Annotated in this window: 51 protein-coding genes and 2 pseudogenes (1 of these 53 cut by a window edge); 38 read left to right on the top strand and 15 right to left on the bottom strand. The window is 63.8% G+C overall.

Annotated features, from left to right (window positions below; all coding sequences use genetic code 11):
• Positions 1–419: the start of a LysR substrate-binding domain-containing protein gene (locus ACI2KK_RS09535; protein ID WP_404668739.1), read on the bottom strand. It extends 568 nt beyond the left edge of the window; the window shows 419 of its 987 coding nt (coding positions 1–419); it begins with the start codon at positions 417–419; its stop codon lies beyond the left edge, outside the window.
• A gap of 291 nt (positions 420–710) precedes the next feature.
• Between ACI2KK_RS09535 and ACI2KK_RS09530 the strand changes: the two genes are divergently transcribed.
• From ACI2KK_RS09530 to ACI2KK_RS09495, 8 genes are all read left to right on the top strand, one after another.
• Positions 711–1,574 (top strand): helix-turn-helix domain-containing protein, encoded by an 864-nt coding sequence (locus tag ACI2KK_RS09530; RefSeq protein WP_404668738.1) that lies wholly within the window; start codon positions 711–713, stop codon positions 1,572–1,574.
• A gap of 33 nt (positions 1,575–1,607) precedes the next feature.
• Entirely contained in the window at positions 1,608–2,951 is a 1,344-nt protein-coding gene (dddP, locus tag ACI2KK_RS09525) for a dimethylsulfonioproprionate lyase DddP (protein ID WP_404668737.1), read from the top strand.
• Between the two features lie 391 nt (positions 2,952–3,342).
• The gene (locus tag ACI2KK_RS09520) at positions 3,343–3,663 is read left to right on the top strand and encodes a DUF4398 domain-containing protein (RefSeq protein ID WP_369992248.1); all 321 of its coding nucleotides are present in this window, start codon (positions 3,343–3,345) and stop codon (positions 3,661–3,663) included.
• Positions 3,660–4,469, top strand: coding sequence for an OmpA family protein (locus ACI2KK_RS09515; protein ID WP_404668736.1), 810 nt, complete (start codon positions 3,660–3,662; stop codon positions 4,467–4,469). The genes ACI2KK_RS09520 and ACI2KK_RS09515 overlap by 4 nt, the downstream gene beginning before the upstream one ends.
• Positions 4,470–4,729: 260 nt before the next feature.
• Positions 4,730–6,172, top strand: a complete 1,443-nt coding sequence (locus ACI2KK_RS09510) for a PLP-dependent aminotransferase family protein (RefSeq protein WP_217839488.1) — start codon at positions 4,730–4,732, stop codon at positions 6,170–6,172.
• 60 nt (positions 6,173–6,232) lie between these two features.
• Positions 6,233–6,703, top strand: coding sequence for a hypothetical protein (locus ACI2KK_RS09505; RefSeq protein WP_404668735.1), 471 nt, complete (start codon positions 6,233–6,235; stop codon positions 6,701–6,703).
• A gap of 107 nt (positions 6,704–6,810) precedes the next feature.
• Positions 6,811–7,065 carry a YkgJ family cysteine cluster protein gene (locus tag ACI2KK_RS09500; protein ID WP_217839486.1) on the top strand — a complete coding sequence of 85 codons (255 nt, stop codon included), beginning with the start codon at positions 6,811–6,813 and terminating at the stop codon, positions 7,063–7,065.
• A gap of 32 nt (positions 7,066–7,097) precedes the next feature.
• Positions 7,098–7,703, top strand: coding sequence for an START domain-containing protein (locus ACI2KK_RS09495; protein ID WP_369987310.1), 606 nt, complete (start codon positions 7,098–7,100; stop codon positions 7,701–7,703).
• A 177-nt stretch (positions 7,704–7,880) separates the two neighbouring features.
• On the opposite strand, the gene gltA is transcribed toward ACI2KK_RS09495, so the two are convergent.
• Positions 7,881–9,170: a citrate synthase gene (gene gltA, locus ACI2KK_RS09490; protein ID WP_217839485.1), complete on the bottom strand. Its 1,290-nt coding sequence runs from the start codon at positions 9,168–9,170 to the stop codon at positions 7,881–7,883.
• Positions 9,171–9,522: 352 nt separating this feature from the next.
• Here gltA and sdhC point away from each other — a divergent pair, with 352 nt between their 5' ends.
• From sdhC to sucD, 9 genes are all read left to right on the top strand, one after another.
• The gene (sdhC, locus tag ACI2KK_RS09485) at positions 9,523–9,909 is read left to right on the top strand and encodes a succinate dehydrogenase, cytochrome b556 subunit (RefSeq protein ID WP_217839484.1); all 387 of its coding nucleotides are present in this window, start codon (positions 9,523–9,525) and stop codon (positions 9,907–9,909) included.
• Positions 9,903–10,271, top strand: a complete 369-nt coding sequence (gene sdhD, locus ACI2KK_RS09480; RefSeq protein WP_217839483.1) for a succinate dehydrogenase, hydrophobic membrane anchor protein — start codon at positions 9,903–9,905, stop codon at positions 10,269–10,271. Before sdhC ends, sdhD begins: the two co-directional genes overlap by 7 nt.
• 3 nt (positions 10,272–10,274) lie before the next feature.
• Positions 10,275–12,047 (top strand): succinate dehydrogenase flavoprotein subunit, encoded by a 1,773-nt coding sequence (sdhA, locus tag ACI2KK_RS09475; protein WP_194790991.1) that lies wholly within the window; start codon positions 10,275–10,277, stop codon positions 12,045–12,047.
• A gap of 11 nt (positions 12,048–12,058) precedes the next feature.
• On the top strand, positions 12,059–12,763 hold the full coding sequence (locus ACI2KK_RS09470) for a succinate dehydrogenase iron-sulfur subunit (RefSeq protein ID WP_012315348.1): 705 nt from the start codon (positions 12,059–12,061) through the stop codon (positions 12,761–12,763).
• A 246-nt stretch (positions 12,764–13,009) separates the two neighbouring features.
• Complete coding sequence (locus ACI2KK_RS09465) at positions 13,010–15,841, top strand: 2-oxoglutarate dehydrogenase E1 component (protein WP_404668734.1); 2,832 nt, start codon at positions 13,010–13,012, stop codon at positions 15,839–15,841.
• A gap of 42 nt (positions 15,842–15,883) precedes the next feature.
• The gene (gene odhB / locus ACI2KK_RS09460; protein WP_404668733.1) at positions 15,884–17,110 is read left to right on the top strand and encodes a 2-oxoglutarate dehydrogenase complex dihydrolipoyllysine-residue succinyltransferase; all 1,227 of its coding nucleotides are present in this window, start codon (positions 15,884–15,886) and stop codon (positions 17,108–17,110) included.
• Positions 17,111–17,205: 95 nt separating this feature from the next.
• On the top strand, positions 17,206–18,642 hold the full coding sequence (gene lpdA, locus ACI2KK_RS09455; RefSeq protein WP_110739478.1) for a dihydrolipoyl dehydrogenase: 1,437 nt from the start codon (positions 17,206–17,208) through the stop codon (positions 18,640–18,642).
• A 172-nt stretch (positions 18,643–18,814) separates the two neighbouring features.
• Positions 18,815–19,981 (top strand): ADP-forming succinate--CoA ligase subunit beta, encoded by a 1,167-nt coding sequence (gene sucC, locus ACI2KK_RS09450; protein WP_023629628.1) that lies wholly within the window; start codon positions 18,815–18,817, stop codon positions 19,979–19,981.
• A complete protein-coding gene (sucD, locus tag ACI2KK_RS09445) occupies positions 19,981–20,865 on the top strand; it encodes a succinate--CoA ligase subunit alpha (protein ID WP_016393102.1) in 885 nt (294 codons plus the stop codon). Before sucC ends, sucD begins: the two co-directional genes overlap by 1 nt.
• A gap of 57 nt (positions 20,866–20,922) precedes the next feature.
• Here the strand turns inward: sucD and lanM are convergent, their stop codons facing one another.
• Together lanM and ACI2KK_RS09435 are read right to left on the bottom strand one after the other, a co-directional pair.
• Positions 20,923–24,015 carry a type 2 lanthipeptide synthetase LanM gene (lanM, locus tag ACI2KK_RS09440; RefSeq protein ID WP_404668732.1) on the bottom strand — a complete coding sequence of 1,031 codons (3,093 nt, stop codon included), beginning with the start codon at positions 24,013–24,015 and terminating at the stop codon, positions 20,923–20,925.
• A gap of 73 nt (positions 24,016–24,088) precedes the next feature.
• Positions 24,089–24,241, bottom strand: a complete 153-nt coding sequence (locus tag ACI2KK_RS09435; RefSeq protein WP_217839479.1) for a hypothetical protein — start codon at positions 24,239–24,241, stop codon at positions 24,089–24,091.
• Between the two features lie 229 nt (positions 24,242–24,470).
• Between ACI2KK_RS09435 and ACI2KK_RS09430 the strand changes: the two are divergent.
• From ACI2KK_RS09430 to ACI2KK_RS09405, 6 genes and pseudogenes are all read left to right on the top strand, one after another.
• Positions 24,471–24,611 (top strand): annotated as a pseudogene (locus ACI2KK_RS09430) (succinate--CoA ligase subunit alpha); the annotation flags it as partial.
• Positions 24,612–24,752: 141 nt separating this feature from the next.
• Complete coding sequence (locus ACI2KK_RS09425) at positions 24,753–25,523, top strand: hypothetical protein (RefSeq protein WP_404668731.1); 771 nt, start codon at positions 24,753–24,755, stop codon at positions 25,521–25,523.
• Positions 25,520–26,176 (top strand): transposase, encoded by a 657-nt coding sequence (locus ACI2KK_RS09420; RefSeq protein ID WP_404668730.1) that lies wholly within the window; start codon positions 25,520–25,522, stop codon positions 26,174–26,176. The genes ACI2KK_RS09425 and ACI2KK_RS09420 overlap by 4 nt, the downstream gene beginning before the upstream one ends.
• 28 nt (positions 26,177–26,204) lie before the next feature.
• Positions 26,205–26,405 carry a hypothetical protein gene (locus ACI2KK_RS09415; protein ID WP_404668729.1) on the top strand — a complete coding sequence of 67 codons (201 nt, stop codon included), beginning with the start codon at positions 26,205–26,207 and terminating at the stop codon, positions 26,403–26,405.
• Positions 26,406–26,761: 356 nt separating this feature from the next.
• The gene (brnQ, locus tag ACI2KK_RS09410) at positions 26,762–28,075 is read left to right on the top strand and encodes a branched-chain amino acid transport system II carrier protein (protein WP_217839478.1); all 1,314 of its coding nucleotides are present in this window, start codon (positions 26,762–26,764) and stop codon (positions 28,073–28,075) included.
• A gap of 185 nt (positions 28,076–28,260) precedes the next feature.
• Positions 28,261–29,007 carry a DUF599 domain-containing protein gene (locus tag ACI2KK_RS09405; RefSeq protein ID WP_404668728.1) on the top strand — a complete coding sequence of 249 codons (747 nt, stop codon included), beginning with the start codon at positions 28,261–28,263 and terminating at the stop codon, positions 29,005–29,007.
• A gap of 68 nt (positions 29,008–29,075) precedes the next feature.
• Here the strand turns inward: ACI2KK_RS09405 and ACI2KK_RS09400 are convergent, their stop codons facing one another.
• Positions 29,076–29,360, bottom strand: coding sequence for a hypothetical protein (locus tag ACI2KK_RS09400; protein WP_217839476.1), 285 nt, complete (start codon positions 29,358–29,360; stop codon positions 29,076–29,078).
• Positions 29,361–29,498: 138 nt separating this feature from the next.
• On the opposite strand from ACI2KK_RS09400, the gene ACI2KK_RS09395 reads away from it, so the two are divergent.
• From ACI2KK_RS09395 to ACI2KK_RS09380, 4 genes are all read left to right on the top strand, one after another.
• Complete coding sequence (locus ACI2KK_RS09395) at positions 29,499–29,975, top strand: PaaI family thioesterase (protein ID WP_404668727.1); 477 nt, start codon at positions 29,499–29,501, stop codon at positions 29,973–29,975.
• On the top strand, positions 29,972–30,430 hold the full coding sequence (locus ACI2KK_RS09390) for a PaaI family thioesterase (RefSeq protein WP_404668726.1): 459 nt from the start codon (positions 29,972–29,974) through the stop codon (positions 30,428–30,430). Before ACI2KK_RS09395 ends, ACI2KK_RS09390 begins: the two co-directional genes overlap by 4 nt.
• Before the next feature lie 94 nt (positions 30,431–30,524).
• Positions 30,525–32,432: a molecular chaperone HtpG gene (gene htpG / locus ACI2KK_RS09385; RefSeq protein ID WP_404668725.1), complete on the top strand. Its 1,908-nt coding sequence runs from the start codon at positions 30,525–30,527 to the stop codon at positions 32,430–32,432.
• 137 nt (positions 32,433–32,569) lie between these two features.
• On the top strand, positions 32,570–33,295 hold the full coding sequence (locus ACI2KK_RS09380; RefSeq protein WP_369987300.1) for a dienelactone hydrolase family protein: 726 nt from the start codon (positions 32,570–32,572) through the stop codon (positions 33,293–33,295).
• 127 nt (positions 33,296–33,422) lie between these two features.
• On the opposite strand, the gene ACI2KK_RS09375 is transcribed toward ACI2KK_RS09380, so the two are convergent.
• Positions 33,423–34,286: a pirin family protein gene (locus ACI2KK_RS09375; RefSeq protein ID WP_404668724.1), complete on the bottom strand. Its 864-nt coding sequence runs from the start codon at positions 34,284–34,286 to the stop codon at positions 33,423–33,425.
• Positions 34,287–34,397: 111 nt separating this feature from the next.
• On the opposite strand from ACI2KK_RS09375, the gene ACI2KK_RS09370 reads away from it, so the two are divergent.
• The 3 genes and pseudogenes from ACI2KK_RS09370 to ACI2KK_RS09360 all read left to right on the top strand — a co-directional run bounded on the left by ACI2KK_RS09370 (position 34,398) and on the right by ACI2KK_RS09360 (position 37,133).
• Positions 34,398–35,414: an amidohydrolase family protein gene (locus tag ACI2KK_RS09370; RefSeq protein ID WP_404668723.1), complete on the top strand. Its 1,017-nt coding sequence runs from the start codon at positions 34,398–34,400 to the stop codon at positions 35,412–35,414.
• A gap of 57 nt (positions 35,415–35,471) precedes the next feature.
• Positions 35,472–36,278 (top strand): annotated as a pseudogene (locus ACI2KK_RS09365) (MCP four helix bundle domain-containing protein); the annotation flags it as partial.
• Entirely contained in the window at positions 36,270–37,133 is an 864-nt protein-coding gene (locus ACI2KK_RS09360; protein ID WP_404668806.1) for a methyl-accepting chemotaxis protein, read from the top strand. The pseudogene ACI2KK_RS09365 and the gene ACI2KK_RS09360, both read left to right, overlap by 9 nt.
• Positions 37,134–37,436: 303 nt before the next feature.
• On the opposite strand, the gene fabB is transcribed toward ACI2KK_RS09360, so the two are convergent.
• From fabB to ACI2KK_RS09335, 5 genes are all read right to left on the bottom strand, one after another.
• Positions 37,437–38,657 carry a beta-ketoacyl-ACP synthase I gene (gene fabB / locus ACI2KK_RS09355; protein ID WP_404668722.1) on the bottom strand — a complete coding sequence of 407 codons (1,221 nt, stop codon included), beginning with the start codon at positions 38,655–38,657 and terminating at the stop codon, positions 37,437–37,439.
• A gap of 11 nt (positions 38,658–38,668) precedes the next feature.
• Positions 38,669–39,184, bottom strand: coding sequence for a 3-hydroxyacyl-[acyl-carrier-protein] dehydratase FabA (fabA, locus tag ACI2KK_RS09350; RefSeq protein WP_404668721.1), 516 nt, complete (start codon positions 39,182–39,184; stop codon positions 38,669–38,671).
• A gap of 206 nt (positions 39,185–39,390) precedes the next feature.
• Positions 39,391–41,319 (bottom strand): ATP-binding protein, encoded by a 1,929-nt coding sequence (locus ACI2KK_RS09345; RefSeq protein ID WP_404668720.1) that lies wholly within the window; start codon positions 41,317–41,319, stop codon positions 39,391–39,393.
• Positions 41,316–42,206, bottom strand: coding sequence for an ABC transporter substrate-binding protein (locus tag ACI2KK_RS09340; protein WP_404668719.1), 891 nt, complete (start codon positions 42,204–42,206; stop codon positions 41,316–41,318). Before ACI2KK_RS09340 ends, ACI2KK_RS09345 begins: the two co-directional genes overlap by 4 nt.
• Complete coding sequence (locus ACI2KK_RS09335) at positions 42,206–44,353, bottom strand: TonB-dependent receptor plug domain-containing protein (protein WP_404668718.1); 2,148 nt, start codon at positions 44,351–44,353, stop codon at positions 42,206–42,208. The genes ACI2KK_RS09340 and ACI2KK_RS09335 overlap by 1 nt, the downstream gene beginning before the upstream one ends.
• Positions 44,354–44,499: 146 nt before the next feature.
• Here ACI2KK_RS09335 and ACI2KK_RS09330 point away from each other — a divergent pair, with 146 nt between their 5' ends.
• The 8 genes from ACI2KK_RS09330 to ACI2KK_RS09295 all read left to right on the top strand — a co-directional run bounded on the left by ACI2KK_RS09330 (position 44,500) and on the right by ACI2KK_RS09295 (position 50,512).
• A complete protein-coding gene (locus ACI2KK_RS09330) occupies positions 44,500–45,525 on the top strand; it encodes an NAD(P)H-dependent glycerol-3-phosphate dehydrogenase (protein ID WP_404668717.1) in 1,026 nt (341 codons plus the stop codon).
• Positions 45,526–45,540: 15 nt separating this feature from the next.
• Positions 45,541–45,888 (top strand): DUF4389 domain-containing protein, encoded by a 348-nt coding sequence (locus tag ACI2KK_RS09325; protein ID WP_404668716.1) that lies wholly within the window; start codon positions 45,541–45,543, stop codon positions 45,886–45,888.
• Complete coding sequence (gene sixA / locus ACI2KK_RS09320) at positions 45,885–46,343, top strand: phosphohistidine phosphatase SixA (RefSeq protein ID WP_404668715.1); 459 nt, start codon at positions 45,885–45,887, stop codon at positions 46,341–46,343. The genes ACI2KK_RS09325 and sixA overlap by 4 nt, the downstream gene beginning before the upstream one ends.
• Before the next feature lie 97 nt (positions 46,344–46,440).
• Positions 46,441–46,824, top strand: coding sequence for a hypothetical protein (locus ACI2KK_RS09315; protein ID WP_404668714.1), 384 nt, complete (start codon positions 46,441–46,443; stop codon positions 46,822–46,824).
• 99 nt (positions 46,825–46,923) lie between these two features.
• The gene (locus tag ACI2KK_RS09310; protein WP_404668713.1) at positions 46,924–47,712 is read left to right on the top strand and encodes an alpha/beta fold hydrolase; all 789 of its coding nucleotides are present in this window, start codon (positions 46,924–46,926) and stop codon (positions 47,710–47,712) included.
• Complete coding sequence (locus tag ACI2KK_RS09305; RefSeq protein ID WP_404668712.1) at positions 47,709–48,563, top strand: alpha/beta hydrolase; 855 nt, start codon at positions 47,709–47,711, stop codon at positions 48,561–48,563. Before ACI2KK_RS09310 ends, ACI2KK_RS09305 begins: the two co-directional genes overlap by 4 nt.
• A 102-nt stretch (positions 48,564–48,665) precedes the next feature.
• A complete protein-coding gene (locus ACI2KK_RS09300; protein ID WP_404668711.1) occupies positions 48,666–49,460 on the top strand; it encodes a DUF4892 domain-containing protein in 795 nt (264 codons plus the stop codon).
• Positions 49,461–49,471: 11 nt separating this feature from the next.
• Entirely contained in the window at positions 49,472–50,512 is a 1,041-nt protein-coding gene (locus ACI2KK_RS09295; RefSeq protein ID WP_404668710.1) for an AI-2E family transporter, read from the top strand.
• 129 nt (positions 50,513–50,641) lie between these two features.
• Here ACI2KK_RS09295 and ACI2KK_RS09290 read toward each other — a convergent pair whose 3' ends face one another.
• The 4 genes from ACI2KK_RS09290 to ACI2KK_RS09275 form a co-directional block, all read right to left on the bottom strand.
• Complete coding sequence (locus tag ACI2KK_RS09290) at positions 50,642–51,085, bottom strand: EF-hand domain-containing protein (protein ID WP_404668709.1); 444 nt, start codon at positions 51,083–51,085, stop codon at positions 50,642–50,644.
• A gap of 131 nt (positions 51,086–51,216) precedes the next feature.
• Positions 51,217–53,628: a TonB-dependent siderophore receptor gene (locus ACI2KK_RS09285; RefSeq protein WP_404668708.1), complete on the bottom strand. Its 2,412-nt coding sequence runs from the start codon at positions 53,626–53,628 to the stop codon at positions 51,217–51,219.
• A gap of 97 nt (positions 53,629–53,725) precedes the next feature.
• A complete protein-coding gene (locus ACI2KK_RS09280; protein ID WP_404668707.1) occupies positions 53,726–54,691 on the bottom strand; it encodes a FecR family protein in 966 nt (321 codons plus the stop codon).
• A gap of 23 nt (positions 54,692–54,714) precedes the next feature.
• A complete protein-coding gene (locus ACI2KK_RS09275; protein WP_404668706.1) occupies positions 54,715–55,212 on the bottom strand; it encodes an RNA polymerase sigma factor in 498 nt (165 codons plus the stop codon).
• Between the last annotated feature and the right edge of the window lie 394 nt (positions 55,213–55,606).

Genomic DNA, 55,606 nt, shown 5'->3' with positions numbered 1-55,606 from the left:
GTGACCACCAGATCCAGGTCGATCTCCGGGTAGGCTTCGAAAAACGCCGGCAGCCGCGGCCCCAGCCAGAAGTTGGCGAACGCCGGCGAGCAGCACAGGGTCACCCGCTGCTTGGGCAGCTCGCTGTTGCGTACGCGCTCGGCAGCCTGGGCGATATTGGTGAACGACAACTGCACCGCATCGAAGAAGATCGCCCCGGCGGCGGTCAGCTCCACCGCGCGCCCGGCGCGGCTGAACAGTTCGGCGCCCAGGTGCTCCTCAAGCTCGCGGATTTGCCGGCTGATGGCCGCCTGGGTCACGCACAGCGCCTCGGCGGCGCGGGTGAAGTTCTGGTAGCGGGCGGCGGCAACGAAGGCCTTCACTGCCCGCAGCGACGGCATCTTGATCAGTGTCTGATCCGGTTCGGTATGTTTGACCATAACAAGAGGTAATCAATAGACCTTATAAAATATCGATTCTGGTGCCGTTGTCGCGGGCCATAGACTGTTGGCCAGGTAACTAGGCGGGCACTTTCGAGACTAGCCGAATTCAAGTGTTCAATGAAACCGCTTTGTTGTCGGCGTAGGCAGTTGATCGGGAGTTATTATAAAAATGAGCCATAACACCGATGTCTCGGAGTTGCTGAGGCAGCACAGGGCGCAACAGGGTTTACGCGTTGCTCTGTTTCAACTGCTCCCTGGCCTGGAGTCTGAGCGTGCGCGTGTTGTCCCATGAGCCGCTCGTTCAAAAGCACCCTCAAGGCCAAGAACCTCACCTACCTTTCCCGGGGCAACCCGCAGCCAGCTGGCGGAGTTAGCCAGCGGGTAGCCCTGGTGCTGCACGATGGCTTTTCGTTGCTGGCGTTCTCGGCTGCCATGGACGCGCTGTGGACCGCCAACCACATCGCCAATACGCAGATCTTCGAGTTCCAGGTGGCCGGGGAGGGCGAGCGGGTGGCCAGCGACGTTGGCATTCACATACCCGTGACGCAGCCCTTGGGCACCCTGCAGATGAGTGCGCTGGACTGCGTGCTGGTGTGCGAGCGCGAAGGGGTGCACCTGACCCGCCACCGTGGGCGGCGGCGCAACAGTCGGGCCTGCACCGCCGGAGTGGCGGACCTGATGCTCGGCCTGCTCGCCGCCAGTTGCGAGCCGCTGCTGCTCAAGGCCGTGCAGGAAATGTTGCTGTGGCGCCGGGGCGGCGAACGCGAGCAGGCCTCGACCCTGACCCCGGTCATCGACCGGGTGCTGCCCACCTGCCTGCAGGCGGCCCTGGAACTGATGCGCACCCATGTGGAAGCGCCGTTGGGCATGGAAACCATCGCCCGGCGCGTCGGGCAATCCCGGCGCCAGCTGGAGCGCGACTTCCGCCGCCATGTCGAGGCTTCGCCGACACGCTACTACCTGGAACTGCGCCTGACCCACGCCCGCCAGTTGCTGCTGCACACCGAAAAGTCGCTGACGGAGGTTTCCCTGGCCAGCGGCTTCGTCAGCTGTGCGCATTTCTACCGGCGTTTTCGCGAGCTGTTCGCCCTGGCGCCGAAGGAATTTCGCCTGCGCGCCAGGCGCGCGGCCAATAGCCTCAACCCTGCCTGACCCATTACAACAACAACGCAAGGATGACCGACCATGACTTCGCCTTACTCCATCGCCCCCGATGCCCGCCGTATCGACCCCGCCCGCCTGCGCGCTGCAAGGTTGAAGGCCGACGGCTCGGTGGATGACAACGACCGGGTCGAGATCGGCCCGACACCGCTGGCCTTCGCCGAGTGGGCCCGGCTGGGGTTGCAGCCCCCGCATTTGCCGAGCATGCGCGCGTACCGCCTGCAACGCCTGGTGCAACAGCTGGTGGCCCGCGACCTGGGCGGCATCCTGCTGTTCGACCCGCTGAACATCCGCTACGCCACCGACACCACCAACATGCAGTTGTGGACCGCGCACAACCCGGCCCGCGCCTGCTTCGTCTCGGCCAGCGGCCACGTGGTGCTGTGGGACTTCCATGGCTGCGGGCACCTGTCGGCGCACCTGCCGCTGGTCAGCGAGCTGCGCAGTGGCGCGTCGTTCTTCTACTTCGAGTCCGGCGCGCGTACCGAGGAGCATGCCGGCAAGTTCTGCGCCCAGGTGGACGAGCTGTTGCGCACCCACGCGGGCAGCAATCGCCGCCTGGCAGTGGACCGCATCGAGGTGGCTGGCCTGCGTGCCCTGGATGCGCTGGGGGTGCAGGTATGCAACGGCCAGGAGGTGACCGAGTTCGCCCGGCTGATCAAGGGCCCGGACGAGATCCTCGCCATGCGCTGCGCGGTGGCCTCGTGCGAGGCGGCCATCGGCGAAATGCGCGAGGTCATGCGCGCCGGCGCCACCGAGAACGACATATGGGCGGCGCTGCATGCGGGCAATATCCGCCGGGGTGGCGAGTGGATCGAAACCCGCATCTTAAGTTCCGGCCCGCGCACCAACCCCTGGTACCAGGAGTCCGGGCCGCGGGTGCTAAGTGACGGTGACCTGTTGTCGTTCGATACCGACCTGATCGGGGTGTACGGCTTTTGCGTGGACATGTCGCGCAGCTGGATCTGCGGTGACCGCGAGCCTACGCCTGAGCAGAAGCGCCTGTACCGCATCGCCCATGAACACATCCACTACAACACTGCGCTGGTGCGCCCGGGCGTTGGCTTCAGCGAACTGACCCGCAGCGGCCACCGCCTGCCCGAAAGCTGCCGCGCCCAGCGCTATGGGGTGATGTTCCATGGGGTCGGGCTGTGCGATGAATACCCGAGCATCCGCTACCCCGAAGACCTTGAGTCCCATGGCTACGAGGGCGAGCTGCAGCCGGGCATGGCGCTGTGCGTCGAGGCTTATGTGGGGGAGGTGGGCGGGCGTGACGGCATCAAACTGGAGAACCAGCTGCTGGTCACCGAAACCGGCTGCGAGGTGCTGACCCACTACCCGTTCGAAGACAGCTTCTTGCACGGCTGATGCCCGTTGCAGGCCAACAAGCGTCCGTTTGCGGCGGTTGTGGCCTGCGCCTTGCGGGCATCATGCATGAACGCAGCAGATGATCTGTTTGATCGATGCTTCGTATAGCGAGCTGCACCGGTGCTGTTCTGACGGAGTTCGGCGCCTGTTATGGCCCCATCGCCGGCAAGCCGGCTCCTACAGGGACCACGTAATATCTGTAGGAGCCGGCTTGCCGGCGATGGGGCCAACACTTCCCCCGCAGCCAGATACGCAAATCCCCGCCAACAAGGTTACTATTGCCGCTTTGCGCGCGAACCCTCTGCCATGAGCGTTCGTGGCTCTCACCCAGTCATCAGGCGTAAGAGGCTCAATCGGCTTGAATACACGTTTCTTAGCAATAGCCCTGGCCATGGCCGGCCTGGCGGGCTGTGCCAACGACCCCGCTCCCCAGGAGCAGATGCGCCTGTCCGAGCAGGCACTGGAGCAGGCCAAGGCGGTCGGCGCCGGTGAACAGGTTCCGGAGTTCAAACTGGCCGAAGACAAGCTGGCCCGCGCCAAGGCCAACATGGCCGGCGAAAGCTACCGCGATGCCCGCATGCGCGCCGAGCAGGCCGAACTCGATGCCCGGCTGGCCGAGGCCCGGGTGCTGACGCAAAAGAGCGAAGAGCAGTTGCAGGTGGTGCAATCGCGCATCAAGCGCCTGCGCAAGCAACTGGAGGTGCAGCCATGAGCCGCCTCAAGCCAATGGCCGCACTGGCCCTGCTGGCCCTGGTCGGGTTGCAGGGGTGTGCCAGCCAGCGCAGCGAATCGGCGCTGGATGACGCCACCGCAGCGTTCCAGAAGGTCAAGGACGATTCCGACGTGCTGCGCAGCGCGCCGCGCGATGTGATTCGCGCCGGCGAGTCGCTGGGCCGGGCCGAGCGCCTGGCCGGGTACATCGGCACCGGCACTGATGTGCGCCACTATGCCTACCTGAGCCAGCGCTACAGCGAGATTGCCGCCGAGCACGCCAAGCTTGCGCTGAACCAGGAGCGCCTGGCCAAGCTCGATCTCGAACGCCAGCGCCTGCAACTGGCCCTGCGCGAGGCCAAGCTGGCCAGCGTGCAGCAGCAGGGCAAGGTGGTCGAGGCGCAAATTGCCGCGCTGGCCTCTGAGCAAAGCGACCGCGGCCTGGTGATGACCCTGGGCGATGTGCTGTTCGACACCAACCAGGCCGAACTGAAGAACTCCGCCAGCCGCACCGTGCTCAAGCTGGTGCAGTTCCTTCAGCTCAACCCGCGGCGCATCGTGCGCATCGAGGGTTATACCGACAGCACCGGCACCCCGGAAGACAACCTGCGTCTGTCTCGCGAGCGCGCCCAGTCGGTGGCTGACATGCTGGTCGACCTGGGGGTGAAGGAGTCGCGTATCGAAGTGCTGGGTTATGGCGACCAGTACCCGGTCGAGGCCAACGCATCGGAGCGTGGCCGGGCACAGAACCGCCGGGTCGAGATCGTCTTCTCGGACGAAAAGGGCAAGCTCTCGCTGGCGCGTTGAGGTAGGCGGGGGCTGGTGATGCGTGGGAGCGGGCTTGCCCCGCGATGGGGTTGGCAGCTCAACCGCTATCGCGGGGCAAGCCCGCTCCCACGTTGGTCATTTGAAGCGCGCTGGTCAGTTGTTCACCGTTTCGCTGTAACGCAACTGTATTGTTGACTAACCTGTGATCTGTCCCAGTACACTTTGCAACTGTTACGGTATTCTGGCCTGGTTGTAGGCCACACAAGAACAACGACCTGTCCGCGCTTCGAGACCACGCCATGACCAACCTGCTGCTGTACCAGCGCATTGCCCAGCAACTGGCCGATGACATCCGCCGTGGTGTCTACCAGCCAGGCGAGCGGGTGCCCTCGGTGCGCAAGATGAGCGCCCAGCTCAATGTCAGCCACGCCACCGTGCTGCAGGCCTACGCCAACCTCGAGGACCAGGGGCTGATCCGCGCCCGCCCTCAGTCGGGCTACTACGTGCATCAGACGCCCGCGCTGACCGCGCAAACCCCGGACATCGCCCGGGTCGAGCGCCCGGGGCTGGTCACCCGCGCCAGCATCATCCAGCAGGTACTCACCGAAGCGCGGCGCGACGGGGTGTTCCCCTTTGGCGCGGCAGTGCCCCATGTCGACTACCTGCCGGTGCGGGCGCTGCACCAGCAACTGGCCAAGGTCACCCGCTTTCACAGCCCGCGCGCGTTCAGCTATATGTTCAGCCCAGGCTTCGAGCCGCTGCGCCGGCAGATCGCCATCCGCATGCGCGATGCCGGTGTGCTGGTGGACCCGCGCGAGGTGGTGGTCACCCATGGCTGCGTCGATGCCCTGCAGATGGCCCTGCGCGTGCTCACCCGCCCGGGCGACCTGATTGCCGCCGAGTCGCCGACCTACTATGGGTTGCTGCAACTGGCCGACCTGCTCGGCTTGAAGGTCATCGAGATCCCCAGCGACCCGTCCACCGGCATCAGCCTGGAGGCGTTGCAACTGGCGGCCAACCAGTGGTCGATCAAGGCCCTGGTGCTGACCGCGCGGCTGAGCAACCCGCTGGGTGGCACCATCCCTGAAGAGCGGCAGAAGCAGCTGCTGCGCCTGGCCTCGGACTTCGACATCCAGATCGTCGAGGACGATATCTACGGCGAGCTGATGTTCGAGCAGGGCCGCACCAAGGCGCTCAAGGCCTACGACCGGCTTGACCGGGTAATTTACTGCTCGAGCTTCTCCAAGACGTTATCGCCGGGGGTGCGGGTAGGCTGGATGATCGCCGGTCGCTACCAGGACGAGATCCAGCGCCTGCAGACCTTCACCACCCATTCGGCCTGCAGTGTCACGCAGATGGCCGTGGCGGCGTACCTGGAAAACGGCGGTTACGATCGCCACCTGCGTTACATCCGCCAGGAGTACCGCAAGAACCTCAGTGCCTACCAGCTGGCGGTGCAGCAGCACTTCCCCGAAGGCACCCAGATGACCCGCCCGACTGGCGGCTTCATCCTGTGGATCAGCCTGCCTGGGCGGGTGAACACCCAAGAGCTGCATGTGCGCGCGCTGGAGCAGGGCATCAGCATCGCACCGGGGCTGATCTTCAGTAACACCGAGCAGTTCAACCACTGTATTCGGCTCAACTGCGGCATTCCCTGGAGCAAAGAGGCCGAACGCGCGGTGATCACCCTTGGCTTGCTGGCCCAGCAATTGTGCAGGGAGTCGACAGTCTCACTTTTGTAGGCTTGTCAGAAAGGCGGGGAACAGGGAGCATACGCGTCTTTAGACTCTGCCGCGGTTGCCATGAAAGCGTTACGTCCCCTGATCCTTGCCCTGTGTTTTGCAATGCCAGCCTTGCCCTTTGGGCAGGCAGTGGCAGCCGAGCCTGCGGCCAAGGTGCAGGCCAAGCCCGCAGCCAAGGCGCAAGGCAAGCCTGCCGCGAAGGCGCCGACCAAAGCCAAGCCAAAAGCCCAGGCCAAGGCCAAACCCAAGGCCAAGCCGGCAAGCAAGGCGGTCGCCAAGCCCTTGCCCAAGGCCAAGCTCGACCTGAGCCTGCCCAAGGGCATGGTCAACAAGCTCGAGCCGGATGTCGGCGATGCGCCGGTGGTACGCAAGCCACTGCTGCCGTCGATGTTCCCCGCCAAGCCCGAGTCCGACAGCAGCCCGTTCCAGCTCAACGGGCGGCTGATCAGCAACGAGATGCAGCTGCAGATGCGCAACGACAGCCGTCGTGATGTGGAAGGCGCAGCCATCGATTTCGAATTTCGCAACTGACTGCCGGGTCACCGACGATTTCATCTGCCTGGCAATTTCAAACATATGTTTGAGCGGTTAGTATCCAGGGACGTTCGTCCCGTTCTGCTTCTGGGAGTCCTGTTTTCATGAATTGCCGCGAGGGCTGTGGTGCCTGCTGCATCGCCCCGTCCATCAGTTCGCCGATCCCTGGCATGCCGCAGGGCAAGCCGGCCGGTGAACGCTGCCTGCAGCTCGATGTCGACAACCTGTGCATGCTGTTCGGCAAGCCCGAACGGCCCAAGGTGTGCGGGGGCTTCAAGGCTGAGGTGGAGGTGTGTGGCAATGACAGGGACGAAGCCATCCGGATCATTGGTTGGCTGGAGCAGATGACGGCGGCGTGACAGGTTGGATCTTCGACAAAAGGAACAAGATGATGAGATCGATCAAGCGTATCGCCCTGCTGTGTGGCCTGGGTGTGGTGCTGGCGCCGAGCGCCTGGGCCGAAAACTGGCAGGTGGCCAAGGACGAGGAGGGCATCAAGGTTTCCTTGAGCGAAGTGGCCGGCTCCAAGTACAAGGCGTACCGTGGCGTGACGGTGATCAAGGCGCCGTTGGCCAAGGTCAAGGCGCTGCAAGAGGATGTGGCCGGCGCTTGCGCCTGGGTGCACGAGTGCAAGTCGCAAAAGCTGCTCAAGCACGAAGGTGACCAGAGCTGGACCTACACCCAGTTCAACACGCCGTGGCCGGTGACCCCGAGGGATTCGGTGCTGCGCGTGACCACCGTGCAGGAAGCCGACGGCAGCGTGACCCGCACCTTGAAAGAAGAGCCGACCTACCTGCCGGAAGAGAAGGGCTTTGTGCGGGTTGCCCAGGTCGAGGGTTTCTGGAAGCTGGTGCCCAAGGGTGATAGCACCGAAGTCACTTACCAGGTGCACACCGAGCCGGGTGGCAGCGTGCCGTCGTGGCTGGCCAACAAGTTTGTGGTGGATGCGCCGTTCAATACCCTGAAGAGCTTGCGCGAGCGGGCTGAAAAGAACTGAGATTGACACGCAGCCTGTACCGGCCTCTTCGCGGGTAAACCCGCTCCCACAGGTGCGGTGTGTGGCTTGATGCTGTGCGGTCCTTGTGGGAGCGGGTTCACCCGCGAAGAGGTCGGCGCAGGATGAACACAAAAAAAGGCTGCCCGAGGGCAGCCTTTTTGCGTTCGGCCTCAGGGCTTACTTGCGGTCTTTCAGCTCGACGATGTCGCGCTGTTGTTCGCCGGTGTACAGCTGGCGCGGGCGGCCGATCTTGTACGGGCCGGAGAGCATTTCCTTCCAGTGCGAGATCCAGCCCACGGTACGTGCCAGGGCGAAGATCACGGTGAACATGCTGGTCGGGATGCCGATGGCTTTCAGGATGATGCCCGAGTAGAAGTCGACGTTCGGGTACAGCGAGCGCTCGATGAAGTACGGATCGGTGAGGGCGATCTCTTCGAGGCGCATGGCCAGTTCCAGCTGCGGGTCGTTCTTGATGCCCAGCTCGCCGAGCACTTCGTCGCAGGTCTGCTTCATCACGGTGGCGCGCGGGTCGCGGTTCTTGTACACGCGGTGACCGAAGCCCATGAGCTTGAACGGGTCGTTCTTGTCCTTGGCCTTGGCGATGTACTTGTCGATGTTCGACACGTCACCGATTTCATCGAGCATGGTCAGAACGGCTTCGTTCGCACCGCCGTGGGCCGGGCCCCACAGTGCGGCGATGCCGGCAGCGATACAGGCGAACGGGTTGGCACCCGAAGAGCCCGCCAGGCGCACGGTGGAGGTGGAGGCGTTCTGCTCGTGGTCGGCATGGAGGATGAAGATCCGGTCCATGGCCTTGGCCAGCGTCGGGCTGATCGGTTTGATCTCGCACGGGGTGTTGAACATCATGTGCAGGAAGTTCTCCGCGTACGACAGGTCGTTGCGCGGGTACATCATGGGCTGGCCCATGGAGTACTTGTAGACCATCGCCGCCAGGGTCGGCATTTTCGCGACCAGGCGAACCGCGGAAATTTCGCGGTGCTGCGGGTTATTGATGTCCAGCGAGTCGTGGTAGAACGCCGACAGGGCGCCAACCACACCGCACATCACCGCCATCGGGTGAGCGTCGCGGCGGAAACCGTTGAAGAAGGACTTCAGCTGCTCGTGAACCATGGTGTGGTTTTTCACGGTGCTGACGAACTGGGCCTTCTGCTCGGCATTCGGCAGTTCGCCGTTGAGCAGCAGGTAGCAGGTTTCGAGGTAGTCGGATTTCTCGGCGAGCTGTTCGATCGGGTAGCCGCGGTGCAGCAGGATGCCCTTGTCGCCGTCGATGTAGGTGATCTTCGACTCGCACGAGGCGGTCGCCATGAAGCCTGGGTCAAAAGTGAAATGACCGGATGCCCCCAACCCGCGGACGTCGATTACATCGGGACCAACGGTGCCGGTTAAAATGGGCAGCTCTACGGGGGCATTGCCCTCGATGACCAACTGCGCTTTTTTGTCAGCCATGTGGCCTCCTATTAATGCTTGAAATCATCAGACAGACCCCCCACGCAGGGCCCGCACCACTATAGAGGGATAAAAACGAATGTCAATTTGCCTAAAGGCTGGTTGAAACACCGCCTCAAGGCTGATTTTTCAAGAAATTGTCGCCCGTTTACGCCTTTTGTTCACTAAAGGCAATGCGCTATTCGGGCTATCCCCTTGCGTTGTCATGAGCAACCTAACTGTCTATACTCGGCAGCCGACTCCCAGAGGCTTTCTTGCCTGACCCGCTGGGTGTCGTCGCTCTCCTGGGTGGTGGGTACCTGACCAGTACACTTACCAACAACTTTGCCCTGTTCGCTAGGGGCTCTTCAGTGTGAAAAAAGCCGTGAAAAGCCAACGACCTGTAAACCTAGACCTAAGGACCATCAAACTCCCGATCACCGCATACACGTCCATTCTTCACCGCGTTTCCGGCGTCATCCTGTTCCTCGGCCTTGCCATCATGCTTTATGCACTGGGCAAGTCGCTGGGTTCCGAGGAAGGCTTTGCCGAGGTGAAGGCGTGTCTGACCAGTCCGCTGGCCAAACTGGTGACCTGGGGCCTGCTGTCCGGCCTGCTGTACCACCTCGTCGCAGGTGTGCGCCACCTGATCATGGACATGGGTGTCGGTGAGACGCTGGAAGGCGGCAAGCTGGGCTCGAAAATCGTGATCGTCATCTCCGTGGTGCTGATCGTTCTGGCAGGAGTTTGGGTATGGTAACTAACGTCACGAACCTCTCGCGTTCGGGCCTCTATGACTGGATGGCACAGCGCGTGTCGGCGGTCGTTCTCGCGGCTTACTTCATCTTCCTGATCGGCTACCTCGCCGTTCACCCAGGCATCGACTACGCCCAGTGGCATGGTCTGTTCTCCAACAACGCGATGCGGATCTTCAGTCTGCTGGCGCTTGTCGCACTGGGCGCTCACGCCTGGGTCGGCATGTGGACCATCGCCACCGACTACCTGACGCCGATGTCGTTCGGCAAGTCGGCGACTGCGATCCGTTTCCTGTTCCAGGCTGTATGCGGCGTTGCGATGTTCGCGTACTTCGTCTGGGGTGTGCAGATTCTCTGGGGTATCTGATTCATGGCTAACATTCCAACCATTTCGTTCGACGCCATCATCATCGGTGGCGGCGGCGCCGGCATGCGCGCTGCGCTGCAACTGGCTCAAGGCGGCCACAAGACCGCAGTAGTCACCAAGGTGTTCCCGACCCGTTCGCACACCGTATCCGCCCAGGGCGGCATCACCTGCGCCATCGCTTCGGCCGACCCGAACGACGACTGGCGCTGGCACATGTACGACACCGTCAAGGGTTCCGACTACATCGGTGACCAGGACGCTATCGAATACATGTGTCAGGAAGGCCCGGCTGCGGTGTTCGAGCTGGACCACATGGGCCTGCCGTTCTCGCGTACCGAAACCGGCCGCATCTACCAGCGCCCGTTCGGTGGTCAGTCCAAGGACTTCGGTAAAGGTGGTCAGGCTGCCCGTACCTGCGCAGCTTCCGACCGTACCGGTCACGCGCTGCTGCACACCCTGTACCAGGGCAACCTGAAGGCAGGCACCACCTTCCTCAACGAGTACTACGCCGTTGACCTGGTGAAGAACCAGGACGGCGCCTTCGTCGGTGTGATCGCGATCTGCATCGAAACCGGCGAAACCATGTACATCAAGTCCAAGGCCACCGTACTGGCCACTGGCGGTGCCGGCCGTATCTACGCCTCCACCACCAACGCCCTGATCAATACCGGTGACGGTATCGGCATGGCCCTGCGTGCCGGCGTGCCGGTGCAGGACATCGAGATGTGGCAGTTCCACCCGACCGGCATCGCCGGCGCCGGTGTACTGGTCACCGAAGGTTGCCGCGGTGAAGGTGGTTACCTGATCAACGCCCACGGCGAGCGCTTCATGGAGCGTTACGCGCCGAACGCCAAAGACCTGGCCGGCCGCGACGTGGTTGCACGTTCCATGGTCAAAGAGATCATTGCCGGCAACGGCGTGGGCCCGAACAAGGACCACGTACTGCTGAAGCTGGACCACCTGGGTGAGGAAGTGCTGCACAGCCGCCTGCCAGGCATCTGCGAGCTGTCCAAGACCTTCGCCCACGTCGACCCTGTGGTCGCGCCGGTACCGGTCGTGCCGACCTGCCACTACATGATGGGCGGCGTTGCCACCAACATCCACGGCCAGGCCATCACCATGGACGCCGAAGGCAAGGACCACATCATCCCGGGCCTGTTCGCCGTAGGCGAAGTGGCGTGCGTATCGGTTCACGGTGCCAACCGCCTGGGCGGCAATTCGCTGCTCGACCTGGTGGTGTTCGGCCGTGCTGCCGGCCTGCACCTGGAAAAAGCCCTGTCCGACGGCGTGGAATACCGCGACGCCAGCGACACCGATGTCGACGTTGCCCTGAACCGCCTGAACAAGCTCAACGAGCGTACCAGCGGCGAAGACGTTGCCAGCCTCAAGCGCGAGCTGCAAAGCTGCATGCAGAACTACTTCGGTGTGTTCCGTACCGGCGAATACATGCAGAAGGGTATCGAGCAACTGGCCGGCCTGCGTGACCGCATCGCCAACGTCAAGATCAACGACAAGTCCCAGGCCTTCAACACCGCGCGTATCGAAGCGCTGGAGCTGCAGAACCTGCTGGAAGTCGCCGAAGCTACCGCCATTGCGGCCGAAGCCCGTAAAGAGTCCCGCGGCGCCCACGCCCGTGAAGACTTCGAAGACCGTGACGACGAAAACTGGCTGTGCCACACCCTGTACTACCCGGGTGAGAAGCGCGTTGCCAAGCGCGGCGTCAACTTTGCGCCGAAGACAGTTCCTGCCTTCGAACCAAAAGTCCGGACTTACTAAGGGTGGCTGCTATGTTGAAAGTCGAAGTTTATCGCTACAACCCCGACACCGACTCGGCCCCCAAGATGGAGTCGTTCGACGTCGATACCGGCGGCAAGGACCTGATGGTTCTGGACGTGCTGGCACTGATCAAGGAAAAGGACGAGGGCTTCTCGTACCGTCGCTCGTGCCGTGAAGGCGTGTGCGGTTCCGACGGCATGAACATGAACGGCAAGAACGGCCTAGCCTGCATCACCCCGCTGTCGGGCGTGGTCAAGGGCAACAAGCTGGTGCTGCGCCCGCTGCCGGGCCTGCCGGTCATTCGTGACCTGGTCGTCGACATGAGCATCTTCTACAAGCAGTACGAGAAGGTGAAGCCATTCCTGCAGAACGACACGCCGGCTCCGGCCATCGAGCGCCTGCAGTCGCCGGAAGACCGCGACAAGCTGGACGGCCTGTACGAGTGCATCCTGTGCGCTTGCTGCTCGACTTCCTGCCCGTCGTTCTGGTGGAACCCGGACAAGTTCCTGGGCCCCGCTGCCTTGCTGCAGGCCTACCGCTTCCTGGCCGACAGCCGCGACACCAAGACCCAGGAGCGCCTGGCGTCCCTGGATGACCCGTTCAGCGTATTCCGCTGCCGCGGGATCATGAACTGCGTGAACGTCTGCCCGAAGGGTCTGAACCCGACCAAGGCAATCGGCCACGTACGTAACATGCTGCTGCAAAGCGGCACCTGATTCAAAGCGTTGTAACTGCAGCATGCCGAGGTGCGGGTGGTGAGCCCGCACTGAGGTAAAACTCGGGCAAGGGCCCACAAAGCCCGCGCCCATTACCTATGAAGATATGAGACCAGCAGGGGCTTTCCGGGCTGGTACCCGGAAAATCAGCAGGATCCAGGTGGCGTGGTTCAGTCGCTGTGTTCGGACTTTTCCATGTTTTCTATGGCTCTCGCCGATCAGTCCCCTAACCGAGGGTGACCAAGCATGCAAGAAAGCGTGATGCAGCGCATGTGGGAAAGCGCCCACCTTTCAGGTGGTAACGCTGCATATGTGGAAGAGCTCTACGAGCTCTACCTGCACGACCCTAACGCTGTGCCAGAAGAGTGGCGCACCTACTTCCAGAAGTTGCCCGCCGACGGCAGCACCGCTACCGATGTATCGCACTCGACGATCCGCGACCATTTCGTATTGCTGGCAAAGAACCAGCGCCGCGCCCAACCGGTTTCCGCCGGGAGCGTGAGCACAGAACACGAGAAGAAGCAGGTTGAAGTGCTGCGACTGATCCAGGCCTATCGTATGCGCGGCCATCAGGCTGCCAAGCTCGACCCCTTGGGGTTGTGGCAGCGCCCTGCGCCCGTAGACCTGTCGATCAATCACTACGGCTTGACCAATGCCGATCTTGATACGACCTTCCGTGCCGGCGACCTGTTCATCGGCAAAGAGGAGGCGAGCCTACGCGAAATCTTCGAGGCACTCGAGAAGACATATTGTCGCACCATTGGCGCCGAGTTCACCCACATCGTCGATTCCGAGCAGCGCAGCTGGTTCCAGCAGCGTCTCGAAAGCGTCCGTGGCCGCCCTGATTTCTCCACCGACGTGCAGACCCACCTGCTCGAGCGCGTCACGGCCGGTGAGGGCCTGGAGAAGTACCTGGGCACCAAGTACCCGGGCACCAAGCGTTTCGGCCTGGAGGGTGGCGAAAGCCTGATCCCGATGCTGGACGAAATGATCCAGCGCTCCGGCTCCTACGGCACCAAGGAAGTGGTCATCGGCATGGCCCACCGTGGCCGCCTGAACGTGCTCGTCAACACCTTCGGCAAGAACCCGCGCGAGCTGTTCGACGAGTTCGAAGGCAAGAAGATGAACGAGCTGGGCTCCGGTGACGTGAAGTATCACCAGGGCTTCTCCTCGAACGTGATGACCCCGGGCGGCGAAGTCCACCTGGCCATGGCGTTCAACCCTTCCCACCTGGAAATCGTCTCGCCAGTGGTGGAAGGCTCGGTTCGCGCCCGTCAGGACCGCCGCAACGACACCGTTGGCGACAAGGTGCTGCCGATCTCGATCCACGGCGACGCTGCGTTCGCCGGCCAGGGCGTGGTCATGGAAACCTTCCAGATGTCGCAGACCCGCGGTTTCAAGACCGGCGGTACTGTGCACATCGTGATCAACAACCAGGTTGGCTTCACCATCAGCAACCCGCTGGACGCGCGCTCCACCGAGTACGCCACCGACGTTGCCAAGATGATCCAGGCGCCGATCCTGCACGTGAACGGCGACGACCCTGAAGCGGTACTGTTCGTCACTCAGCTGGCCATCGATTACCGCATGCAGTTCAAGCGTGACGTGGTCATCGACCTGGTCTGCTACCGTCGTCGCGGCCACAACGAGGCCGACGAGCCGAACGGCACCCAGCCTTTGATGTACCAGCAGATCACCAAGCAGCGCACCACCCGCGAGTTGTACGCCGACGCGCTGATCCAGGCTGGCCGCATCGATGCCGAGCGCGCCCAGGCCAAGATCGACGAGTACCGCAACGCGCTGGACAACGGCCTGCACGTGGTCAAGAGCCTGGTCAAGGAGCCGAACCGCGAGCTGTTCGTCGACTGGCGTCCGTACCTGGGCCACGCCTGGACCGCGCGTCACGACACCCGCTTCGACCTCAAGACCCTGCAAGAGCTGTCGGCCAAGCTGCTGGAACTGCCGGAAGGCTTCGTCGTGCAGCGTCAGGTGGCGAAGATCTACGAAGACCGTCAGAAGATGCAGGCCGGTGGCTTGCCGATCAACTGGGGTTATGCAGAGACCATGGCCTACGCCACCCTGCAGTTCGAAGGTCACCCGATCCGCATGACCGGCCAGGACATCGGCCGTGGCACCTTCTCGCACCGTCACGCGGTGCTGCACAACCAGAAGGACGCCAGCACTTACGTACCGCTGAAGAACCTGTTCCCGGGCCAGCCACGTTTCGACCTGTACGACTCGTTCCTGTCGGAAGAGGCGGTACTGGCGTTCGAATACGGCTACTCCACCACCACGCCGAACGCGTTGGTGATCTGGGAAGCCCAGTTCGGCGACTTCGCCAACGGTGCGCAAGTGGTGATCGACCAGTTCATCACCAGCGGCGAGCACAAGTGGGGCCGCCTGTGCGGTCTGACCATGCTGCTGCCACACGGTTATGAAGGGCAGGGCCCAGAGCACTCCTCCGCGCGTCTGGAGCGTTACCTGCAGCTGTGCGCCGAGCACAACATTCAGGTCTGCGTACCGACCACCCCGGCACAGATCTACCACCTGCTGCGCCGTCAGGTCATCCGCCCGCTGCGCAAGCCGCTGGTAGTACTGACTCCAAAGTCGCTGCTGCGCCACAAGCTGGCCATCTCGACCTTGGAAGACCTGGCCGAAGGCTCGTTCCAGACCGTGATCCCGGAAATCGACGCGATCGATCCGGCCAAGGTCGAGCGCCTGGTGCTGTGCAGCGGCAAGGTCTACTACGACCTGCTGGAAAAACGCCGTGCCGAAGGCCGCGAAGACATTGCCATCCTGCGTCTGGAGCAGCTGTATCCGTTCCCTGAGGATGACCTGGTCGAAATCCTGGCCCAGTACACCAACCTCAAAGCTGCGGTGTGGTGCCAGGAAGAACCGATGAACCAGGGCGCCTGGTACAGCAGCCAGCACCACATGCGCCGTATCCTGGGCCGCCACAACAAGGCACTGGTCCTGGAATACGCCGGCCGCGACGCATCCGCCGCGCCAGCCTGTGGTTACGCATCGAAGCACGCCGAACAGCAGGAAAAACTGCTGCAAGACGCCTTCACTGTCTAACGCCTTCGCGCACCTGAAACCGAATTTAAGGAAACACTGATAATGGCTATCGAGATCAAAGCCCCAACCTTCCCGGAATCGGTCGCCGACGGCACCGTTGCCACCTGGCACAAGCAGCCGGGCGACGCCGTCAAGCGTGACGAGCTGATCGTCGACATCGAAACCGACAAGGTCGTCCTGGAAGTCCTGGCCACCGCCGACGGCGTGCTGGGTGCCATCGTCAAGGGCGAGGGCGACACCGTCCTGTCCGACGAAGTGCTGGGTTCGATCGTTGAAGGTGGTGCTGCTGCCGCTGCACCTGCCGCCGCTGCTGCGCCTGCTGCCGCTCCGGCCGCTGCCGCCGCCGACGCTGGCGAAGACGACCCGGTTGCTGCACCTGCTGCCCGCAAGCTGGCCGAAGAAAACGGCATCGACCTGGCTACCGTTGCCGGCACCGGCAAAGGTGGTCGCATCACCAAGGAAGACGTCGTTGCCGCCGTCGCCAACAAGAAGTCGGCCCCGGCCGCCGCTCCTGCTGCCAAACCGGCTGCTGCCGCTGCTGCTGCAGTGGTCGTCGCCGCTGGCGATCGCACCGAGAAGCGCGTGCCGATGACCCGCCTGCGCGCCAAGATCGCCGAGCGTCTGGTCGAAGCCCAGTCGAACATGGCCATGCTGACCACCTTCAACGAAGTCGACATGACCGAAGTCATGGCCCTGCGCTCGAAGTACAAGGACCTGTTCGAGAAGACCCACAACGGCGTGCGCTTGGGCTTCATGTCGTTCTTCGTCAAGGCCGCTACCGAAGCGCTGAAGCGCTACCCGGCAGTCAACGCCTCGATCGACGGCAACGACATCGTCTACCACGGCTTTGCCGACGTCGGCGTCGCTGTTTCCAGCGACCGTGGCCTGGTGGTACCGGTGCTGCGCAACGCCGAATCGATGTCGCTGGCCGAGATCGAGAACGGCATCGCCACCTTCGGCAAGAAGGCCCGTGACGGCAAACTGTCGATCGACGAAATGACCGGCGGCACCTTCACCATCACCAACGGCGGTACCTTCGGTTCGATGATGTCGACCCCGATCGTCAACCCGCCGCAGGCCGCGATTCTGGGCATGCACAACATCATCCAGCGCCCGATGGCCATCAACGGCCAAGTGGTGATCCGCCCGATGATGTACCTGGCGCTGTCCTACGACCACCGCCTGATCGACGGCAAGGAAGCGGTAACCTTCCTGGTGACCATCAAGAACCTGCTGGAAGATCCGTCTCGCCTGCTGCTGGACATCTAATCAAGCAGTCACAAGTTGCAAGCTGCAAGCTTCATGTAGAAGCGTGTAGGCTTGCAGCTTTTGGCTTGTAGCTAGTTGCTGATAAGGAAGCTTTTATGACCCAGAAATTCGACGTAGTGGTGATTGGTGCAGGTCCTGGCGGCTATGTGGCTGCCATCAAGGCCGCCCAACTCGGTCTGAAGACTGCCTGTATCGAGAAGTACACCGACGCTGAGGGCAAGCTGGCCCTGGGCGGCACCTGCCTGAACGTAGGTTGCATTCCGTCCAAGGCGCTGCTGGACAGCTCCTGGAAGTACAAGGAAGCCAAAGAGAGCTTCAACGTCCACGGTATCTCCACTGGCGAAGTGAAGATGGACGTGGCTGCGATGGTTGGCCGCAAGGCCGGCATCGTGAAGAACCTGACCGGCGGTGTTGCCACCCTGTTCAAGGCCAACGGCGTCACTTCGATCCAGGGCCACGGCAAGCTGCTGGCTGGCAAGAAAGTCGAAGTCACCAAGGCTGACGGCACCACCGAAGTCATCGAAGCCGAGAACGTGATTCTCGCTTCCGGCTCGCGCCCGATCGACATTCCGCCGGCTCCGGTCGACCAGAACGTCATCGTCGACTCCACCGGCGCCCTGGAATTCCAGAGCGTGCCGAAGCGCCTGGGCGTGATCGGTGCCGGTGTGATCGGCCTGGAGCTGGGCTCGGTATGGGCTCGCCTGGGTGCTGAAGTTACCGTGCTGGAAGCCCTGGATACCTTCCTGATGGCTGCCGACACCGCCGTGTCGAAAGAAGCCCAGAAGACCCTGACCAAGCAAGGCCTGGACATCAAGCTGGGCGCTCGCGTCACCGGCTCGAAAGTCAACGGCAACGAAGTCGAAGTCACCTACACCAACGCCGAAGGCGAGCAGAAGATCACCTTCGACAAGCTGATCGTCGCGGTCGGCCGTCGCCCGGTGACCACCGACCTGCTGGCTGCCGACAGCGGCGTGACCATCGACGAGCGTGGCTACATCTTCGTCGACGATCACTGCGCCACCAGCGTACCGGGCGTGTTCGCCATCGGTGACGTGGTACGCGGCATGATGCTGGCGCACAAGGCCTCGGAAGAGGGCATCATGGTCGTCGAGCGCATCAAGGGCCACAAGGCCCAGATGAACTACGACCTGATCCCGTCGGTCATCTACACCCACCCGGAAATCGCGTGGGTCGGCAAGACCGAACAGGCGTTGAAAGCCGAAGGCGTTGAGGTTAACGTGGGCACCTTCCCGTTCGCGGCCAGCGGCCGTGCAATGGCAGCCAACGACACCGGCGGTTTCGTCAAGGTCATCGCCGACGCGAAGACCGACCGCGTACTGGGTGTGCACGTGATCGGCCCATCGGCTGCCGAGCTGGTACAGCAAGGCGCGATCGCAATGGAATTCGGCACCAGTGCCGAGGATCTGGGCATGATGGTCTTCAGCCATCCAACCCTGTCCGAAGCGCTGCATGAAGCAGCGCTGGCGGTGAATGGCGGCGCCATTCACGTAGCCAACCGTAAGAAGCGTTAATTATAAGAAACCACGGCGGGCTGCCCGTCGTGAGTCTTGCGTGCATGACTCACCGCGGAACGTCCGCCGGACCGGATCACATGGGATAACCCGGGGTCAACGGTCACAGGTGGTGCGGCGCCAGTAATGGCGCAGCGCCGAAGCGCAGTACCTAACGAAGACGGTAAAAAGCATGAATCTTCACGAGTATCAGGGTAAGCAGCTGTTCGCTGAATACGGCCTGCCAGTTTCCAAGGGTTTCGCAGTCGACACCCCTGAAGCTGCAGCAGAAGCCTGCGACAAGATCGGCGGTTCGGAGTGGGTCGTTAAGGCTCAGGTCCATGCTGGTGGTCGCGGTAAAGCGGGCGGCGTCAAGCTGGTTCGCAGCAAGGAAGACGCCAAGGCGTTCGCTGCACAGTGGCTGGGCAAGAATCTGGTAACCTACCAGACCGACGCCAATGGTCAGCCAGTTTCCAAGATCCTGGTCGAATCCTGCACTGACATCGCCAAAGAGCTGTACCTGGGCGCTGTAGTCGATCGCTCGAGCCGCCGCATCGTGTTCATGGCCTCCACCGAAGGTGGCGTGGACATCGAGAAAGTCGCTCACGACACTCCCGAGAAGATCCTCAAGGCCACCATCGACCCGCTGGTCGGCGCTCAGCCGTTCCAGGGCCGTGAGCTGGCATTCCAGCTGGGTCTGGAAGGCAAGCAAGTACAACAGTTCGCCAAGATCTTCGTAGGCCTGGCCAAGCTGTTCAAGGATCACGACCTGGCCCTGCTGGAAGTGAACCCGCTGGTGATCAAGGCCGACGGCGACCTGCACTGCCTCGATGCCAAGATCAACATCGACGCCAACGCCATGTACCGTCAGCCCAAGCTGAAGACCTTCCACGACCCGTCGCAAGACGACGCCCGTGAAGCTCACGCTGCCAAGTTCGAACTGAACTACGTAGCGCTGGAAGGCAACATCGGCTGCATGGTCAACGGTGCTGGCCTGGCCATGGGTACCATGGACATCGTCAACCTGCACGGCGGCAAGCCAGCCAACTTCCTCGACGTGGGCGGCGGCGCTACCAAAGAACGCGTTACCGAAGCGTTCAAGATCATTCTGTCCGACAGCAATGTCGCGGCCGTACTGGTCAACATCTTCGGCGGCATCGTTCGCTGCGACATGATTGCCGAAGGCATCATCGGCGCCGTGAAAGAAGTCGGCGTTAAAGTACCGGTTGTTGTCCGTCTGGAAGGCAACAACGCCGAACTCGGCGCTAAAGTACTGGCAGAAAGCGGTTTGAACATCATTGCTGCAACCAGCCTGACCGACGCTGCTCAACAAGTTGTCAAAGCTGCGGAGGGCAAGTAATGAGCGTCCTGATCAATAAAGACACCAAAGTCATCTGCCAGGGCTTCACCGGCTCGCAGGGTACCTTCCACTCCGAGCAAGCCATCGCCTACGGCACCAAGATGGTTGGCGGCGTGACCCCAGGCAAAGGTGGCACCACCCACCTGGGCCTGCCGGTGTTCAACACCGTGAAAGAAGCCGTAGAAGCTACCGGCGCTGACGCTTCGGTGATCTACGTTCCGGCTCCTTTCTGCAAGGACTCGATCCTGGAAGCTGCCTTCGGTGGCATCAAGCTGATCGTCTGCATCACCGAAGGTATCCCTACCCTCGACATGCTGGACGCCAAGGTCAAGTGCGACGAGCTGGGCGTTACGCTCATCGGTCCTAACTGCCCAGGTGTCATCACCCCGGGCGAGTGCAAGATCGGCATCATGCCAGGCCACATCCACCTGCCAGGCAAGGTCGGTATCGTGTCGCGTTCCGGCACCCTGACCTACGAAGCTGTCAAGCAGACCACCGACGCCGGCTTCGGCCAGTCGACCTGCGTCGGCATCGGCGGTGACCCGATCCCAGGCTCGAACTTCATCGACATCCTGAAGCTGTTCCAGGAAGACCCGAAGACCGAAGCGATCGTCATGATCGGTGAGATCGGCGGTTCGGCTGAAGAAGAGGCTGCTGCCTACATCAAGGCCAACGTCACCAAGCCGGTGGTTTCGTACATCGCTGGTGTTACCGCCCCAGCGGGCAAGCGCATGGGCCACGCTGGCGCCATCATCTCCGGCGGCAAGGGCACTGCGGACGAGAAGTTCGCCGCCCTGCAGGACGCTGGTGTGAAGACCGTGCGTTCCCTGGCTGACATCGGCAAGGCCCTGGCCGAGCTGACTGGCTGGGAAGCCAAGAAGTAAGTAACACGTAGTACCCCCCACGCAGACAGAGGCCACCCTAGGGTGGCCTTTGTTTTTTTACCACTGCAGGTCGCCGGATGGGCGGGTGAAGGCCAGCGACAGCACGTCCGGTAGCGAGTGGTCGATGTGCTTGAGCAAGGCGTAGCCGACCCCTGAGATCCCGGTCATCAGCCCGAGCTGCGGATACGCTTGGCACTGCAGCGCATCATCCTGCAGGTAGTCGCTCAGCGCTGCGCCTCGCAGGCATGCGACCTGCTTGATAGCGCCCTGATCGCCTTGCGCATGATGGAAGCGGTCCAGGCACATCAGGTTGCCGAAATCGCCATGGCAAAGGGTGTAGCCGTCGTTCAATCCGCCAGCCTGAAGGTTGTCCAGGCAGCAGGCGATATCGTGATTCACGACCTCAGCCAGGCTTGGCGGCAGTTGCGCCCCCAGGCACTCACGCACGGCCAGCCGTGCCAGCAGAATGCCGGCGTCCCCGTGGCACCATTTGCTTGCATGCCGCGCTTGGCGGCATTCGCGCAGATCCAGCCAGAAGCCCTGGTCCTTGAGGGCGTTTTCTGCGCTGACATAACCTTCGATCATGGGCACGATCCGGCTGTCGCGGGTTGCGCCATAGGCTTTGCACAGCGCCAGGATCACCCCTGAAAGGCCATGGGCGAGCCCGCTCAACACGGTCGAGCCGTCGCGGTGGAGTAGCTGGCCATTATCGCCTAGGTACAAGGTGCGGGAGATCTGCTCAAGGCGCTTGTCGATGGCGCGGGCCAACTGCGCCGTCGGCGCGCAGCGGTGCAGTTCGGACAGCAGGGCCAGGGCGCCGCTGCTGCCGGCGATGAAGTCGATGTCGAAGGCGTCGCAGGGCAACGCGCAAAGCTGCTCCTGCAGCCTCTGCAATGGCTGGTCGTACTGCTGGGTAGGGGCCAGCGCCTGACGATGCCATAGCAGGTAGAGGTGGCCAGCCAGCTTCTGGTAGCCGCCGCTATCGGCGCCAGCGCCGAAGGCCTGCCGGGTATCTGCCAGGGACCCGAGTATCTGGTCGGTGCGCTGCAGATAGCGCCGGTCGGCGGTGACCTGGTACAGCCCCAGAAAGAACAGCCCAAGTCCGGCAATCCCGGAATACAGGTCGTTGCCCATCACCGTCAGGAAGGGCTTGCCGGTGGCGGTGTGGGTCTTGAAGGCAAGCCAGCGGGCGCCTTGGTCTTCGCCGGTGATCAGCAGGTCTTCTATTTGCGCGGCAATGCGCTGGGCCGCCTGCAGCGCCTGCGCAGGGCTCAGCGGCGCGGCATGGCGGCCGCTGTGCGCGGCGTTCAGCGGGCACTGGGCGCCTTGGCGGCGGTTCAGGCATTGGTCGAACACCGCCATTTGCAGTTTCTTGTCGGCCGGGCCCAGCGACTGGATCTTGTGCCGGCAACCTTGCAAGGGGCTGTGTTCGAGCATCAGCACGGTATCGGCACCGACTGCCGTGCCGAGGGCGCAGCTATTGATCGGCAGTTCGAAGCGGGGAATCACCAGGCGCTGCAGGTCTTCGACCTCTGCCTTGAAGGCCGCGCCGTGCAACGGCTTGTCGATGGCATCCGACCACAGGGTAGCGAGCAGCAGTTCTCGGTCGAGCTGGTTTTGCATGAACCTTGGGTGCAGGCCAAGGGCGATGAAGTCGACATAGCGCTGGGTATTCTTTACCAGAATGCGCGTGCTCAGTTGTGCGGCATTGCGCTCCAGGTGCTCGAGCAATGCGTCCCGGTGGCGGCAGATGGCGTCATAGGCAAATTCGAAGCCTTCGCGCAAAGCGGGCAGGTAGGGGGTCGGGTCGGTGGTGCTGGCGAACGGTTGGTGTTGGACCGGCGCCTGGCGCTGGGCCGACGATTTACGCATGTGGTAGAAGCCCTCGTCCTGCACCAGTGTCTGTCGGGTGATGGCCAGCTGCGACTGCGCGCTCAAGGCGCTGACATCGTTCAGCGCGTGTTGCGCATAGGGTACGAAGCCGGTGGCGAAAATCGACTCCCGGGCCATCCGCTGGGCACTGGCCAGCGCTCCCTCCAGCGGGGCGGCGTTCAGTGTGGCGCCAAGGGGCGCGGTAAACAGGCACTCCAGGTCGATCATCACCGGGCTGCAGCCGTGGGCAATGATGTTTTCAAAGTGGAAGTCGATGCCGTTGAACGCGTGGATGAGTGCAATCTGCGCCCCCAGGCGTTGGTAGAACAAGGCCCGCTGCGGGTGTGACTGGCACGGGACGTGGGGGATTTTCTCGACCCAGCAGTGATCGGCGCCCATGAGCAGCCTCGGCGAGAAACAGTCGAACCAGTCGCTGCCGGTTCGGCGCCGCAGCAGCGCCAGGCTCTCGTTGTAGAAGCGCATCTCATGATTGCGCCTGGGCTTGTAGATGAAGCTGCTGGCGGCGCTGGTCACTTCGCACACGGTCTGCTGCCGGCCATGGGGGTCGCCCAGGCCCAGCCGGATCGTATCGATCTGCTCCAGCGGGCAGGCAAAGCACTTGCGCAGTGCCGGGCGGTCGGCAAGGTAGTGGCGGACAACGCTGAACAGGTAGTGGGTGATGTCTTCGAGGGTGTCGAACAGCAGGTTGAACAGCACCGGATAGCTCGACGCGAGGTCAGCGACCCTGGCAGGTGCTCGCAAACCTTCGCTGAACTGATCCAGGGTGAAACTTGGGTCGGCCAGTATCCGATGGTTGAGCGCATGGACCAGGGTTGGCTCCGACAAGCGGCGCACGGTGTTTCTCACGTAGGGGCGCAGCCCCTCGAGCACGGTCGTGCTGTGCAGCGCGTCAGCCACCTGGGGATAGGCCGGGTGCTTGAGAAAACGCTCGGTGAAGTAACGATGAAAGCGCTGTTCAAACCAGAAAAAAGCAGACTCATCCGGCTGCGCGTCGAGACAAGCGGGCAGGCTCTGCAGCTGGGCGAGGTTGTGCTGATAGCGCAGCACCGCTGGGTGGTGCGTATCGGTGCTGGTGCCGGGCGCGGGCTCGCTGCCCACCCGTTCGAGCAGTTCGCTGCGGGCCATGCCGAAGTAGTGCCGGGTGTTCTGGTCATGGCTGTGCAACAGCGCCAGGTTGGAACGAAACAGCGCGGTCAGGGGGGCAGGCAGGCGCGCAGGGTCGCTGCGTTGGGAAAACGGCAGGATGTTGCAAGGCATGGGAAGGGCTCGCAGGGCGGCGGTCACGGGGCAGGGCAGAAGCAAGGCGGGCCCTGCTTCTGCGGGCACTGATTTACTCAGCGATGCACAGGATGGAGGTGCAGCCCTGCGAGCTGCACTCCACGTTGGTCACCATCGCCATGTCGTTGGTGTTTTCCTGCTCGGCGTGGAAGGCCTGGAACTCGCTTTCGATATCGCCGGACATTTTCAGGATTGCTTCGCTCATGGTTTCACCTCTGGTTGATTAGGCACCCGTTTTGAGTGCGACATCACATTAACCACGGGGCGTAAGGGCGATCAGCGTGAAAGCTGTCCCTGGCAGAAAGCGCTTGCCTGGCCGGTGTTGCGACGAACGGCCGCCAAGCAGGGAAAGTCGATGGGTTCGATAGGTTTTTTCTGGCTGTCGGCCGGGGCTGTGCCTGTCATTGGTGGCGCAGCACAAAGACAGCCAGACTGGCGCCATCATTTCCGGCGGCAAGGGCACTGCGGACGAGAAGTTCGCCGCCCTGCAGGACGCTGGTGTGAAGACCGTGCGTTCCCTGGCTGACATCGGCAAGGCCCTGGCCGAGCTGACTGGCTGGGAAGCCAAGAAGTAAGTAACACGTAGTACCCCCCACGCGCACAAAGGCCACCCTCGGGTGGCCTTTGTCGTTTCTGGAGACTGCTTCCAGCTTATTGCCCAGCCAGCCGCCTGAGATCATCCCTCACACGATTACAGAGCAGATGGTAGGCAGATCATGGAAGCACTATTGCAGGGCAGGCCAGAACCACAGCATTTGTTGGCGCGCGTTCGGCACACCGACATGCGCGCCTTCGTCGAGGCGGCCTGGCGTGGCTTCAGGCAGCGCCTAGATAACCAACCTGAAGCGGCGCGCAAGGCTGTGCTGTGTGGCGCGGTCGCGCATTTCAGCGAACGTCTGCGGCTCAATGCCGAGCAAGACGCTGTGGCCCTGAATGTCACCCGGGTCACCTCGGCGGCGGATCATCTTTACTCCACTTCGGGTTACAGCATCTGGTTCGCTCCGGCCGGGTTCGAGTATCTGCTGCGGTTGTTCGACCGTGATGGTGATCGCCTGCATGAGGGCAGGGCAGTGCGGGTAACCCCCGGCGCGCCGTTGCTGGTCGAGGGAGACCAGCAGGTGGTTGCGCTGCACCCGGGGCGGCAGGCTCATCTGGCATTCAGCTTTAATCTGCCAGTGCCCGGCAGTGATATCGAAGTGTTCGACAGCAACAGCTTGGCGCGTATCGCCTGGTTCCCCGCCGATCCCCAGGCATCGCGTTTTCTGCTGCTGCTCGAGGCCTTGCAGCGTATCGGTGACCCGCACCTGGAGCAGGTGGCCGGGGAGTTGATCTTCCACCACCACCCCGCCGTTCGTTGGCAGGCATTCCTGGTGTTGATGCAGCACAGCCCCGAAAAGCTTGGGCAGTACAGCGAAATACTGGGCGCGCTGGCCAACCCGGGGCTCGACGCCATGCTTGCGCAGTACAAGGCGGAGGGCGTGGCATGAACCTGCACACCTTCATCGAGCGAATCGAAGCGCGAGACCTTGAGAGCGAGCGTGAAGCCATCGCTGCCGACCTGCAGGCGTTGGCGCAGGATCGCGGCCTGCTGGGGCAGTGCATGTACCAGCATATCCAGCAGCATGCGTTCACTCGCGGCGAGCAGGCCTACAACCCCTACGGCTTTGCTTTGCATGCCTCGGCACGGGTGTCGCTGCGCATGAGCTGCTGGCTGCCGGCGCAGGTGCAGGCGGAGCGGCAGACGTTCATCTACGGCTTGCCCCACACCCATGACTTCGAGCTGTTTGCCGTGGGTTACCAGGGCAGTGGCTACCGCACGGTCAAGTACCCGCTGCTCAATGGTGGGCAGGTCGATGAGCGTACGCGGCCTGTGCTGGGGGAGCCCGAGCACATTCGCCTGAGCCCGGGGACATTGCTGCACATGCGTGCGTTCGAAGACCTGCACTACCAACTGCCCCCTGACGAGTTTTCCATTTCCCTGGCGTTGATGATCGCCGTACCGCCTGCTGTGCGCGGCGCTCGCCAGGAGTGGTGTTTCGATGACCGACTGCAGCCGGCCTACTCGGGGCTCGGCTCGCAGGAGCAACAGATCCACCAGCGCATCGAGGCGCTGTGGCAAGCACATCACACCGTGATGTAACCCTGAAATCAAAAGAAGGAAACAAACCATGCAAAAACCCGTTTGGGCTGAAGCCCGCCTGTACAACGCCGGTAGCGAAACCATGCCGCAGACCGGCAGCGATTCAGGTATTGAATGTACGGGCGGCGGCGGCTTCTACCCTGGCCCGCGCTACAACTTCGGCAACATCCATGAGATCAAGCGCTTCTGGCAGGCCGCCGGCACTGATCTGAAGGTCGAGCAGGCCTGATGTTCGGGCCCCTGGGGAAAGGCCGGCGTCCCCAGGGGCCCGTCTTGCATGCTCTATGTGTGGGATAAATCGACGGGCTTGACAGGTTTTTCTGACTGGCGCAAAGGGCGTTGTCTGTCAGGATGCCTCTTCAAGGCATCACCCATGCGACAAACAGCTACGCACATCGGACAAACAGCACCGTTACAGTGCGTTTATTCGGTAAAACGGTTAACCTACGCGTTCACTCTGTGCCCGTACCCCAAAAGGGAACGACACGCTAAACGGGTCTGGCTCACCAAGCCGGGCAACATTTCCCTCATTCACGGGGAAATTCCCTCTCGAATCCCGATTTCAGCAGTGTGGTACTACCCTAAATGAAAGTTCTCAAAGGCCAGGATATCCTGGCGCTTGGCTTTATGACGTTTGCGCTTTTCGTAGGCGCTGGCAATATCATCTTCCCGCCTATCGTCGGCCTGCAGTCCGGGCCTCACGTATGGATGGCGGCCCTGGGCTTCCTGGTTACCGCCGTTGGCCTGCCGGTCATCACCGTGGTCGCCCTGGCCAAGGTCGGCGGCGGCATGGACGCCCTGAGCAGCCCGATCGGCAAGTTCTTCGGCGGCCTGCTGGCGGCTGTGTGCTACCTGTCGGTCGGCCCGCTGTTCGCTACCCCGCGTACCGCCACCGTGTCGTTCGAGGTGGGTGTGGCGCCGCTGACCGGTGAAAGCCCGACTGCACTGTTCATCTACAGCCTGGTGTACTTCGCCGTGGTGCTGGCGGTGTCGATGTACCCGGGCAAGCTGCTCGATACCGTCGGCCGCTTCCTCGCGCCACTGAAGATCATCGCCCTGGCCGTGCTGGGTATCGCCGCCTTCGCGCTGCCGGCCGGCACCATCGGCGAGGCGCAGCCGCAGTACGTCGCCGCGCCGTTCTCGCAGGGCTTCATCAACGGCTACCTGACCATGGACACTCTGGGTGCACTGGTCTTCGGCATCGTCATCGTCAACGCCATCCGTTCGCGCGGCGTGGAGTCGCCGAAGCTGATCACCCGCTACGCCATCATCGCCGGCCTGATCGCCGGTGTCGGCCTGGCGCTGGTGTACATCAGCCTGTTCCGCCTGGGTGCGGGCAGCCATGACATCGCCGCCGACGCCACCAACGGCGCTGCGGTGCTGCACGCTTACGTGCAGCACACCTTCGGCTCGCTGGGCAGTGGCTTCCTGGCCGTGCTGATCGCCCTGGCGTGCCTGGTGACCGCAGTTGGCCTGACCTGCGCCTGTGCCGAGTACTTCAGCCAGATCCTGCCGCTGTCGTACCGCGCCCTGGTGGTGATCCTGGCCGGCTTCTCGCTGCTGGTGTCGAACCTGGGCCTGACCAAGCTGATCATGTTCTCGATCCCGGTGCTCACCGCGATCTACCCGCCGTGCATCGTGGTGGTGGGCCTGAGCTTCGTGAAGGAGCTGTGGAACTCGCCGGTACGTATTCTGGCCCCGGTGATGCTGGTGTCGCTGCTGTTCGGCCTGGTCGATGCGATCAAGGGCAGTGGCCTTGCGCACTGGTTGCCGGACGCCGCCGCGCACCTGCCGCTGAGCGAGCAGGGCCTGGCCTGGCTGGTGCCTTCGGTCATCACCCTGGGTGTGGCCGTGGTCTGCGACCGCATGCTGGGCAAGCCGCGCGAAGTGCTGGCTTGATGGGTTGAAGCCTGAAGGGCGGCACCGGCCACAAGCCAACAGGGTGCCAGCCGCAGGTGGAAACCGAAAACCCCGTGTCCTGTGAAGGCGCGGGGTTTTTTATTGCTTGTACTGACGCTATCGCGTGCCTTTTGCCGAATCCGGGCGTCGAAAGCCGGTCTGTTTCTCTTTTACGGGATACCTGCATGAGCTTCATTCAAAGCAACCTTGGCAATCTCCTGGCCGCCTGCTGGTTCGCCATCTGCTGGGGCGGCTACACCCGCTACGCCCTCTGGAAGGGCCGTGACACCGCGTGCCTGGCCAGCGTGCTGCACCTGTACCGCGAAGACTGGATGCGTCGCATGCTGCTGCGCGACAACCGCATCGCCGACGCCAGCGTGATCGGCAACCTGGAGCGCAATGCCTCGTTCTTCGCCTCCAGCACGCTGATCATCCTTGCCGGTATCCTCACCGTGCTGGGTGCTTCTGATCGCGCGCTGTCGCTGCTGGCCGACCTGCCACTGGTGCAGCAGGCCTCCCAGGGCATGTCGGAAATCAAGTTGCTGTGCCTGGCGACGGTGTTTGTCTACGCCTTCTTCACCTTCAGCTGGTGCATGCGTCAGTACAACTTCGCCGCAGTACTGGTGGGCTCGGCGCCGATGATCGGCGAGCGTCTGGTCAACGAGCAGGAGCGCAATGCCTTCGCCTTGCGCGCAGCGCGGGTGCTGTCGCTGGCAGCCAACCAGTTCAACCTGGGGCTGCGTTCTTACTACTTTGGCATGGCCATGCTGAGCTGGTTTATCAGCCCATGGTTATTCATGGCGATGAGTGTCGGTGTGGTATTCATTCTGTATCGCCGGGAGTTCCACTCCCATGTGCTGGAAGTCATGGTATTCACCCCCACGCCGCACTCGGCAGAGGTGGGCAAGGAAACTTCCGCGACACTCAACTGAAGCGTTTCACCCATTAACGCAAGGCACAAAAAAACCCGACAAAGTCGGGTTTTTTTGTAACTAACCAATTACTGCTTGGCAGGTTCGCTTGGCGCGGCCGGGGCGGTTTCCGGAGCCGGGGTAGCAGGGGCGGCTTCTTCAGCGGCTTTCTGCTGCGCTTCGGCCTGATCTTTGGCGGCTTCGGCGTTTTCCTTGGCGGCGTCGTTCATTTTATCCTGAGCTTCGCCCATCTTTTCCTGGGCTTGCTCGGCGTGTTGCTGTGCGTCCTGGGCCTTGTCTTCGCTCGCTTTATCGCAAGCGGCCAGGCCCATGGTAGCGGCCAGCATCAGAGCAAAAGCAAAAGGTTTACGCATGGGGGTGTCTCTCCTGGGTGGAATAACTTTACTTGTACCTTCGAACACGCCCCCATCGGATTAGTTCCGCAAAAGTTACAGATATATAACTGCCTGGCTTATATAGACTTTTTTGCGGTTTTATGCAGTGAGGAATACATGAGCGATACAGCCTTGATGGCCATGGCCGAACGGTTTCTTTCGGCACTCAAACACTGCCAGGTATTGCAGATGCGCGTTGAGCATGCCGACGCCGAAGGCATGACCCTGGTGCTGCCATGGTCGCCGGCCATCGTCGGCAACCCGCAAACCGGCGCGGTGCATGGCGGGGCGTTGACCACCCTGATGGACACCACCTGCGGCATGGCCACGCTGTGTGCCTTGCCGCAGTTCGAAGTGTGCCCCACCCTCGATTTGCGCATCGACTACATGCACCCGGCCGAACCGCACAAACCCATCTACGGCCACGCCCAGTGCTACCGCGTGACCCGCGACGTGATCTTCACCCGCGGCAGCGCCTATCAGGGCGACCCGTCGCAGCCTATCTGCCAGGTGGTGGGCACCTTCATGCGCCTGGGGCAGGATATCAAGGGCGGTATTCGCTTTGGCAATGCCCTCAAGGAGCCGCGCCCATGATCCCGCAAGCCGTGCGCGAGCAACTGAACCAGGCCCATGCCCGCGGTGACTATGGCCCGCTGCTGGCGCTGATCCCCTATGCCGGGCTGATCGGCATCGAATGTGAACGTCAGGGCGATGACTTGCTGTTCCGCCTGCCGGCCAACCCGAACAACATCGGCAACCCGCTGCTGCCTGCCATCCACGGCGGGGTGATTGCAGGCTTCATGGAGCTGTCCGCCGCGCTGTACCTGCTGATCTACAGCGAGAGCGTGAGCATTCCGAAAATCATCGACTTTTCCATCGACTACCTGCGCGCCGGCCATTTTCGCGACACCTATGCCCAGTGCCAGCTGTGGCGCCAGGGCCGGCGGGTGACCAACGTCGCCATCACCGCCTGGCAGGGGGATCGTGACGCGCCCATCGCCACCGCCCGTGCGCATTTCAAGATCGAACCGCAAAAGCCCTTGAAATAGTCCGGCATGCCCCCATTTGTTGGTCATCCGCCGCAATAAGCAGGCCCAGCGGGCCGCCAGGCGCCAACAACCAACAGATTGGAGTTTGAAGACGATGAGTGTGGAGACTCAAAAGGAAACCCTGGGCTTCCAGACCGAGGTCAAGCAACTGCTGCACCTCATGATCCATTCGCTGTATTCGAACAAGGAGATCTTCCTGCGCGAGCTGATCTCCAACGCCTCCGACGCTGCCGACAAGTTGCGTTTCGAGGCCCTGGCCAAGCCCGAGCTGCTCGAGGGCGACGCTGAGCTGAAGATCCGCCTGAGCTTCGACAAGGCCGCCAATACCGTCACCCTGGAAGACAACGGTATCGGCATGAGCCGCGAAGACGTCATCGCCCACCTGGGCACCATCGCCAAGTCCGGCACCGCCGACTTCATGAAGAACCTCACTGGTGACCAGAAGAAGGACTCGCACCTGATCGGCCAGTTCGGCGTGGGCTTCTACTCCGCGTTCATCGTTGCCGACAAGGTTGACGTGTTCAGCCGCCGCGCCGGCCTGCCGGCCGCCGAAGGCGTGCACTGGTCGTCCAAGGGCGAGGGTGATTTCGAAGTCTCCACCGTCGAGAAACCACAGCGCGGCACCCGCATCGTCCTGCACCTGAAAGCCGGCGAAGACGAGTTCGCCGATGGCTGGCGCCTGCGCAACGTGGTCAAGAAGTACTCCGACCACATCGCCCTGCCGATCGAACTGCCCAAGGAGCAGGCCGAGGCTGCCGAGGGCGAAGAGGCCCCTGCGCAGGAATGGGAAACCGTCAACCGCGCCAGCGCCCTGTGGACCCGTTCGCGCAGCGAGGTCAAGGACGAGGAGTACCAGGAGTTCTACAAGCACATCGGCCATGACTTCGAGAACCCGCTGGCCTGGAGCCACAACAAGGTCGAAGGCAAGCTCGAATACAACTCGCTGCTGTACGTACCGGCCCGCGCGCCGTTCGACCTGTACCAGCGCGAAGCGCCACGCGGCCTGAAGCTGTACGTGCAGCGCGTGTTCATCATGGACCAGGCCGAGTCGTTCCTGCCGCTGTACCTGCGCTTCATCAAGGGCGTGGTCGATTCCAACGACCTGTCGCTGAACGTGTCCCGCGAGATCCTGCAGAAAGACCCGATCATCGACTCGATGAAGACCGCGCTGACCAAGCGCGTGCTGGACATGCTGGAGAAGCTGGCCAAGAACGAGCCTGAGCAGTACAAGGGCTTCTGGAAGAACTTCGGCCAGGTGCTGAAGGAAGGCCCGGCCGAAGACTTCGCCAACAAGGAAAAAATCGCCGGCCTGCTGCGCTTTGCCTCCACCCACGACGACAGCGGCGAGCAAAGCGTTGCCCTGGCCGACTACCTGGCTCGTGCCAAGGAAGGCCAGGACAAGATCTACTACCTCACCGGCGAAACCTACGCGCAGGTCAAGAACAGCCCGCACCTGGAAGTCTTCCGCAAGAAAGGCATCGAAGTGCTGCTGCTGACCGACCGTATCGACGAGTGGCTGATGAGCTACCTCAGCGAGTTCGACGGCAAGTCGTTCGTCGACGTCGCCCGCGGCGACCTGGACCTGGGCAAGCTGGATTCCGAAGAAGACAAAAAAGCCCAGGAAGAAGTCGCCAAAGACAAAGAGGGCCTGGTCGAGCGCCTGAAAGCCGCGCTGGGTGACAGCGTCGCCGAGGTACGTGTGTCGCACCGCCTGACCGACTCGCCGGCGATTCTCGCCATCGGCGAGCAGGACCTGGGCCTGCAGATGCGCCAGATCCTCGAAGCCAGCGGGCAGAAGGTGCCGGATTCCAAGCCGATCTTCGAATTCAACCCAAGCCACCCGCTGATCGAGAAACTGGACCACGAACAGAGCGAGGACCGCTTCGGCGAGCTGTCGCACATCCTGTTCGACCAGGCCGCGTTGGCCGCCGGTGACAGCCTGAAAGACCCGGCAGCCTATGTGCGCCGCCTGAACAAGCTGCTGGTCGAGCTGTCCGCCTGACCTGATGCAGACAAAGCCCGCTTCGGCGGGCTTTTTTCATTTAGGTGCCCCGTTGCGTCCCGTGGGAGCGGGCTTGCCCCGCGATGAGATTGCACCGTCTAGAATTTGCCAAACCGTGAACGCCCCAGGAGAGCTGAATGAGCAAAGTCATCGTCGAATCGCTGGTCTATCACCTGTCCGGCAAGACCTACGAAAGCCGCCTGGTCTACGAGCCCGGCGCGCTGGGCCGCCCAGGCCTGGTGATGGCGCCGAACTGGATGGGCATCGGCGAAGGCGCCGAGCGCATCGCCAAGGAAGTGGCTGAGCAAGGCTACGTGGTACTGATCGCCGACCTGTACGGCCAATCGGTGCGACCGTCCAACGCTGATGAAGCCGGGGCGGCGATGATGCCGTTGAAGAACGACCGCGGTGAACTGCGCAAGCGCATGCAGGAAGCCCTGGCACAATTGCTGGGCCAGTCCAAGGCCCTGCTGGAGCCGGGCAAGGTGGCCACCTTCGGCTTCTGCTTCGGCGGCTGCTGCGCCCTGGAGCTGGCCCGTACCGGCGCTGACCTGCGCGCTGCGGTGTCGTTCCACGGCACCCTGGACACCCCCAACCCCGAAGACGCCAAGCGCATCAAGGGCTCGGTGCTGGTGCTGCACGGCGCTGCCGACCCGTTGGTGCCGAAGGAGCAGTTGCCGGCCTTCGAAGCAGAAATGGACGCTGCCAAGGTTGACTGGCAGTTGCTGAGCTATGGCGGCGCGGTGCACTCGTTCACCGACCCTAACGCCAACGTGCCGGGCAAGATGCAGTACGACCGTCGCACCTGCGAGCGCGCGTTCCGCTCGATGCACAACCTGCTCAAGGAAGTGTTCCAGCGCTGATGCGCAGGGGGGCTGCCTTGCAGCCCTTCGCGGGTAAACCCGCTCCCACAGGTTGGTGTTGGCTTGAGGCTGCACATCATCCTGTGGGAGCGGGTTTACCCGCGAAGGGCCGCAAAGCGGCCCCGAATCAACGCGGCAACTCGATCCGCGAATATTCCCCCGGCACCACCGGCCAATCCCCCGCAGCCCACTTCACCCGGGCCTGCTCGATCAACTCCGGGTCACTGGCAACGAAGTTCCAGTTCATCCGCCGCGGCCCATCCAGCGGCGCGCCGCCGATCAGCACCAGCTGGCACTCGTCCTCGGCGTACAGCACGGCTTGCTCACCCTCCGGCAGCACCACCAGGCTGCACGGCTGCACCGGCTGGTCATCCAGCATCAACTCGCCCTCCAGCAGGTACAGCGCACGCTGGGCATGCTCGTTCGGCACGCTCAGGGTGGTCGCCGGCTGCATCTGCACATGGGCATACAGGGTAGGGGAGAGCACCGGCACCGGTGACGCCAGGCAAAAGCCTGTGCCCGCGATCATGCAAATACGTACCCCAAGGCTATCGCTCACCGGCAGGCTGGCCGCCGGGTGGTGGCTGTAGCTGGCCGGGCCTTGTTCGTGCGCCTGCGGCGAGGCCAGCCACACCTGCAGGCCATGCAGGCGCGAGCCGCGGGTGAACACGTCGGCCGGGGTACGCTCGACATGCGCCACGCCCGCGCCTGCGGTCATCCAGCTGACTTCGCCGGGTTGTACGCGCTGGTCCGAGCCCAGGCTGTCCTTGTGCTGGATTTCGCCCTCGAACAGGTAGGTGAGGGTCGACAGGCCGATATGCGGGTGCTGGCGGATGTCCATGCCGTGGCCCGGGGCGTAGTCGGTTTCGAGCATGTGGTCGAAGAACACGAAGGGGCCGACGCTGCGACATTGGGCCGACGGCAACGGGCGCAGGATCGGCTGGCCCTCGACCGATTCGGCGCGGGGGCGGATGACCAGGGGGCTGCTCATGGGTGGGGCTCCGGGCGGTGAATGCCCTCAGCATAACGGGTCGCAGGCCGCTGCTGAACTGCCGCGAGCGCTGGCAGGTCTACTCTTTTCTCAACTCTGAAGGAGGCGCCGATGATAACCCGTGCGTTGGCCGGCCTGCTGCTCTGCGGCTACCTGCCCCTGGCAGCCGAGGCCCGTGAGTACCGCTACAGCGATGCTCACCTGCATTACGTGGATTTTTTCCAGGAAAGCGAAGGCATGCCGGCGCTGCTCGCCGCCATGGACGCCGCCGGGGTGGAACAGTCGATGATCTCGGGCATTCCGGTGGCCAAGAAATGGCACGAGGACGAGCCCAAGCGCCCGCGCTACTACGCCGGTGACGATGCCGACGCTTACTGGTACAGCGCCACCGACCTGTACGTGGCGGCGGCGCTGCAGCCATTGGCCCCTGAACAGCGCAGGCGTTTCCACCCGTTTCTCACCGGCTTCAACCCGGTGGACAAGAACGCCGTCAGCCATATCGAGCGCATGCTCGAACTCTACCCGGGGCTGTGGCAGGGCATCGGCGAGGTGTTCACCCGACACGATGACCTCACCGCCCTGACCAGCGGCGACACGCCACGGGCCAACAACGAGGCAATGACCCGTATCTACCACCTGGCCGCCGAGCGCGACCTGCCGGTACTGCTGCACTCGAACATTACCTCCAAGCGCGAGCGCAACCCGCTGTACCTGGCTGAAATCGAAGAGCCGCTGCGCAACCACCCGCATACCCGCTTCATTTGGGCCCATGCCGGCAGCAGCCTGGAGATCCACCGTCACCAAACGCAGATGGACTTTCTGCTGCCGGTACTGAGCCGGCTGCTGGAGAGCTACCCGAACCTGTACGTCGACCTGTCCTGGAGCGTGCTCGAGCCGTACCTGCTGGACGAGCAAGGCGCGCCGCGCAAGCCATGGCTGGCGTTGGTCGAGCGCTTCCCCGAGCGCTTCATGCTGGGCTCGGATGTGGTCGGCCGCTTCGACGGTATCGGCGAGCAGATGCACGGTTTCAAGCCGTTTCTCGATGCCTTGCCAGAGGCGGTGGCGCGCAAGGTGGCGCGGGATAACTTCCTGGCCGTGCTGCCCAAGGCCGCAAAGCCGGTGAAGTAGCGTTTTGATATTGCGTTTTCGTCTTACGCAAATTGCCAATCGCCCGATACCTTCTTTATGCGAAGGAACGATCACTTTTGGGAGGGAGCCCCAATGAACCTCAGACGTTTGAACATTGCCCCGCGCGCCAGCCTCGGCTTCGGCATCATGGCCTTGCTGGTGGTGGCGCTGGGCGCCCTGGCGCTGAAACAGATGACCGACATGCGCCAGCAGGCCGAACAGGTCGATGACAACTGGCTGCCCAGCGTCATCTCGGTAGGGCGCATGACCCAGGACGCGCTGCGTATCCGCGCCCTGACCCTGCGCCTGCTGGTCAACACCGACAGCGCTGCGCAGCAGCAGAACACCGCCCGTATCGACGAGATCAAGACCGGCCTTAGCAAGGCCCAGGCGCACTACGATGCGTTGATCGTGCTGCCCGAGGAGCGCACCCTGTTCGACCGCTACCAGGCCCTGGAGCAGCAGTACATGGGCCTGCAGTCGCAGGTGGTGCAACTGGCCACCCAGGGCAACATCGGCGCCGCCGGCACTCTGGTCAATGGCGAGATGAACCAGATCGCCGACCAGATGACTGCCACGCTCAACGAGCTGATCGAGCTGAACAACCACCATGCCGGGCTCGCCACCACCACCGCCGAGGCGGTCTACAGTGGTGCGCGGGTCTGGGTGGCCGGGCTGCTGCTGGTGGCCTTGACCCTGACCGTGGTGCTGGCCCTGGCCCTGACCCGCAGCATCGTCAGGCCCTTGGGGCAGTCGCTGCAGGTGGCCGAAACCGTGGCCACCGGCGACCTCACGCCGCAGATCAGTGTGCAGGGCGATGATGAGCCGGCGCGCCTGCTGGCCGCGCTCAAGCGCATGCAGCAGAGCCTGCGCGAGACCATTGGGCGGATTTCCGACTCTGCCAGCCAGCTGGCTTCGGCGTCCGAAGAGCTCAGCGCGGTGACCGAGGATGCCACCCGGGGCTTGCAGCAGCAGAGCCTGGAAATCGAACAGGCAGCCACCGCAGTGAACCAGATGACCGCTGCCGTGGAAGAGGTGGCGCGCAACGCTGTGGCGACGTCCGAGGCGTCCAGCGAGTCTGACCGTATTGCCCGCCAGGGCCGCGAGCAGGTGCAGGCCACGGTGACCGCCATCGAGGCCCTGGCCAGCGGCGTGGCCGGCAATGCCGAGGAAGTGGGGCAACTGGCGCAGCAGGTGCACGATATCAGCAAGGTGCTGGATGTGATCGGCGCCATTGCCGAGCAGACCAACCTGCTGGCGCTCAACGCCGCCATCGAGGCCGCGCGGGCGGGGGAGGCGGGGCGTGGCTTTGCCGTGGTCGCGGATGAGGTGCGGGCGCTGGCCCACCGTACACAGACTTCGACCCGCGAAATCGAGCAGATGATCGTCGCCATCCAGGGCGGTGCCGAGCGCGCGGTGCAGGGTATGCAGCAAAGCGATGCCCAGGCCCGCTCGACCCTGGGTGGGGCGCATGCCGCCGGGGCGGCGCTGGAAGCGATTGCCGAGGCCATCGGGCAGATCAACGAGCGCAACCTGGTGATTGCCAGTGCTTCTGAGGAGCAGGCGCAGGTGGCGCGGGAGGTGGATCGGAACCTCACCACCATCCGTGACCTGGCGCATCAGTCCTCGGCCGGGGCCGAGCAGACCAGCGCCGCCAGCCAGGCGCTGTCGCAGCTGGCGGTGGACCTCAATGCCCTGGTGCAGCGGTTTTCGGTGTAGGGAGGGTATCCAGTCACTGTGGGGGCAACTGTCTTGTGCTACCTATAATGGCCTCATCGCCGGCAAGCCGGCTCCTACAGGTACAACGTAGCCTTGAAGATACGGTCACTGTGGGAAGCGGCCTTGTGTCGCGATGGGCTGCGCAGCAGCCCCGACAATTTTGCATGATGTCAAAATTCCGGGGCCGCTGCGCGTCCCTTTCGCGACACAAGGCCGCTCCTACACAGGGTTGTGTCGCGGCTGAGGCACAAACAAAAACGCCCCGGACTAGGCCGGGGCGTTGTGCTTCAGCGCATCAGGCAATCACTTGCCGGTCCAGCGCTTGAGCACCAGGGTAGCGTTGGTGCCGCCAAAGCCGAAGCTGTTGCTCATGACCGTGTCGATCTTGGCGTTTTCTTCGGTTTTGCGCAGTACCGGCAGGTCGGCGACCTCTGGGTCCAGCTCGTCGATGTTGGCGGAGCCGGCGATGAAGTTGTTTTCCATCATCAGCAGGCAGTAGATCGCCTCGTGCACACCGGCGGCGCCCAGCGAGTGGCCCGACAGGCTCTTGGTCGAGCTGATCTTCGGCGCGTTGGTGCCGAACACTTCACGCACACCTTTCATTTCCGCAACGTCACCGACCGGGGTCGAGGTACCGTGGGTGTTCAGGTAGTCGATCGGGGTGTCGACGGTGGACAGCGCCTGCTGCATGCAGCGGATGGCGCCTTCGCCGCTCGGGGCAACCATGTCGTAGCCGTCAGAGGTCGCGCCGTAGCCGACGATTTCGGCGTAGATCTTGGCGCCACGGGCCAGGGCGTGCTCCAGCTCCTCAACCACTACCATGCCGCCGCCGCCAGCGATGACGAAACCATCACGGTCGGCGTCGTAGGCGCGCGAGGCCAGCTCCGGGGTTTCGTTGCGCTTGGTCGACAGGGCGCCCATGGCATCGAACAGGAACGACTGGCTCCAGTGCTCTTCTTCACCGCCACCGGCGAAGACGATGTCCTGCTTGCCCCACTGGATCTGCTCCAGCGCGGTACCGATGCAGTGTGCCGAAGTGGCGCAGGCCGACGAGATCGAGTAGTTGATGCCCTTGATCTTGAACGGGGTGGCCAGGCACGCCGAAACGGTGCTGCCCATGGTGCGGGTGACACGGTACGGGCCGACGCGCTTGACGCCTTTTTCGCGCAGGGTGTCCAGGGCTTCCATCTGGTTCAGCGTGGAAGCGCCACCGGAGCCGGCAACCAGGCCGGTACGCGGGTTGGAAACCTGCTCTTCGGTCAGGCCGGAGTCCTTGATCGCGTCCTGCATGGCAAGGTACGCGTAGGCGGCGGCGTGGCCGACGAAGCGATAGACCTTGCGGTCGATCAGCTCTTCGAGGTTGAGGTCGATGGAGCCGGAAACCTGGCTACGCAGCCCCATTTCCTTGTATTCCGGGTTGTAGCGGATACCCGGACGGCTGTTGCGCAGGTTTTCGGTGACGGTAGCTTTGTCATTGCCCAGGCACGATACGATGCCCAGACCAGTGATAACGACGCGGCGCATGCGAATAACCCTTAGAAATTGTCAGTGGAGGTGAACACGCCGACCCGCAGGCCTTCGGCAGTGTAGATCTCGCGGCCATCGACGCTGACCGAACCATCGGCGATGGCCATGTTCAGCTTGCCCTTCAGGACGCGCTTGATGTGAATGTTGTAGGTGACTTTCTTGGCGGTAGGCAGTACCTGGCCGAAGAATTTCACTTCGCCCGAACCCAGGGCGCGGCCGCGGCCTGGCAGACCCTGCCAGCCGAGGAAGAAGCCGACCAGCTGCCACATGGCGTCAAGGCCCAGGCAGCCTGGCATTACCGGGTCGCCTTCGAAGTGGCAGGCGAAGAACCACAGGTCCGGATTGATATCCAGCTCGGCGACCAATTCACCTTTGCCGTACTTGCCGCCTTCTTCGCTGATGTGGGCGATGCGATCGACCATCAGCATGTTCGGGGCGGGCAGTTGCGCATTACCTGGGCCGAACAGCTCACCGCGACTGCAGCGCAGCAGGTCTTCCCGGGTAAAGGCGTTTTGTTTGGTCATGCGAGCTCCTCAATAACCCCCTGTGGCAGGGGATGAATCTTCCCGGCCGGCCCGAAACGCTTTGCATCCGGGGCGGCAGCCTACAGGTAGACTATTGCGTTGTGGTGAAAGTCACAGCGCACCTGGCAAATGAAGTACAGGTGTGCACTGAAATGTTATTTTCAGGGCCGGCGTCGGTCCTGTCCAGTCTTTAAGACTGCCGCACTTTAGCATTTATCGCCAGTCGCGGCTGTCCGACCGGGTAACCAGTGGCCCAAAGTGCGCTGCAGGTCGGTGCGTTTGAATGGTTTGCTCAGGTAATCGTCCATGCCGGCGGCCAGGCAGCGTTCACGGTCGCCCTCCAGCACATTGGCGGTCAGGGCGATGATCGGCAGCCCGGCGCCTTGCGGCAACAGACGAATGCGCCGGGTGGCCTCGTAACCGTCCATCAGCGGCAGGCGGCAATCCATCAGCACCGCGGCAAACGGCTGCTGGCCGACCAGCTCGACCGCCTGGGCGCCGTCCATGGCCAGGCCGACCTCGAAGCCCAGGCTGCGCAGCATGGCCTCGATCACGCTCTGGTTGACCGGGTTGTCTTCCACCAGCAGGATCCGCTCGCCATCGTGGCCAGGCAGCTCTGCCGTGGCCGCGCCTGGCGGCAGTGCCGCCGGGCTGTTCGACAGCGCCAGGGGCATTTCCAGGGTGAAGGTCGAGCCCAGCCCTTCGCGGCTTTCGGCGCGCAACTGGCCACCCATGCGCTCGGCCAGGGTGCGGGCGATCGACAGGCCCAGGCCAGTGCCGCCGTAACGGCGCGAAATCGAGCTGTCGGCCTGCTGGAAGGCCACGAACATCATTTCCAGGCGGTTGCTGTCGATGCCGATGCCGGTGTCACGCACCGCACAGGTGAACCACAGCAGCTGGCGGTCGAGCAATTGCCAGCGTGCCTCCACCGCCACCTCGCCGCGCTCGGTGAACTTCAGCGCATTGCCCACCAGGTTGAGCAAAATCTGCCGGATGCGCGTCGGGTCGCCGATCACCTGCTGCGCCGCCGGGGCCTGCGGCAGTTGCAGGCGTAGCGTGAGGCCGCGTTGCTGGGCGGTATGCTGGAACGACTGCACGCAACTGGTGATCAGCTCGGCGAGGTTGAAGTCGATGTGTTCCAGCTCAAGCGTGGTGCGCTCGATCCGCGAGAAGTCGAGGATGTCGTTGATCACTTTCAGCAGGTGCCCGGTGGACTCGCTGGCCACGGCGGTGTACTCGGCCTGCTCGCCGGTCAAACGGGTGGTCTCGAGCAGTTGCAGCATGCCCAGCACGCCGTTCATGGGCGTGCGCAGCTCATGGCTCATCATCGCCAGGAAGTCGGACTTGGCGCGGTTGGCCTGCTCGGCTTCCTCGCGGGCCTGGATCAGTTGGCCCATGGCCTGTTGCTGTTCGTGGGCGGCGTGGTCCAGGGCGCTGGCCAGGTTGTTGATGTGCCTGGCCAGGTGGCCCAGTTCGCTGTCGTCGACCACCGGCAGTGGCGCGTTGAAGTCGCCCTGCTGGATGGCCTTGACCGCATGGCCCATGTCGCTGATGGGCTTGGACAGGCTCATGGCCAGGCGCCGCGCCAGCAGGAAGGTGAACAGCAGGGCGAACAGTGCCAGGATGCCGGCCTTGATGACGATTTCCTGCTGGCGCTGGCTGAAGGCGTCGTCCGACATGCCGACGATCACCCGCCCGAGATAGTCGTCACCGATGCTCGGCAACTGCGGCTTGCCCTGCAGAAAGTCGTTGTCCAGGCGAATCTGCTGCAGGCGGATCGGTGCCTGGAACACCTCCACGCGCTGGGCGCGGTTTTGGCTTTCGTCGGGCTGCTCGACGTACACCAGGATGTGATTACGGCTGTCCTGCACTTCGAGAAAGCGCACGTGGGGGATGCTCAAGGTGGCGCGCATCAGGCTGTCGAGCACTTCGTTGTTGCCTGAGATCACGCCGTATTCGGAGGCCGGCGCCAGCTGATTGGCGATCAGTTGCCCGGTGTGGTTGAGCTCCTGGCGCAAGTCCTGAATACGCACGAAGGTGAAGAAGCTGATCAACAGCAAGGTGAGCAGCAGGGCGGGGCCCAGGCTGATGATCTGGGTGCGGGTATGGATATCCCAGCTCAGGCGTTTGCTCATGGGGTGGGTTCTCCTGCGGCCACGGCCTTGGCGGCGGCGCTGGGCTCGATGGCTTCGAGGCCCAGGGCGCGGGCGACCTGCTGGTTGCCGCTGACGCCGAAGCGCGCGGGGTAAAGGCTGCGCGGCCAGCGCGCCGGCGGCTGGTCGAGCAACTGCTCGAGCACGGCCAGCCAGTCGTCCTGGTCGCTGTAGGTACTGGCCAGGGCGCCGGCCCGAACGAACCCTGCGTTGGGGCCGATCAGTGCCATCTGCCGGCCGTAGCTGCTCAGCAGCACGTTCTTGGCCGATTTGGAGTTGTACAGCTCGGGGTCGTCGAGCCCCAGCAGCACGTCACTGTTGGCCAACAGGTGCTGCAGCGGGCGGCTGTCGCGAAGGTCGGGCCAGTCCTGGGCGACGATCTCCAGCCCCAGTGGCTCGGCGGCCTGGCGTAATTCATCGAGTAAAAAACGGCTTTGTTCAGCGTACAGCACACCAATGCGCCGGGCCTGCGGCAACAGGTAGCGGGCCAGGCGCAGTTGCCGCGCCAGTGGCGGGTCGCTCCACAGCAGGCTGAGGAACGTCGGGCGTGACTTTCCCAGGCGCTGCTCGGCCTGTACCCGGCTGACCCGCAGGGCCAGCGCCGGTGGGCCTGCGGCTTCAGTCAGGCGCCAGTCCAGCGCCGGTGCGTCGAGCAGTATCAGCCGGGTATCGGCTTTCAATTGGCCAGGCCTGGGCAGTTGCGCCACCTCGCGAAACGCCACCTTGTCGTGGGGGCGGCGCTGCTCCAGGGCGTTGACGAAGCTGCGGATGCCAGGCTGCTCCTCGGCGCCCACCAGCAGGATTTCGCTGGCAGACAGCGACCCCAGTGGTAGCAGGCACAGCAGCAGCAAGCGCAGCAGTACGCTCATCAGAACTCCAGCTCCGCACTGACGCTCAGGCGATGGCGACTGTCGTAGCGGTTCTGCACCAGGGTGGTGGGTTCGTCGTCCAGGCGCTGCTGCCACAGGGCGGCCAGCTCCAGGTTACTGCCCTGCACCTTGAAGCGCTTGGCCAGGCGCAGGTCGATGCGCTCGTAGCGGTACTCGTTGAGCGCGTCGTCACCGTAATAGAAGAGCGCACTCGACCAGCCATCGCCCCATTCGCGCAGCCAGCCGGCCGAGCCGCTGTTGCGGGCGGTCAGGCGGCTGTCGGCCGGGTTGCTGGCCCAGGCGTCGACATAGGCGTAGGTCAGGCGCAGGCGGTCACGGCGGCTCATGCGCCAGTCGAACTGCGCCTCGCTACCGCTGAAACGCGACTTGTTGGCGTTGCTGGCGATGTACTGGTTGTTCTTCAACGGCTCGCTGATCATGCCGGTGATCTCGTCGTAGAACAGCTTCACGTCCACGCTCAGGTCGATGTCGCTGAAGTAGCCGTTGTAACCCAGTTCGCGCGAGCGCATGCGTTCCTGGTCGAGGTCGCCCGGGCCGCGGGTCTTGACGAAGTATTCAGCGTTCTGCCGGCCGTACAGGTTGGGCGAGAGGTTTTTTACCGTGTAGCTCCAGTTGACGTTGTTCTCGAACATGTCCGGCGAGCGGATGGCCTCGGAATACACCGCGCGCAGGCCGTGGCGCGGGGTGATCAGGTAGTTCACCGCCACCCGCGGGGTCAGCGAATTGCCCGACAGCTGGGATTTTTCGTACATGGCGCCGCCCTGGACGATCCAGTGCTCGTCGGCGCGCCATTCGAGCTGGCCGAACAGGCGCCAGGTCTGGTCGTCGAGGGTGCCGTTGAAGTAGGTCTGCGAGTCGGCCTTGTCGTAGCGGTAGTTCATGCCGCTGACCAGGCGCAGGCTGTCGGTCAGGCTCAGGGTGTCCTGCACTTCCAGGTCGTAGCGGGTTTCGCGGGTGCTCTGATCGACGTCGCCGCAGATGGTGTTATTGCCGCCGGCATTCCACTGGTTCAGCACTTCCTGGCGCAGGGCGTTCAGCGCCGGGTCGCTACTGGTTGGCGGGCTGCCGGTGAACAGGCTGCGGGCCACTTGCTCGGCATAGTTCGAGTTGAGCTGCCACAGCCGCGTCAGCTCGGGGCTGAAGGCAATGGCGGCATCACAGGCCCGCCACACCTGCTGGCGGTCGAAATGCTGCGCCGAACCCTGCACATACAGGCTGTGGTCGGGGTTGAAGTCGATGTTCCAGCGCACCGAGCCTGCGTAATCCTTGGCATTGACGTCGGCATCGTTGCCGGCGCGGTAGTTGCCGAACACCGGCTGATAGGTGTACGGGCGCTGGTTGCTGCCTTCCTTGGCTGCCAGTTGCCATTCAAGAGTCTGGTCTGGTGCCAGGTAATGAATGGCGTTTAGGTTGATGCGGTTGAGCCTGCGGCTGTCGCGGTAGTCATGGCCGAACTGGTCTTCGTCGAAGCCATCGTCCTGCTGGCCCGACACCGACAGGCGCAGGTCGCCGCCATCCCATCCCAGGCCGTGGCTTACGTAGTAGTCGTTGATGCCGTCCTGGCCGCGGGTCAGCTTCAGCCGGGTGCCGTGGCTGTCGGCCGGGTTGCGGGTGAGGATGTTGACCACCGCCATCAGCGCGTTGGCGCCATAGCTGACCGTGTTGGGGCCGCGGAACACTTCGATGCGCTCGATGTCTTCAAGCGCCACCGGGATATCGCTCCAGTCCACCGTGGCCAGGCCTGCGCGGTACACCGAGCGGCCGTCGATCAGCACCTGCATGCGCCGGGCGTCGTTGACGTTGCTGCCGTGGTAGTTGACCGTGGGCTGGTTGCCGGCGCCGTAGCCGATCATCATGCCCGGCACCAGGCGTAGCAGTTCAGGTATGTCACGGGCGCCGCTGGCGCGGATCAGCTCGCTGTCGAGCACGGTCATGCTGCCCGGCACGGCGGCCGGGGATTGTTTCAGGCGGGTGGCGGTCAGAACCTGAGGCAGGTCCTGGTTGTCGATGAACAGGTCGTCGGCAACGGCCGGCCCGCCGAGCAAGGCAGTCAGCAGGAGCAGGCGAGGGTAGGGGGGCGTGCCAGGGAACACGGTACGACCTTGTTTCAGAAATGAATCAGGCATGTTAACCGAGCATTCAAGTTGCAAGCTATATGCTGCAAGCGCCTCGGTGGACCTGCCGCTTTTCTTGCCACTTGTAGCTTGAGGCTTGCGGCTTGCCCTTATAATGCGCCGGTCGCCACTTACTTTTACTGGTTAACGGATTGGATATGACTGAACAGCACCCTGTTGCAGTTCTTGGAGGCGGTAGCTTCGGCACCGCCGTGGCGAACCTGCTGGCAGAAAACGGCCACCCCGTGCGCCAGTGGATGCGCGACCCGGCCCAGGCCGAGGCGATGCGCAGCAACCGTGAGAATCCGCGCTACCTCAAGGGCATCCGCCTGCACGACGGCGTCGAGCCGGTGAGCGACCTGCTGCCGGTGCTGCAAGGTAGCGAGCTGGTCTTCGTGGCCTTGCCCTCCAGCGCCCTGCGCAGTGTGCTGGCGCCCCATGCCGAGCTGCTCGGCGGCAAGTGCCTGGTAAGCCTGACCAAGGGGATCGAGGCGCACAGCTTCAAGCTGATGAGCCAGATTCTCGAAGAGATCGCGCCCAAGGCCCGTATCGGTGTGCTCTCCGGCCCCAACCTGGCCCGCGAGATCGCTGAGCACGCCCTCACCGCCACGGTAGTGGCCAGTGAAGACGAAGCGCTGTGCCAGCGGGTGCAGGCGGTGCTGCACGGGCGCACCTTCCGCGTCTACGCCAGCGCCGACCGCTTTGGCGTCGAGCTGGGCGGCGCGCTGAAGAACGTCTACGCGATCATTTCCGGCATGGCCGTGGCCCTGGGCATGGGCGAGAACACCAAAAGCATGCTGATTACCCGCGCGCTGGCCGAGATGACCCGCTTTGCCGTGAGCCAGGGTGCCAACCCCATGACTTTCCTTGGGTTGGCCGGGGTCGGCGACCTGATCGTCACCTGCTCCTCGCCCAAGAGCCGTAACTACCAGGTGGGCCACGCCCTGGGCCAGGGCCTGACCTTGGACGAGGCCGTCAACCGCCTGGGCGAGGTGGCCGAAGGGGTCAACACGCTCAAGGTGCTCAAGGCCAAGTCGCAAGAGGTAGGCGTGTACATGCCGCTGGTGGCCGGCCTGCATGCCATCCTGTTCGAAGGCCGCACCCTGGCCCAGGTGATCGAGCACCTGATGCGCGCCGAGCCCAAGACCGACGTCGATTTCATTTCCACCAGCGGTTTCAACTGAACGAAGGAGCGACACATGAACGAAACGCCGCAAAGCGCCCAGCGCGTGTCGATCATCCTGCGGGTGCTGTGGATGCTGGTGTTCCTGGTGGTGTGGCAGCTCGCCGAACTGCTGCTCGCAGGCCTGGTGCTGGTGCAGCTGGTCTACCGCCTGATCTACGGCGCGCCCAGCCTCGGCCTGATGAACTTCGGCGACAGCCTCAGCCAGTACCTGGCGCAGATCGGCCGTTTCGGCAGCTTCCACAGCGAGCAGAAGCCCTGGCCGTTCGCCGACTGGCCGGCCCCGCGTGCCCCCGAAGGCGAGGCCCCCCACAGCGTGCCGCCGGCGCCGCACCCGGTGCGCGACGAGGAGCCCAAGCTGTGAAGCTGTGGGTGCTGCGCCACGGAGAAGCCCAACCACGAGCCAACACCGACGCCGAAAGGCGCCTGACCGAGCATGGCCGCGAACAGGTGCTGTTCAGCGCCGCGCACCTGCTCGGCCAGCCGTTGCAGGCGATCATCGCCAGCCCCTATGTGCGTGCCCAGCAAACGGCTGCCCTGGTGCACGATGCCCTGGGCTTTGCGCAGCCGGTGCGCACGGTGCCCTGGTTGACCCCGGAAAGCGACCCGCAGCAGGTGCTCGCCGAGCTTGAGCGGTTGGGGCTCGAACAGGTACTGCTGGTCAGTCACCAGCCCTTGGTGGGCTCGCTGGTCAGCCTGCTGGAGCATGGCCACCGCCAGCAACCGGCGCCCATGAGCACGGCCAGCCTGGCACAACTCGAGGGCGAGTGGCCCCTGGCGGGGCTCATGACCCTGCGCGCCCTTCACCATTCGGAATAACCCCGGCAACTGATATTTTTGCCAGTTGTTGCCCGCTCACCCGGCTTGCTAGCGTTATCACCAGCAAGTGATAACGCTGGCGTTTGGGGAGACAGGCATGAGCGGGCGATGGATGGAGCTGGTGTGTTCGGTTGACCTGCAACCCACACTGGAGAAGGTTCAGGACGATCAACTACTGGATTTTGCCGAATACAGCCTGCTGCGTGACAGTGCCGATGCCAAGATGTACCAGTTGATGGCATCGGTGCGTGGGCACCAGGGCACCGCAAGCGGGGCCTCGTTCGACGGTGAAGAGGAGCTGCGCCGCCTGCAGGACGCCAGCCAGCGCATGGCGCAGCTGCTGCAAACCAGCTGCCTGGCCCTGCGCCGGCTGCAGTTGGAGTACCAGGACCAGCGCCTGGCCCGCGAGGCGTTGGAGCATCAGCTGGCCTATGTCCAGGCCTGCCTGCGACGTTCCATGGACAGCTTCGGAAAGTTCTGATTGACCTGATCGCCATCGGCGATGACCTTTCCGAACGTTGCCGCCACTCCTTGCCTTGCCGACAATGGGCCATCACTCCTCCGAGCAGAGCAGGCGGCCATGTCGCAGCAGATCTTCTTCGCCCACGCCAACGGCTTCCCCTCGGCCACCTACGGCAAGTTGTTCAGCGCCCTGGCGCCGGACTACGCCGTGCAGCACCTGGCGCAGCATGCCCATGACCCGCGCTTTCCGGTGAACGACAACTGGCAGAACCTGGTGGACGAGCTGTTGCATCACCTTGCGCAGCAGCAGGCGCCGGTGTGGGGCGTCGGGCACTCGCTGGGCGGTGTGCTGCACCTGCATGCGGCGCTGCGCTGCCCGCAGTACTACCGCGGGGTGGTGATGCTCGACTCGCCCGTGCTGACCCGCGCCGACCAGTGGCTGATCCAGGCCGCCAAGCGCTGGGGGTTCATCGACCGCATCACCCCGGCAGGCCGCACTCTGGGCCGGCGCGAGGTGTTCACCGACCGGGACAGCGCCCGGCGCTACTTCACCGGCAAGACCCTGTTCCGCCATTTCGACCCTGAATGCCTGGAAGCGTATCTGGAGCATGGGTTGGAAGAAGCCGACGGCGGCCTGCGCCTGCGCTTCGACCCGGCCACCGAAATCAGCATCTACCGCAGCATCCCGCACGCCAGCCCCTTGCCGCCGCGGCAGATGCAGGTGCCGCTGGCGGTGGTGCGCGGCACCCAAAGCCGGGTGATCCGCCGTCACCATGCCCTTGGCGTGCGCGGCATGGCCCAGGGGGAGTACCACAGCCTGCCGGGCGGGCACATGTTCCCGCTGGAGCGCCCGCTGGATACCGCCAGCCTGCTCAAGGGCCTGTTCGACCGCTGGGGGCAGGCATGAGCCCGCAAGTGGAGGAAGTGCGCCTGGCGCTGGGCCATATCGAACTGGCCGCGCACCTGTTCGGGCCCGCCGACGGCCTGCCGGTGATCGCTTTGCATGGCTGGCTCGACAATGCCAACAGCTTCGCCCGGCTGGCACCGCAACTGAAGGGCTTGCGCATCGTCGCCCTGGACCTGGCCGGGCATGGATATTCCGAGCACCGCCCCCCAGGTGCCAGCTATGCCCTGGCCGACTACGCCCATGACGTGCTGCGAGTAGCCGAGCAGCTGGGCTGGCAGCGCTTCGGCCTGCTGGGGCATTCGCTGGGGGCGATCATTTCGGTACAACTGGCGGGCGCCTTGCCCGACCGGGTCAGCCACCTGGCGCTGATCGACGGCGTGATCCCGCCCACCGGCGCCGAGCAGGACGCCGCCGAGCGTTTGGGTATGGCGCTGCAGGCGCAACTGCGCCTGGATGGCAAACGCAAGACTGTCTACACCTCGCTGGACGAGGGCGTCGAGGCGCGCATGAAGGGCATGGTGGCGGTCAGCCGCGAGGCTGCCGAGCTGCTGGCCCGGCGCGGCCTTATGCCGGTGCCCGGTGGCTACAGCTGGCGCAGCGACAGCCGCCTGACGCTGCCCTCGCCGCAGCGCCTGGCCCAGGCCCAGGCCATGGCCTTCGTGCGCCGGGTGAAATGCCCGGCCTGCCTGGTGGTGGCCGCCGACGGCATGCTGGCGCGCCACACGCAGCTGCTGGAGCAGCTACCCTTCCAGCAGGTGCTGTTGCCGGGTGGCCATCACCTGCACCTGAACGACGAGCACGGCGCAAGCCTTGTTGCAGACTGTTTCAATCGCTTCTTTGGCTTTCCTTGACTTGCACCGGGCAAGTGTCGAGGCTTGGCGGGTTGAAAGGGAGACAACCATGTACATGCCAGACATCCATGCACCCAAACCCCGCAGCCACGAGGGCTGCCGATGAGCACACCGTTGCTGTTGCGCGGCGCCATCGCCGCCTGCCTCGCCGTCGCCAGCCCGTTGTTGTGGGCCGGCAACCTGCCCGTTCCGGTTGACGCAAAAGTGGTCGACCAGCGCCCTGCGGTCGAGCAGGAGCGGGTCTACCCCATGGGCCCGCTGCGCAAGATCAGCGGCCGCCTGCGGGTCGAAGACAAGGTCGAAAGCCGTGGCCAGGTCAGTTCGGTCACCTACGAGCTGCCGGTAGAGCGCAGCGCCCGCGAAGCCTTCACCAGTGCCCGAGAAACGTTGCAGCAGGACGGCGGTTACCCGCTGTTCTGGTGCCAGGGCCGCGACTGCGGCGAAGCCAGCCTGTGGGCCAACGACGTGTTCGCCAATGCCCGCCTCAATGGCGGTGACGAGCAACAGGCGTTCATCCTGCTGCGCCGCTCCGCCGAAGAAGCCGACACCCTGGTGGCGCTGTACAGCGTCACCCGTGGCAACCGCCGCGCCTACCTGCATGTCGAGGAGTTCGTCGCCGAAAGCCCGCTGGGTGACATCCTGCCCACTGCCGCCACCGTGCTGCGCGAGCTGCGCGACACCGGCAAGCTCGACTACCCGGACCTTGCCGAACCCCAGGCCAACTGGGCCGCGCTGCTGGCCCGCAGCCTCAACCTCGACAGCACCCTGCGCGCCAGCCTCAGCGGCAAGGGTGCCGAAGCCTGGCGCGAGCAGTTGGTCAAGGCCGGCGTGCGCAGCGCCCGGCTTGAGGTGGGCGATGCACCTACCGATGGCCTGCACCTGGAGCTGATCCGTTGAGCGAGCGCCCCATGCCCAACACCGACCGCCTGCTGGTGCAGATCCTGCTGCTGGCGCTGCTCGGCGCCGCGCTGTGGGTGATGGCGCCGTTCATCTCGGCGTTGCTGTGGGGCGCCATCCTGGCCTTCGCCAGCTGGCCGTTGATGCGCCTGCTGACCCGCGTACTGGGCGGGCGCGAGACCCTTGCTGCCAGCCTGCTGACCACCGCCTGGATCCTCATCGTGGCACTGCCGCTGGTGTGGCTGGGTTTCAACCTGGCCGACCATATCCGCGATGCCACCGCCTTTGTGCGTGACATTCAGGTCGAGGGCCTGCCCGATGCACCGGCCTGGGTGGCGGGCATACCCTTCATCGGCGAGCGCCTGGTCGGTTGGTGGCAATCCCTCGACCAGCAGGGCGCGGCCTTGCTGGCCTCAGCCAAGCCTTACCTGGGCCAGGTGGGCAACTGGCTGCTGGCACGCAGCGCACAGATCGGTAGCGGTGTGCTGGAGCTCACCCTGAGCCTGGTGTTCGTGTTCTTCTTCTACCGCGACGGCCCACGCCTGGCGGCGTTCGTGCAGCGCCTGCTGCAGCGGCTGGTGGGCGAGCGCGCGGAGTATTACGTGGAGCTGGTGGCCGGCACCGTGCAGCGGGTGGTCAATGGCGTGATCGGCACCGCCGCCGCCCAGGGCTTGCTGGCGCTGATCGGCTTTCTGATTGCTGGGGTACCCGGGGCCATCGTGCTGGGCCTGGTGACCTTCATGCTCAGCCTGATCCCCATGGGCCCGCCGCTGGCCTGGATACCCGCCACCGGCTGGCTGGTATGGAAGGGCGAGTACGGCATGGCGGTGTTCCTCGGTATCTGGGGCACCTTCGTCATCAGTGGCGTGGACAACGTGCTCAAGCCCTACCTGATCAGCCGCGGCGGCAACCTGCCGCTGGTGATCGTGCTGCTGGGGGTGTTCGGCGGGTTGCTGGCGTTCGGCTTTATCGGGCTGTTCATCGGGCCGACCTTGCTGGCGGTGGGGTATAGCCTGCTGCTGGACTGGAGCCGGCATTCGGCGCAGCGGTGAGCACAGCGCTTTGTTGTTGTCGATGTGTTGTTTGGGCTGGCCCCATCGCCGGCAAGCCGGCTCCTACAGGTATTCGCGATAGCCAATGTAGGAGCCGGCTTGCCGGCGATGGGGCCGTCTGCGGCAACGCTACTGCGCGGGCCCTTCACCGCGAAAGCGCTGCAACTCTTCACGGGTGACGAGCCGGTCCCCGTCGCTGTCGGCCATCAGCAGCAAGGCGACCGCAGCCTCGGTGTATTCCTGTTCGGTCACCTTGCCGTCGCCGTTACCGTCCCAGTATTGCAGGGTTTTCTGCGCCACCGAGGCCAGCACTTGCGCCGGGAATACCGTGCCCGGGCCGGCCTCGGCGGCTATGTGAGCGGCGATTTCGTCGACGTCCAGGCTGCCATTGCCATTGCGGTCGATGCTGCGGAAGATCGCCGGGGCCGCTGCCCGGGCTTCTTGCACGGAGAGCGCGCCATCGCCGTTGCTGTCCTGGGCGCTGAAAATTTCGTCGATGGACTCAGCGTTTGCCTGGCTGCAGAGCAGGCCGAGCAGCAGGCCGGCGGATAACAGTCGGGTGGGTGATGGCATGGGCAACGTCCTGTAGGCAGAAGGGGAAGGCAATCCAGCACGGCACCGTAGCGGGGCAGGCGCGCACGAGCCATAGCACACATGTGCTAATTGCACCTCCTTGCCCCGCGATCGGGCCTTCAGCCCAGGCCTCAATACTTCCAGGTTACTGAAGCGGTCAGGTTGCGTGGCGCGCCAAAGTTGGTGGAGCCTGCCGACTGATACAGCGACAACAGATACTTGCGGTCGAACACGTTGTTCAGGTTCAGCGCCGCGCTCCAGTGCTGGTCGAACTGGTAGCTGCCCATCAGGTCCACCAGCGCATAGGCCTCCTGGCGCACCCGGTGGTTGCCGTCGGCCTCGGTTGCGCTCTGCCACTGCACCCGGGTGCCGACCTTGGCCTGGGGCGCCGCCGGCAGGCGGTAGGTCAGGCTGCCGCGCAGGGTATGGCTGGGCACGTAGCGGCGGGTTTTGTCGCCGTTGTGGTCCTCGATATGCACGTAGGTGTAGCCGGCCGCCAGGTCCAGGCCCGGCAGCGCTTCGCCGGAGGCCTCAAGCTCGATGCCATGGCTGTCGTTGTCTTCGCCGCGGTAGGCGTACTGGCCGTTGATGATCTGGCCGGTGGTCACCGCCACGTTCTGCTGCTCGGTCTTGAACAGCGCAGCGCTGACGTTCAGGCGCTCGTCGAGCAGGCTGCCCTTGATACCCACCTCGCTGCTGGTGCCTTCCAGCGGCTCGATCACCCCGCCCGCACTGCTACGCAGGTACTGCGGCTTGAAGATCTCGGTCCAGCTGGCGTACAGGCTCCACTGCTCGGTCAGGTCATAGACCAGCCCGGTGTAGGGCGTGACCTTGCCGTGCACCCGGGTGTCGTGAGCCGAGCCGTAGCCCATGCCTTCGCCGTCGGCGCTGAGCATGCGTGCGCCGGCGATCCAGTGCAGGTCGTCGCTCAGGCTGAAGCGCGCCCCGGCGTAGACGCTTTTCTGTCGGTCGGTGAAGTGCTGGGTGTTGAGCTCATCGGTGTAGGTCAGTGCCGGCAGCGGTACGTTGCCGGCCAGGGCGTCTTCAAGGTTGACGAGCTGGTTGCCGCTAGCGCTGGCGTAATGGCCGCGCTCGTCATGCCGGCTGCGGCCGTAGTTGGCGCCCAGGGTCAGTTCATGCTCGCGGCCGAACAGGGCAAACGGGCCGGACAACTGCGCCTCGCCGGTGAGCTGGTGCTCGGTGCTGGTGGTGCGGTTGATGTAGGCGAAGGCGTCGTCGGCGGTGAAGGGGATGGCGTACAGCATCTGGGTGTCCTGATGCTGGTTGGTGCCGGTGACGGTGAGCTTGCCGTGCCAACCGTCGCCGAAGTCGTGGGCTAGTTCTGCGAAAGCACGCTGGGTGTGGATGTTCCAGTAGGTCCAGGGCTGGCCGACGCTGGCGCTGCGGCTGCTGTAGTGGATCGGGTTGCCGGCGAAGTCGGCCATCGGCAAGGCGCCCCAGGTGCTGCCGTTGGAGTCGCTTTTCTGCTCCGAGAAGCCCACCGTGAGGGTGTCGGCGTCGCTCAGGTCGAAGGCCAGCAGGCCGGCGGTGACATTGATTTCGTGGCTGTAGCGGTCCAGGTAGGAGTTGCCCTTGTCGTGGGCGTAGATGAAGCGCCCGCGCACCTTGCCGCTGTCGGTCAGCGGGCCGCTGACATCGAAGTCCACCCGGCGGTTGTCCCACGAGCCGACGCTGGTGTTGACCTGCGCCTGGAACGTTTTGGTGGGCCGCTTGCGCACGAAGTTGACGGTGGCCGACGGGTTGCCCGCGCCGCTCATCAGGCCGTTGGCGCCGTGCAGCACATCGATCTGCTCGAACTCGGCCAGATCCTGGTCGCCCAGCAACACGCCAGAAGAGAACGGCATGCCCATGCCGTCGAACTCGAAGTTGTCGATGGTAAAACCGCGCGAAGTGAACGCGGTACGGTCGGTCTCGAACTGCTCCACGGTCACTGTGGGGGCGTTGCGCAGGGCGTCCTTGACGCTGTTGAGCTTGAAGTCGTCGATCTGCGCGCGGGTGACGGTGGACACCGCCTGCGGGGTCTCCTGCGGGCTCAGGCCCAGGCGCGTGGTGCTGGCGGCCGGCCTGCCCTGGTAGCCACGGCTCAAGGCCTCGGCGTCGCCGAGCTGGTACTGGATTTGCGTCGGGGCCAGGGTCACCTCGCTGCCGGTGCCGGTATCGACCGGTACCAGGTACAGGGTCACCGCATCGGTGCGGGCGAAGCGGTAGCCGCTGCCTTGCAGGAGCCGCGCCAGGGCCTCGTCCGGCGAATAGCTGCCGACCACCGCAGTGCTGCGCAGGCTGGCATCGACATTGCCGTCCAGCAGTACGTTCTGCCCGGACTGCTGGCTGAACACCAGCAGTGCCTGGCGCAGGGGTTGCGCTGGAATGTTCAGCGCCAGCCTGTGCGTACTGGCTGCCTGGGCCGGCGCCGCCTGCGCAGGCAGCATGCCCACCAGCAGCGTGCAGGCCAGCGCGGCGCTCAAGGCGTTGCGCTGCCAGCGTGGGTGAAGGGTGGTGTACGGCGTGTGTCGTGTAGCCATTCAGGCGAGCCCCATGCAAATGCAGATATGCGAATAACTCTCAGTCCGCTTGAAGACGCATGGGGTGTGGAAATGTCTGATGGCGATGTAAAAAAATTCAGGCGGGGTAGAGCAGGGTGACCAGCTCGGTGTAGCGCGTGGTGCGCACGGCCAGGGCGCGGGACAGCACGTCGAGCATCTGTTCGGGGTGTTCCAGGTTGAGGATCAGGCTGACCCGGCGCGCGGCCAGTTGCTTGTCCATGATGAAAATCCGCCCCTGGCGCCAGCGTTGCAGCTCGCCCACCACCGTTGCCAGCGGTTCGTTGAAGAACACCAGGCGGCCGCTGCGCCAGGCCAGCGCCTGTTCAAGCTCGGCGCGCTGAATGTCGCCGGTGGCTGCCTTGCTGAAGCGCAGCGCCAGGCCTTCGCCCAGCTCGGTCTGCTGGCTGGCCGTCAGTACCTGCACCTGCTTGCGGCTGACCGCCAGCTGCGCCTCGGCGTGTTCGCACGCAAGGCAGAACTCGGCCTCGGCGGTACGCAGTTGCCCGGCCTGGGTGGTGATGCTGAAGTCGCCGGCAGGGCTTGGGCGCACGTTGAAGTAGGCCTGGCCGTGCAGCAGTTCGACGGCGCGGCGGGTGGCGCTGAAGTCCAGGTTCAGTGCCGTGTGTCCGGCCATTTCCAGCGTGGAGCCGTCGGGCAGTTGCACCACCCGGCGCTCGCCCACGGCGGTGCGCAGGTCGGCGAAGGGTGCGTCCACGCCCTTGAGCCACAGGGTACCGGTGCCGGCGGCCAGCGCCGCGACGCTGGCCGCCAGGCCCATGCCGACGAAGCGTCGGCGCGACAGCTGCGGCGTTGCCGGTGCTGCGGTAACGGGCTGTGGTTTGAGCAATGCAGACAGTGCCCACAACTGCTCAAGCTCGGCGTAGGCCTCGGCGTGGCGCGTATCGGCCGCCATCCAGGCCGCCCAGGCGTCACGTTGCTGCGCGCTGGGCGCGCCACCGTGCAGCAGGGCGAACCAGGCGTTGGCCTGGTGGCCGATGTCATCGCCTGCGGCGGTGTCGAGCAGGGGCGGTTGGCTGTTCATGGGCTCTGGGCTGTGCGGGCGGTTCACCGGGGCATGCCTTTTTTCAGCAGCTCCAGGGCCTTGACCATGCGGCTGTAGGCGGTCTTGGGCGAAATGCCCAGGCGCTCGCCGATATCGACGTAGGTCATGCCTTCGACGCGCACCATCAGGAACACCTCGCGGCAGGGGGCGGGCATATTCTGGATCACTTGGTTGAGCGCGGCCAGTTGCTGGTTGGCGATGGCGGCCTGCTCGAGGGTGACGCTGGGTTGGGCGGCGGCGGCGGCCTCTTCGCTGTCCAGCGGTTCGCTCTTGCGGTGTTGCTGGCGGCGGGTGTGGTCGATGAACAGGTTGCGGGCGCTGGAGAACAGATAGGCGCGTACGTTCTCGATGCGGCTGCGGCCGAGTTGTTCGCCTAGGCGGATGAAGGTGTCCTGGGTCAGGTCGGCGGCGGTTTCCTTGCAACGCAGGTGGCGGTCCAGGTAGGCCTGGATTTCCTCGCGGTGGGCCAGGTAGAGGGCCTTGAGATCTGAGCTGGACATGGTGGGGGGCCTGGCGGGCGGACGATGACGAGGCGGCACGGTGGCACAAATGAGAATTGCTTTTATTGGTATTTGTTGGGGGTATGGGGGTGTGGGGCGTTGGCTAGCTGGCGATTGGGGGCTTGCGGGTGGTTTGAATCTTGGGGGGACGCTGTGGTTAGTTTTTTAGTTTGTTAGTTTGTTGGTTGGTTGGTTTTGAAAGTTGTATGTGCATTCATTATTTATAGTGACGCTTATTCACCTTTCCGCCCTTACGGCGGGTAACTTTTTGAAGGATCAAAAAGTCACCAAAAAATCCCCGCTCCATTCATCCGGCCCCTGCGCTTCGCTCCGGGGTACCCTCACTCCGGGCTTGCTCCGGGGGTACGCGCCGACGGGCCGTCCCTGGCCCGAT

Origin of the sequence: Pseudomonas sp. NPDC089406 (genome assembly GCF_044900265.1) — a bacterium.
GTDB classification, from domain to species: Bacteria; Pseudomonadota; Gammaproteobacteria; order Pseudomonadales; family Pseudomonadaceae; genus Aquipseudomonas; species Aquipseudomonas fakonensis.
This window is presented reverse-complemented; position numbering and strand designations above follow the sequence as displayed.

Excerpts from the sequence above, each read along its gene's own strand:
- ACI2KK_RS09530 (WP_404668738.1), top strand. The coding sequence starts at position 711 with ATGAGCCGCTCGTTCAAAAGCACCCTCAAGGCCAAGAACCTCACCTAC.
- dddP (WP_404668737.1), top strand. The coding sequence starts at position 1,608 with ATGACTTCGCCTTACTCCATCGCCCCCGATGCCCGCCGTATCGACCCC.
- ACI2KK_RS09520 (WP_369992248.1), top strand. The coding sequence starts at position 3,343 with ATGGCCGGCCTGGCGGGCTGTGCCAACGACCCCGCTCCCCAGGAGCAG.
- ACI2KK_RS09515 (WP_404668736.1), top strand. The coding sequence starts at position 3,660 with ATGAGCCGCCTCAAGCCAATGGCCGCACTGGCCCTGCTGGCCCTGGTC.
- ACI2KK_RS09510 (WP_217839488.1), top strand. The coding sequence starts at position 4,730 with ATGACCAACCTGCTGCTGTACCAGCGCATTGCCCAGCAACTGGCCGAT.
- ACI2KK_RS09505 (WP_404668735.1), top strand. The coding sequence starts at position 6,233 with ATGAAAGCGTTACGTCCCCTGATCCTTGCCCTGTGTTTTGCAATGCCA.
- ACI2KK_RS09500 (WP_217839486.1), top strand. The coding sequence starts at position 6,811 with ATGAATTGCCGCGAGGGCTGTGGTGCCTGCTGCATCGCCCCGTCCATC.
- ACI2KK_RS09495 (WP_369987310.1), top strand. The coding sequence starts at position 7,098 with ATGAGATCGATCAAGCGTATCGCCCTGCTGTGTGGCCTGGGTGTGGTG.
- gltA (WP_217839485.1), bottom strand. The coding sequence starts at position 9,170 with ATGGCTGACAAAAAAGCGCAGTTGGTCATCGAGGGCAATGCCCCCGTA.
- sdhD (WP_217839483.1), top strand. The coding sequence starts at position 9,903 with ATGGTAACTAACGTCACGAACCTCTCGCGTTCGGGCCTCTATGACTGG.
- sdhA (WP_194790991.1), top strand. The coding sequence starts at position 10,275 with ATGGCTAACATTCCAACCATTTCGTTCGACGCCATCATCATCGGTGGC.
- ACI2KK_RS09470 (WP_012315348.1), top strand. The coding sequence starts at position 12,059 with ATGTTGAAAGTCGAAGTTTATCGCTACAACCCCGACACCGACTCGGCC.
- ACI2KK_RS09465 (WP_404668734.1), top strand. The coding sequence starts at position 13,010 with ATGCAAGAAAGCGTGATGCAGCGCATGTGGGAAAGCGCCCACCTTTCA.
- odhB (WP_404668733.1), top strand. The coding sequence starts at position 15,884 with ATGGCTATCGAGATCAAAGCCCCAACCTTCCCGGAATCGGTCGCCGAC.
- lpdA (WP_110739478.1), top strand. The coding sequence starts at position 17,206 with ATGACCCAGAAATTCGACGTAGTGGTGATTGGTGCAGGTCCTGGCGGC.
- sucC (WP_023629628.1), top strand. The coding sequence starts at position 18,815 with ATGAATCTTCACGAGTATCAGGGTAAGCAGCTGTTCGCTGAATACGGC.
- sucD (WP_016393102.1), top strand. The coding sequence starts at position 19,981 with ATGAGCGTCCTGATCAATAAAGACACCAAAGTCATCTGCCAGGGCTTC.
- lanM (WP_404668732.1), bottom strand. The coding sequence starts at position 24,015 with ATGCCTTGCAACATCCTGCCGTTTTCCCAACGCAGCGACCCTGCGCGC.
- ACI2KK_RS09435 (WP_217839479.1), bottom strand. The coding sequence starts at position 24,241 with ATGAGCGAAGCAATCCTGAAAATGTCCGGCGATATCGAAAGCGAGTTC.
- ACI2KK_RS09425 (WP_404668731.1), top strand. The coding sequence starts at position 24,753 with ATGGAAGCACTATTGCAGGGCAGGCCAGAACCACAGCATTTGTTGGCG.
- ACI2KK_RS09420 (WP_404668730.1), top strand. The coding sequence starts at position 25,520 with ATGAACCTGCACACCTTCATCGAGCGAATCGAAGCGCGAGACCTTGAG.
- ACI2KK_RS09415 (WP_404668729.1), top strand. The coding sequence starts at position 26,205 with ATGCAAAAACCCGTTTGGGCTGAAGCCCGCCTGTACAACGCCGGTAGC.
- brnQ (WP_217839478.1), top strand. The coding sequence starts at position 26,762 with ATGAAAGTTCTCAAAGGCCAGGATATCCTGGCGCTTGGCTTTATGACG.
- ACI2KK_RS09405 (WP_404668728.1), top strand. The coding sequence starts at position 28,261 with ATGAGCTTCATTCAAAGCAACCTTGGCAATCTCCTGGCCGCCTGCTGG.
- ACI2KK_RS09400 (WP_217839476.1), bottom strand. The coding sequence starts at position 29,360 with ATGCGTAAACCTTTTGCTTTTGCTCTGATGCTGGCCGCTACCATGGGC.
- ACI2KK_RS09395 (WP_404668727.1), top strand. The coding sequence starts at position 29,499 with ATGAGCGATACAGCCTTGATGGCCATGGCCGAACGGTTTCTTTCGGCA.
- ACI2KK_RS09390 (WP_404668726.1), top strand. The coding sequence starts at position 29,972 with ATGATCCCGCAAGCCGTGCGCGAGCAACTGAACCAGGCCCATGCCCGC.
- htpG (WP_404668725.1), top strand. The coding sequence starts at position 30,525 with ATGAGTGTGGAGACTCAAAAGGAAACCCTGGGCTTCCAGACCGAGGTC.
- ACI2KK_RS09380 (WP_369987300.1), top strand. The coding sequence starts at position 32,570 with ATGAGCAAAGTCATCGTCGAATCGCTGGTCTATCACCTGTCCGGCAAG.
- ACI2KK_RS09375 (WP_404668724.1), bottom strand. The coding sequence starts at position 34,286 with ATGAGCAGCCCCCTGGTCATCCGCCCCCGCGCCGAATCGGTCGAGGGC.
- ACI2KK_RS09370 (WP_404668723.1), top strand. The coding sequence starts at position 34,398 with ATGATAACCCGTGCGTTGGCCGGCCTGCTGCTCTGCGGCTACCTGCCC.
- ACI2KK_RS09360 (WP_404668806.1), top strand. The coding sequence starts at position 36,270 with ATGCAGCAGAGCCTGCGCGAGACCATTGGGCGGATTTCCGACTCTGCC.
- fabB (WP_404668722.1), bottom strand. The coding sequence starts at position 38,657 with ATGCGCCGCGTCGTTATCACTGGTCTGGGCATCGTATCGTGCCTGGGC.
- fabA (WP_404668721.1), bottom strand. The coding sequence starts at position 39,184 with ATGACCAAACAAAACGCCTTTACCCGGGAAGACCTGCTGCGCTGCAGT.
- ACI2KK_RS09345 (WP_404668720.1), bottom strand. The coding sequence starts at position 41,319 with ATGAGCAAACGCCTGAGCTGGGATATCCATACCCGCACCCAGATCATC.
- ACI2KK_RS09340 (WP_404668719.1), bottom strand. The coding sequence starts at position 42,206 with ATGAGCGTACTGCTGCGCTTGCTGCTGCTGTGCCTGCTACCACTGGGG.
- ACI2KK_RS09335 (WP_404668718.1), bottom strand. The coding sequence starts at position 44,353 with ATGCCTGATTCATTTCTGAAACAAGGTCGTACCGTGTTCCCTGGCACG.
- ACI2KK_RS09330 (WP_404668717.1), top strand. The coding sequence starts at position 44,500 with ATGACTGAACAGCACCCTGTTGCAGTTCTTGGAGGCGGTAGCTTCGGC.
- ACI2KK_RS09325 (WP_404668716.1), top strand. The coding sequence starts at position 45,541 with ATGAACGAAACGCCGCAAAGCGCCCAGCGCGTGTCGATCATCCTGCGG.
- ACI2KK_RS09315 (WP_404668714.1), top strand. The coding sequence starts at position 46,441 with ATGAGCGGGCGATGGATGGAGCTGGTGTGTTCGGTTGACCTGCAACCC.
- ACI2KK_RS09310 (WP_404668713.1), top strand. The coding sequence starts at position 46,924 with ATGTCGCAGCAGATCTTCTTCGCCCACGCCAACGGCTTCCCCTCGGCC.
- ACI2KK_RS09305 (WP_404668712.1), top strand. The coding sequence starts at position 47,709 with ATGAGCCCGCAAGTGGAGGAAGTGCGCCTGGCGCTGGGCCATATCGAA.
- ACI2KK_RS09300 (WP_404668711.1), top strand. The coding sequence starts at position 48,666 with ATGAGCACACCGTTGCTGTTGCGCGGCGCCATCGCCGCCTGCCTCGCC.
- ACI2KK_RS09295 (WP_404668710.1), top strand. The coding sequence starts at position 49,472 with ATGCCCAACACCGACCGCCTGCTGGTGCAGATCCTGCTGCTGGCGCTG.
- ACI2KK_RS09290 (WP_404668709.1), bottom strand. The coding sequence starts at position 51,085 with ATGCCATCACCCACCCGACTGTTATCCGCCGGCCTGCTGCTCGGCCTG.
- ACI2KK_RS09285 (WP_404668708.1), bottom strand. The coding sequence starts at position 53,628 with ATGGCTACACGACACACGCCGTACACCACCCTTCACCCACGCTGGCAG.
- ACI2KK_RS09280 (WP_404668707.1), bottom strand. The coding sequence starts at position 54,691 with ATGAACAGCCAACCGCCCCTGCTCGACACCGCCGCAGGCGATGACATC.
- ACI2KK_RS09275 (WP_404668706.1), bottom strand. The coding sequence starts at position 55,212 with ATGTCCAGCTCAGATCTCAAGGCCCTCTACCTGGCCCACCGCGAGGAA.